Below are 57,330 nucleotides of genomic sequence, written 5' to 3'. Positions count from 1 at the left end.
TTGGGCACCACCGAGCCCACAATTCAGCGCGAAGGCCAAGATCGCGTTCTGGTTCAAGTTCCCGGTTTGGATGATCCGCAGCGTCTGAAAGACCTTCTGCAACAAACCGCCGCGCTCTCCTTTCACCTGCTGTGCGAGGATATGAGCGTTGATGAAGCGCTGCGCACACGCCCGCCGGCTGGTTGCTACCTTGCCAACTCCGTTGATGAACCCGTGCAGCCCTACCTGCTGCAAACCCGTGCGCTAATCACTGGGGACCAATTGGCTGACGCGCAGCCTGGTTTTGACCAGCAAACCCAGGAAGCGATTGTTTCGTTCCGTTTTAACACGTCCGGTGCGTCGACCTTTGGTCAGGCAACAACGGCAAACGTCGGTCAGCCTTTTGCGATTGTGCTTGATGATGAGGTGATCTCAGCGCCGGTTATACGCGAGCCTATTTTGGGTGGATCGGGCCAAATATCTGGCAATTTCACACCAGAACTTGCCAACGATTTGGCGATCCTTCTGCGCGCAGGTGCCCTGCCTGCTGACCTCACCATCGTGGAAGAACGCACGGTTGGCCCAGGCCTTGGCGCTGATTCCATCGCCGCTGGTGAAATCGCTGGTCTTATCGGTGCCGTAGGCGTTCTGGTCTTTATGGGCTTGTCGTACGGACTGTTTGGCATGTTCGCGAACATTGCGCTGTTTGTGAACATCTCGCTCATTCTCGCCGCGCTCTCAGTGCTTGGCGCGACGCTTACCTTGCCCGGTATCGCCGGGATCGTGCTGACTGTTGGTATGGCGGTCGATTCCAACGTTCTGATCTTTGAACGTATTCGTGAAGAGGTTAGGCGTGGGCGCAAAACCATCGCTGCTGTCGATGTTGGTTTCCGCGAAGCGTTACGCACAATTTTGGATGCGAACATTACCACACTGATTGCAGCTGTTATTCTCTTCCAGCTTGGATCTGGCCCAGTGCGCGGCTTCGCTGTGACGCTTGCCATCGGTATCGTGACCACAGTGTTCACCGCCTACACGCTGACCCGTCTGCTCGTCGCGCTTTGGGTGAAAACCCGTCGCCCGACCGCGCTTCCCATTTAAAGGCCGCCCGGTATGTCGTTTGCTCTGATCAAATTCCTGCCTCAGGAACCCAAGCTGCGGTTCATGGCCTATCGCAACTGGGCCTTTCCGTTTTCGGTCGTCATGATGGTTGTTTCCTTGGGCCTTTTCGCCGCCCTGGGATTAAATCTTGGTATTGATTTTCGCGGCGGCACAGTGATTGAGATCCGTACGCTGGACGGCCCGGCCGATATCGGCGGCATCCGCACGCAGCTCAATCAGCTTCAGTTCGGCGATGTCGAGGTGCAGTCCTTCGGCAACGACACCGATGTCTTGATCCGGATCCAGCAACAACCTGGTGGAGATCGCGCGCAGCAAGCCGTGGTTGAGCGTGTTCGTGCCGAACTTGGCGACCAAGCCATTGAGTATCGGCGCTTCGAGGTTGTGGGGCCGCGTGTCTCAGGGGAATTGGCTGTCGCTGGTATTATTGCCGTCGCGGCGGCGCTTGGAGCCATCTTAATCTATATCTGGGTGCGCTTTGAATGGCAGTTCGCCATCGGCGCCATTATCGCAACGGTTCACGATGTGATCTTAACGCTGGGGCTCTTCGCGGTGACCGGGCTTGAGTTCAATCTCTCCTCAATTGCGGCCATACTTACCATTGTCGGCTACTCGTTGAACGATACGGTGGTTGTGTACGACCGCGTGCGAGAGAATTTGCGGCGATACAAACGCATGCTGATCGATGATCTTTTGGATTTGTCGGTCAACTCCATGCTGTCGCGAACAATCATGACCTCGGTAACAACACTCATCGCCCTTGGGTCGCTGTTCCTCTTCGGTGGAGAGATCATTCGGTCTTTCACCGCCGCCATGATTTGGGGCGTATTGGTGGGCACTTATTCCTCGATCTTTGTCGCTGGCCCTGTTCTGGTGTTCCTGAAGCTGCGTCCCGCCAAAACCACTGGCGCCGATGATGATTCTGGATCTGGAAGTGATGATGTGGATGGCGAAAAGGCATCCTCGTAAGCGCTGATGGCGGAAGACGAAAGGTTTCTCCCAGCTCAAGCGCCCATTGATGCTGTTCTGGATGGCGGCTTTCGGTTTGGCGAGATGTCGCATCAAGGAAGCTTGATCGGCTTGCCCGGGCGAACCCAGGCCTGGACTCCAAAAGGCACGGCCTTTGAGATAAGTGCCCAGGACCTCGCGCCTGTCCTGGAGATGGCAGAGGTAGTCGATATTCTTCTCATTGGAACAGGGGCGGACATTGCAGTACTGCCTCAATCAACACTGGACACCTTGCGCGGGGCTGGTCTGGCTTGTGAAGTCAGCGCAACCCGCGCCGCCGTTCGCACCTATAATGTGTTGCTTTCAGAAGACCGACGGGTTGCAGCGGCGCTGATGGCACTCACATAAGAGGTGATCTCACCTCAAAGGCCGACTGTGACTTCCGATCCAACTATCTTTGCCACCGATCATCTGCGCACGCACGACTTCGAATGGTATGCTGCGTTGCAGTTCGCCCCCGCACATCAGCGTCCTGGCCTGATAGCGCTTTTTGCCTATCTGGCTGAAATAGCCCGCGTGCGTTCACTTGTTTCTGACCCAATGCCCGGGGAAATCCGATTGCAATGGTGGAGAGATACACTCTCAGGAGAAGCCCACGGCGCCGTTGAAGCCAATCCTTTAGCGTCGGCACTGTTGCAGGCCATTGACCATGACAAGCTTCCCACCGCGCCACTGCTGGCCGTGCTCTATGCACGCACGTTCGATCTCTACGATGATGCGATGCCGTCAATCGCAGACTTTGAAGGGTATGGCGGGGAAGTGTGGTCAAGCCCGATGTCGCTCGCTGCATCAGTGCTATCAGATAAGAGTCCTGCCGAGTTTGCTGACATTGCAGGCCATGGTGGCGTCGCCCTTACAGTTGCGAGAACGCTTGTTCACTTCTCGACTTGGGCGGGCAGGGGGCAGTGCTTCCTGCCGACTGACCTGATGCAAACGCATGGTTTGGAGCGAGAGATGTTCGCTCAACGCAGAGTAACGCCCGCCCTGACCGAGACACTTCGTGCTTTTTCAGCCTATGGTTTGAACCACATAGATAAGGCAAGCGATGCGGCGCGAGGTGGAACGAGAAGTGCCAATTCGGTCTGGCTACCGCTAGCTCTGGCGCGCAGAACCCTGCAGGACGTTACCTCTTGGGCGCTCAATCCTTTTGTGCGACCGCTCACGCGACCAAAATGGCAGCGGCTGTTTGGGCTATGGCGCGCCTCGAAGAGACATCCAGTTTTTTAGTCACTCGGCCGCTTGAGGCAAGACCGCATCGAGCGAGCGAACCCAAGTGTCACTATGGTCTAGCGCACGTTTGGCCAAGGCCTGTTTGCGTGCCAGACCTTTGGCTTTGCCTTTGATCCGCTTGCCTTCTTCATCCACCAATGGCCCCTCATGCGGAGGGAATAGGCCAAAATTAATGTTCATCGGCTGGAACGAACGCGGCTTGTTGGACTGCGCATCCGCCTCGTCGACAACATGGCCGCCGGTGATGTGCGCAACCAGAGCACCAAGCGCCGTGGTTTGTGGTAGGTCAGGCAGCGTAATGCCCAGCCGTTCAGCGGCGGCAAGACGCCCAGTGTAAAGCCCGATACTGGCGGACTCTACATAGCCTTCGCACCCTGTGATCTGGCCGGCAAAACGTAACCGCGGCTGCGCTTTCAGCCGCATTTGAGCATCCAAAAGCACCGGCGAGTTGAGGTAGGTGTTGCGATGCATGCCGCCAAGGCGGGCAAACCTTGCTTCTTCAAGACCTGGGATCATCCGCAGAATATCCGACTGTGATCCATATTTGATCTTGGTTTGAAATCCGACCAGATTGAACAGCGTGCCAAGTGCATTGTCTTGCCGAAGCTGTACCACCGCGTAAGGCTTGGTGTCCGGGTCGTGCGGGTTGGTCAGGCCCACCGGTTTCATGGGGCCAAAGCGTAGGGTCTCACGTCCCCGCGTTGCCATCACCTCGATCGGTAGGCATCCATTGAAGTAGGGGGTGTCCTTCTCCCAATCCTTGAAATCATGCGCGTCTGCTTCAATCAGGGCATCGATGAACCGGTTGTAGAGCACCTCGTCCATAGCGCAGTTGATATAGTCCTTGCCCGTTCCCCCAGGACCGACCTTGTCATAGCGCGACTGGAACCACGCCTTTTCCATGTTGATGGACTCGGTATGAACGATAGGGGCGATGGCATCGAAAAAGGCCAGCGAGTCTTCGTCGGTGAGTTGCAAAATCGCGTCAGCAAGAGATGGCGCGGTAAGCGGGCCCGTTGCGATGATCACGCTGTCCCAGTCTTCCGGCGGCAGGCCGGATATCTCGCCACGTTCGATGCTGATCAGTGGGTGGTCAGCCAGCGCTTGAGAAACACCATCGGAAAAGCCATCGCGGTCGACAGCCAAAGCACCACCGGCAGGCACTTGGTTCGCGTCTCCTTGCCCCATGATGAGCGAACCAAGTTTGCGCATTTCTGCATGGAGAACGCCCACAGCGTTGGATGTTGCATCGTCTGATCGAAACGAGTTTGAGCAAACCAACTCAGCCAAACCGTCTGTCTTATGCGCGTCGGTGCCTGAATGGCCGGCGCTTCCGCGCATCTCATGCAGAACAACGGGCACACCCATCTGCGCCGCCTGCCAGGCAGCTTCGGAGCCGGCAAGTCCGCCGCCAACAACATGGATAGGTTTCATGGCCATTGCCGTTCCGTTTGGTCTTCGAAGCGTTGCTTGTAGTGTCCCGTCTGCAACGCGGCAAGCCAATCACGCGAGGGTGAAGGGCGCGCATCTTGCCGCGCCAGACCTTCATTGCTAGCCAGATAGCGTCATTTCTCAGGAAGTATTCGTGTTCGCTTCTCGCTCCGCTCTCTTTGCAGTCTTCGCTGCCGTTGCGCTTTCAGGCTGTGTGTCATCAGGCACAAGTCCGATGGCGTGGTACGCAACACAAGATGCACGCACGCCCAACGGTTTGAGCCTTGGTATCTGCCACGCTTTCGGGTGTCAGCGCCAGACAACAGTGCGTCTGGCGGAAAGTGATGTGGCCGTGCTTGCTGGTATCATGGAGGCCGGTCGTGAAAGCCCACAGGCAGAACGCATGGCCGTCCGCCGCGCCGTCATGTGGATGGAAGAGCGCGTGGGGCCTACCGTTGGGTCGCACAACGATATTGGTGGTCTAGACATGCAGAACGCTGGTGTGCCCGGGCAAATGGATTGTCTGGACGAAACAACCAACACCACCACAACGCTGCTTCTGCTTGCTGAAAACGGTCTATTGACCCACCACACCCCAAGTTACCCGGTAGCGCGCGGGTTTTTCCTTGATGGCCGCTATCCGCATGCCACGGCCGTCATGACTGAAACCGCGTCCGGCGAGGACTGGGCCGTTGACCCTTGGCCCTATGCCAATGCTGAAGATGTGGACGTGATGCCACTTTCAGATTGGTACAACACCTGGCCCTACGCGAGCTAAGTCTCAATCAGGGTCGAAAGGTCAATCACCTCGTCAGCCAAGGTGTAGGGTGGATTGATCGCGAACACGCCGCTGCCGATCAGCCGATGACCGTCGCCAGCGGCCCTGAACTGCACCTCATGGCGTAGTGTATCGGCAAAGCCGATCTGCTCAATCTCATCCATCATCTCATCCTGCTCACCGTTTGTCAGGATCGGATACCAAAGCATGATCACCCCAACGGGCCAAAGGCTATGCAGACCTTCTAGAAAACTGGGCAGGCCCGTGAAATCATGATCGAGCTCATAACTTGGATCTATCATCATCACCCCGCGCCGCGGCGTCGGCGGACAGCGCCGAGCAGCCCAGGGAAATCCGTCTTCCTTGTAGATGTGCACACCTGATCTCGGCATCACCTCGCTCAAGGCCGCGTGCTCCTGGGGGTGAAGTTCGGCCAATTGCAGTCGATCTCCGGAGCGCTCGATGTTGGACGTCAACATCCGTTCAGCAATCATTGGTGAACCAGGGTAGGAAGTTTCACCGTGCTCGGCGCGAATGGCCTCTACGACACGCCGATAAGGATGATCTGTTGGAAAACGCGCCAGCAACTCAGCCACACCATGCGCGGCTTCGCCGGTTTTTTTGGCTTCGCTCGAGCCAAGGTCATAAAGCCCGCGACCTGCATGGGTTTCCATGTAGGTCAGTGGCTTAGGCTTACGCCCCATATAGGTAAGCACCAGTGCAAGGATGGCGTGTTTGTGCACGTCCGCGCGGTTACCCGCATGATAGGCGTGTTGGTAGGAGAGCATTACTCTGCCGCCACAGACTTCGCACCGCCGCGCGCTAGGACTTCCGCCAGATACTGTCCCGTGTAAGAGCGAGGCTCTTTGACCACCTGTTCTGGCGTGCCCGATGCCACAAGCTCACCGCCGCCATCGCCGCCTTCCGGTCCAAGATCAATGATCCAGTCGGCAGTTTTGATGACTTCCAAATTGTGCTCGATCACAATCACGCTGTTACCCTGATCGACCAGCTCGTGCAGCACTTCCAGCAGCTTGGCTACGTCATGGAAGTGCAGCCCCGTGGTTGGCTCATCAAGTATGTATAGCGTGCGCCCTGTGGAGCGTTTGGAAAGCTCTTTGGCAAGCTTTACCCGCTGCGCTTCGCCGCCCGAGAGCGTGGTCGCCTGTTGACCCACCTTGATGTAACCAAGGCCTACGCGATTGAGCGTTACCAGCTTGTCGCGCACAGCAGGGACAGCAGAGAAGAACTCCGCACCTTCTTCCACCGTCATATCCAGCACATCGGCAATCGACTTGCCTTTGAACTGGATGTCGAGCGTTTCGCGGTTGTAGCGCTTGCCATGGCACACATCGCAGGTGACGTAGACATCAGGCAAAAAATGCATCTCGATCTTGATAACACCATCGCCCTGGCAGGCCTCGCAGCGCCCGCCCTTCACGTTGAACGAGAAGCGTCCGGGGGCATAGCCACGCGCCTTCGCTTCTGGCAGTCCAGCAAACCAATCGCGGATGGGTGTGAAAGCACCCGTGTAAGTTGCCGGGTTTGATCGCGGCGTACGGCCAATAGGTGACTGGTCGATGTCGATGACTTTATCGAGAAACTCCAGCCCGTTGACGCTGTCATGCGGGGCAGGGTTCTCGCGTGCACCATTCAGACGCCGCGCCGCGACCTTGTAGAGTGTCTCCAACAGAAACGTAGACTTGCCGCCACCCGAAACACCGGTCACGCAGGTGAAGGTGCCAAGTGGAACGCTTGCATCGACGCCTTTCAAATTGTTGCCGCGCGCGCCTTTGACCTTGATCGACTGGCCTTTCTTGCCTTTCCGCCTTTTCGAAGGCACGGGAATGGCCTTTGTGCCCGACAAGTACTGCCCGGTGAGTGAATTGGGGTTGGCCATCACCTCCTGCGGTGTGCCCTCGGCCACGACCTCTCCGCCGTGGACGCCAGCTCCTGGGCCGATATCCACCACATAGTCGGCTGTGCGCACGGCATCCTCATCGTGCTCGACAACAATCACCGTATTTCCAAGGTCCCGCAGATGCTTCAGCGTTTCGAGCAGCCGATCATTGTCGCGCTGATGCAGACCGATGGAGGGTTCATCGAGCACATAGAGGACACCGGTCAGGCCCGAGCCGATTTGTGAAGCCAGACGAATACGCTGGCTCTCGCCCCCCGACAGCGTGCCCGATGAGCGTGACAGCGTCAGATACTGTAGGCCCACATCATTGAGGAACCGGAGCCGATCCCGTATTTCTTTCAAGATCGCTTTGGCGATGGCGTTCTGTTTGTCGCTTAGTTTTTCTGGCAACTCATCGAACCAGACATTGGCTTCACGAATGGAGAGCTTGGCGGCCGTCCCGATATGTTCGCCCGCCACTTTCACGGCCAGTGCCTCTGGGCGCAGACGATTACCATCGCAGACCTCGCAAGGCCGACTTGATTGGAAGCGCGAAAGCTCCTCGCGCACCCATTGGCTGTCGGTTTCGCGCCAGCGGCGCTCAATATTGCCAATCACGCCTTCAAACGGCTTGGAAGTTTTGTAACTACGCAGACCATCATCATAGGTGAAGGTGATGCTGTCCTCGCCGGACCCGTAAAGGATCACGTCCTGAACTTTCTCAGGCAGATCGCTCCAGGCTTTGGCCATCGACGCCTTATAGTGGCGACAGATCGCATCCAGTGTTTGCGTGTAATAGGGGGACGTGTTGCCGGTTTTCGCCCATGGTGCCACGGCCCCTTGGCGCAGCGAGAGCGATGGGTCGGGTACGATCAACGCCTCTTCAAACTCCAGCGTTGTGCCCAGACCATCACACGTGGGGCACGCACCTTGCGGCGAGTTGAAGGAAAAGAGCCGCGGCTCAATCTCGGGGATCGTAAAGCCCGATTCCGGGCAGGCAAAACGCTCGGAAAACACGATACGCTCTGGAAGCGGCTCGCCCTCTTTCAAATCAGCATATTCAGCCACAGCCAACCCATCGGCGAGCTTCAGCGCTGTTTCAAAACTGTCAGCAAGCCGTGTTGCGATATCCTCGCGTACAACGATGCGATCTACCACAACGTCGATGTCGTGTTTGTACTTCTTGTCCAGCGCAGGCGCGTCCGCAATCTCATAGTAATCGCCGTCGATCTTGAGCCGCTGAAAACCCTGCTTCATCAGTTCGGCGATATCTTTGCGGTACTCGCCTTTACGTTGCCGCACGATAGGCGCCAGAAGATAGAGCCGCGTGCCTTCGGGCAGCGCCATAACCCGGTCCACCATTTGACTGACCGTTTGGCTTTCAATCGGCAGGCCTGTTGCCGGTGAGTATGGAATGCCAACGCGCGCCCAAAGCAGGCGCATATAGTCGTAGATTTCCGTCACGGTGGCGACGGTTGAGCGTGGGTTTTTGCTGGTGGTTTTTTGCTCAATGGAGATAGCAGGAGACAGCCCGTCGATCTGATCGACATCTGGCTTTTGCATCATCTCTAGGAATTGACGCGCATAGGCCGACAGGCTTTCCACATAGCGCCGCTGGCCTTCGGCGTAGATGGTATCAAAGGCGAGCGAAGATTTGCCTGACCCGGAAAGGCCGGTCATCACCACCAAGCTGTCGCGTGGGAGCGTAACGGATACGTCTTTCAGATTGTGTTCGCGTGCGCCCGACACAGTGATGTGTTTGGACGAGGGGCGGGGAGTGGAGGGTGTGCCTGCCATGAACTGTCTCAATGCGGAAGGGGGTGGTGCGACGCCTTAACGTAGGGCATCTCACACGAGTCAGAAGAGTGAACAAATATAGAACATCTCTTGTCTCCTGACACAAGAGCCTATAGGGTGTGGAAAACTGTGGTGAGGCCAGGTCCGCCCTTGCGGGCGTTGGCATGCGCGGTCACACCGAAAGGTATGGGGCACACCGGTGTGTGCCTAACAGTGCAAGGAGTTCAAGGTATGGCTGGTTCGGTGAACAAGGTCATTCTGGTTGGCAATCTGGGCGCCGATCCAGAGGTTCGCAGCATGCAGTCTGGTGACAAGTTGGTGAACCTTTCTGTGGCGACATCAGAAACATGGCGTGATCGTCAATCTGGTGAGCGGCGCGAGAAAACGGAGTGGCACCGCGTCGTCATCTTCAACGAAAACCTTGTCAAAGTTGCTGAGCAATATCTGCGCAAAGGTTCTAAGGTCTATCTCGAAGGCGCCTTGCAAACCCGCAAATGGCAGGACCAGAACGGGCAAGACCGTTATTCCACAGAAGTGGTGCTGCAAAAGTACCGAGGTGAACTCACTATGCTCGATGGTCGCAATGACCGCCAAGGGGGAGATGCTGGTTACGGCCAAGGTGGTGGCTATGGCGGTGGGCAGTCCATGCCACAGGATCGTGGGCCTGCCCCGGCTATCGGGTCGGATATCGACGATGATATTCCGTTCTAAACCTCAGGGATGATCCGCCAAACGCTCCTGCACGTCGCGCTTGTTGTTCGCGACTATGACGAGGCGCTGGCCTTCTATGTTGGCAAGCTCGGCTTCGACCTGATCGAGGATACCTATCAGCCCGAGCAGGACAAGCGTTGGGTCGTTGTCGCGCCGCCCGGTGGGTCATCGGGCACATTGCTTTTGGCCAGGGCCTCGAAGCCGGAACAAGAATGCTTCATCGGCGATCAAGCTGGCGGGCGGGTGTTTCTCTTCTTAAAAACCGACGACTTTGATCGCGACTACACGCGTTACGTTGAGGTGGGCGTGGAGTTCGTCCGCCCACCAACGCAGTTTGACTACGGAAAAGTCGCCGTTTTCAAAGACCTGTACGGCAACCTCTGGGACTTGGTGGAACATGTCCCAGATCATCCACTTGCAGAGCGCTTTTAGGAAGCATCGCTCAGCCGAGCAGCGTGAGCTTTCATGGCAGTTGGCAGCCATTGCGAGAAACCGTGGGCAAGACGCTCATAGCGCGCCACGAAATCGGGATGCGAGAGGTAGAGATCTCCCAGACCGGTGATACCTTCAGCAGGGCAGGGCTTGCCCCATAGCTTGGCCATCAGGGCTCTTTGATCCTCCAAGACGACGTGTAGATCGGTGTGGTCAGGTTCCAAGCCACCCTCATAGGCTTCAACCAGCCGTGCCTCGATGATCTGCAATGCCTCCATCGCGCCCATTATGCCTTCTGGCAGACTGGCGATCGCAGCCTTGGATGTCGCGATCTCGCCAGCCATTCCTGAACCATACGTGTCGATGAGCCAGTTTTCATACTCGGCCTGCGTTTCTGCAGAAAAAGGGGTGTAGAGGTCTTGATTGGCCATGGTGGTTTCTTCCATCAGGTGAGAAATTGTGGCGTCGAGCGTGGCAATCATGTTGGCTTGTCGTTCAGCTCGCCTAACTAGCTCGGAGCGATGCTTTTTGAGCCGATCCAGCATAGGCGTTGGCCCATCGAGCAAAGCCTTAATGTCGGCAAGGCTAAGATCGGTGGCCCTGTAAAACAGGATTTCTTGCAAGCGGAGCAGTTCAGCTTGCTTGTAGTATCGATAGCCGTTGGGTCGGATCAGTGCTGGCTTAAGCAGTCCGATGGTGTCGTAGTGGTGCAGCGTACGCACTGAGACGCCCGACAGTTTGGCAACGTCACCGACGGTCAGCGGCTCTTGTGCGTCCGGTTGCTTTGGCAGAGGATAGGTACTCTTCGTCATGGCGACCTTATCGGGCCTCACGAAAGGTGAGGGTCAAGCGCCAAAACTCAAAAAGTTTGCAACATGTCCATTGATACTTGGCTTCTGTACCTCGTGACCCTGCTCGCCTTCATGGTGACGCCCGGGCCAAGTCATCTGTTGATGCTCTCCAATGCGATGAGCCACGGGTTTCAACGTTCATTGGCCACGGCTGCCGGTGACCTGACAGCCAACTGTCTTCAAATGCTAGCCGCCGGCCTGGGTCTCGCTGCTCTTCTTATCGCCTCACAAGGTGCAATGACCGTCGTGAAGTGGGCGGGTGTCGCATACTTGACATGGATGGGTGCGCGCATGTGGTTGCGCGCTTCGGCAACCCGTCGCGGCACAGTTGCTGTGGCATCCCCTAGACTTCGGGCCCTTTGGTTTCAGGGCTTTCTGACGTCTGCGGCCAATCCTAAAGCGGTGGTGTTCTTTGCGGCACTTTTCCCGCAGTTCATGGATGCTGAGCGCCCATTTGTTCTACAGTTCATCATCCTATCGGCAACATACATCGTCATCGATGGTGCCTTTCTGGCAGGTTATGGCGCCAGTGCCAGTTGGCTTGCAAAGCGGTTAAAACGCGCTGGCAAGGCTGTGCTGGATCGCATTGGTGGAAGCTTTTTGATTGGCGCTGCATTTATGCTCGGGTTGAAGACACTTCGTGACGCGCGGTGAACAGTCTGTTCGCACCAGTTGGCTTGACCCAAGTCGTGCAAATCATCACCTGCTTGGCCAACAACCACCACGGAGTGCGCCATGGGATATATGGTCGAAGGCATCTACCATACCGGCGATGATGTCACACAGACACTGCCGACCGGAGAATGGGAACGCAGTAAGAGCACGCTTCGCAACTGGATTACGCGCGACGGAGCGCCCGGTCCCACCGGCGAGGGTGGGTTTAAAGCCGAAAATGATCGCTACCATCTGTTTGTCGCGTGGAACTGCCCTTGGGCACATCGTGCGTTGTTGGTTCGGGCCATCCTAGGTCTTCAAGATCGGATATCCGTCTCTTACGCCAAACCCAACCGAACCGACCAAGGCTGGGCCTTTGACGCGGTGGGCCCTTTCGCTGATCCGCTTTTTGGCGCCAAGGCCGTACACGAGATTTATGGTCGCGATGCGAAGCCCTATACCGGAAGGCTGACGGTTCCAGTTCTCTGGGACAAGCAGGCAGAACGGATCGCGAGCAATGAGTTTGCCGATATCGTGCGTATGCTCAACGATGCTTTTGGCGGCGAGACAAACCTTTATCCACCAGCCCATGCCGACGAGATAAATCGTTGGAACGAAACGATCTACGCCACCATCAACAATGGTGTTTATCGTGCAGGCTTCGCCTCATCGCAGGACGCATATGAACAAGCTGCTTGGGCTCTGTTTGATGCACTTGACCGCCTTGATGATCATCTTGCTACCAGCCGCTACCTCTGTGGCGATGTTTTCACCGAAGCTGATGTTCGCCTGTTCCCAACGTTGGCTCGCTTCGATGTGGCCTATCACTATGCCTTTCGTTGCAATCTGAAGAAGCTGAGCAACTATCCAAATCTGTGGCCCTACGCACGCGAAATCTATCAGATGCAAGGTGTGGCCGACACCGTGCGCTTCGATATCTACAAGCGCGGCTACTTTTCAGCCAGTGAGAAGCGTAACCCACTCGGCATCATCCCAATTGGCCCATCGGTTCCTAACTGGCTGGAACCGCACGGTCGCTAAAGCACCACCTGGTTCGCGGCCACCACGAGCTGCGTCACCCCATCGGCGACAAACTGCACAGCCAATGCCGAGAGTATGACGCCCAGCAAGCGTGTTAAGATGATACGCCCTGTGTTACCCAACATGCGCTCAATGCGTCCCGCCAGGAGGAAAACCGTGAGGCACGCGAGGATGATAACGAGCAGCACGCCCACCAAAGCGCCCGTGCCAGTCCATCCAGCCAACTCGTGCGCTTCGTGCGACAGCAGAACCATCGCTGCTATGGCGCCCGGACCGGCCATAAGGGGAATGGCCAGTGGAAAAACGGCGATGTTTTTAATGTGATCCTTGTCGATGGCGCGGGTCGCGGTGTTGTCACGCCGTTCAGTGCGCTTTTCAAACACCATTTCAAAGGCAAGCCAGAAGAGCAGAATGCCGCCCGCAATACGGAAGGCTGGTAGGCTAATACCCAGTGCATCCAGGAATGCCTGCCCGCTCAGACCAAACACCAGCAAGATGCAAAAACCAATGATACAACCGCGAACAGCCACTTCGCGGCGCTCGGATTTGTCCATGCCGCGCGTCAAGGTCACAAACAGCGGCGCAAGGCCAATCGGATCGATGGTGACGAGCAAGGTGATAAAGGCATTTGAGACAAAATCGAGCATGATCAGCCACCCCTTACAGGTGTAACAGCAAGCTGCAAGAGCCAGCGAACGCAAGCAACTGGATGAGCGGTTGAAAACCGCTGGGATTCTTTGTGTGCAGGCCTTGAATCGGCTAACAAAATCAGACGAAACAACGATGAGATTCGCACGTGGCTGACGACACGAACAATGAAACGCCTGATGATGGTGATGGCGCAAGAAACAGCGGTGCCTCAGGCAGCGAAATGAGCGACATTCGCTCCGTTTCCATCTCCGGTGAAATGCGAAAGTCCTATCTCGATTACGCGATGAGCGTGATCGTTTCGCGCGCTCTGCCGGATGTTCGCGATGGTTTGAAGCCAGTGCATCGGCGCATCCTCTACGCGATGCAAGAGGCTGGCTACGACTGGAACAAAGGCTATCGCAAATCGGCCCGCATTGTAGGCGACGTCATTGGTAAGTATCACCCACACGGTGATCAGTCGGTTTATGATGCCCTTGTGCGCATGGCGCAGCCTTTTTCGATGCGGCTGCAACTGATTGATGGACAAGGTAATTTTGGCTCAATCGACGGTGATCCACCTGCCGCAATGCGTTACACGGAGGTTCGGCTCGCCCGACCTGCGCACTCTCTCGTCGAAGACCTGGATAAAGACACTGTCGATTTCCAGGAAAACTACGACAACACCGAGTCCGAACCGACTGTCTTACCCGCGCGCTATCCAAACCTGCTTACCAACGGAGCTGGCGGGATCGCTGTGGGGATGGCGACCAACATTCCTCCGCACAATCTCGGCGAGGTGATCGACGCCTGCAATGCCATGATCGATGACCCTGAGATCGATCTTGAGCAGCTTATGGAGATCATGCCTGGTCCAGATTTCCCCACTGGTGGATTGATTCTGGGACGCACTGGAATCCGCAACGCGTATGCGACGGGTCGAGGCTCGATCATTATGCGCGGTAAAGTGGATGTTGAGGAGGTGCGCAAGGATCGCCAGGCGCTTATCGTCACCGAGATACCCTATCAGGTGAACAAGTCATCGATGATCGAGAAGATCGCCGAGTTGGTGCGCGACAAACGCGTCGAGGGTATTGGCGATATTCGCGATGAGTCCGACCGCGATGGCATTCGCGTCGTGATCGAGTTGAAACGCGATGCGGTTGCCGAAGTGGTGTTGAACCAGCTTTACCGGTTCTCGCAGCTGCAATCCACATTTGGCGCCAATATGGTCGCGCTCAACGGCGGCAAGCCTGAGCAGATGAACCTGACTGATATGCTCTCAGCGTTCATCTCTTTCCGCGAAGTTGTGATCACCCGGCGGACCAAGTTCCTGCTCGCCAAGGCACGAGATCGGGCGCACGTTTTGGCAGGTCTTGCCATCGCAGTGGCCAATATTGATGAAGTCATCAAGCTCATTCGCTCTGCCCCAGACCCGGCCACAGCGCGTGCTCAGCTTATGGAGCGTGCTTGGCCGGTGGGTGATATTCGCCCACTGATCGAATTGATTGCAGACCCACGCTACATGGTGAGTGAGGACGGGACGTATACCCTGTCTGAAACACAAGCACGCGCCATTCTTGATCTGCGCCTGCAGCGTCTGACCGCTCTTGGTCGTGACGAGATCGGCGACGAGTTACACAAGATTGCCGATGAAATCCGCGACTATTTGGAGATCCTCGGCTCTCGGGCACGCATTCGCGCGATCATCAAAGAAGAGCTGGCAGAAGTGCGTGAGCTGTTCGCCACACCACGTCGCACGGAAATCACTGAAAGCGATGCAGACTTCGAGGATGAAGACCTCATTGCCCGTGAAGATATGGTGGTGACTGTTAGCCATGCCGGCTACATCAAACGGGTTCCGCTTTCAACTTATCGTGCGCAACGCCGCGGCGGCAAAGGTCGTTCTGGCATGTCGACACGCGATGAGGACTTCGTCACCCGTATCTTTGTCGCCAACACGCACACACCTGTGCTGTTCTTCTCTTCTGATGGCCAGGTCTATCGCCAAAAAGTGTGGCGCTTGCCGCTCTCTGCTCCGCAGGCGCGCGGCAAGGCGCTGGTGAATATTTTGCCCTTGTCTCAAGGGGAACGGATCACCTCCATCCTCCCGCTGCCTGAGGATGAAGAAAGCTGGGCAAACCTCGACGTTGTGTTCTGCACCAATGTTGGCTCGGTGCGGCGCAACAAGCTGTCTGATTTCCAACGCATCAATCGCAACGGCAAGATCGCGATGAAGCTCGATGAGGGCATGAGCATCCTATCGGTTGATGTGTGCACGGATCAGGATGATCTGCTGCTCACCACTGCTATGGGTCAGGCCATTCGTTTTGCTGTGTCCGATCTTCGCGTCTTCCAATCACGGGACTCCACAGGTGTGCGTGGTATCAACCTGGCTGAGGGTGATAAGGTGATCGGCATGTCCGTTCTTCATCACTTTGATGCCACTCCCGCACAACGCGCGGAGTACATCAAACGCCGCCGTCTTATGGAGGGCGAGGTGGATGACGCTCCTGTCGTCGATGAGGAAGATGCTGGCGAGGGCGCAGCCGAACTCACCGAAGCGGATTACATTGCCATGTCTGCCGCTGAGCAGTTCATCCTTGCGATCTCCGAGAACGGATATGGCAAACGCTCATCCAGCTTTGAGTATCGCGTGTCCGGTCGTGGCGGGAAGGGTATCACAGCTATGGCTGTCACCCCGCGCAACGGGCCCATTGTTGCCTCTTTCCCTGTTGAGCATGCTGACCAGATCATGATCGTTTCCAACAACGGTCAACTCATCCGTGTGCCGGTTGATGGCATTCGTGTTGCTGGCCGTGCAACGCAAGGTGTCACGGTGTTTAATGTGGGCTCCGACGACAAGGTGGTGTCGGTTGAGCGTGTGTCTGAGCCTGAAGACGATGCAGAAATCGGCGTTGATAGTGAGGGCGGGCAAGCTGAATCTGATTCAGAAGATGAACCGCCAAACCCCACTGACGAGGCATGATTCAAAGCCTTATAGAGTGTCGCTAAGACACTGACCCGAAAATAAAAAACCGCCTCTCCTTCTGACAAGAGAGGCGGTGGCGTTGGGAGGTCAACTTGAATCAGTTTGGCAAAAGAAGTCTTTTTGTTATCGGCGTCGCTTGTGGCGTTCAGTCTTAGCGGGCTGCGACTTCAACTGGCTGTGCTTTGGTCACAACGGTGAAGCCGTGATCGGCATCATGCATCGTCATGGAGATGGTCCGGTCGATGCCAGTGTTGTTGCTCGATGCTGCAATCCAGGCGGCGCACCCGTCCGTAAAGTGTGGCCATGCTTGGCCTGAGCAAAGATCCAGTTCGGCAGCCCCCAGGCGCACATCAACACTCATGGAAGGTGCAGCCTGTTCGGCGCTGGAGTTGGCCGGAGATGTCGTGGCCAGCCACATGCCCATCAGGACGGCGATGAGAACGGCGATGGAAGTCATGGTCAGTGTCTTGGTCAAGGTGATCATAGGTCTGCTCCGTGTCTTCTTGTTTGGTTTCAACGTTTCTTGCTGCTGGTCAGTTCCAACAGAACTTCGATGAACCCACTCTGAACCAGGCCGTCAGTGTTTCCTGTGATGAGAGTCACCATTTAACGTTTCGCTGTTTTTTGGTGCGTCCGATGCGCTGCTTGCGCCGTCTAGCAAGCGCTTGCTAGGACGGTGCCAGACAACAAAGGCAGTGGCGTATGAAGCGAGTTGCTCTTTTTCCCGGGTCGTTCGATCCCATCACCAACGGTCATGTGGATGTTATCCGTGCTGGGCTTGCTTTGGCTGATGAGGTGCTGGTCGCCATCGGCCAAAATCCAACCAAGTCACCGATGCTCTCTGTTGAACAACGGCGGACTTTGATCGAAGGGCTCGCCGAAGAGCTGGGCGGGGCAGGGCGTGTTCGCGCCACGGCCTTCTCAGGTTTGCTGGTAGACTTCGCGCGCGATCACGGAGCCTCCATCCTTTTGCGTGGACTGCGCGATGCGTCTGATTTTGCCTATGAGATGCAGATGGCTGGCATGAATGCGACCATGGCGCCTGAACTGGAGACGGTTTTCATCCCTGCGCGCCCAGCCAATCGCCACGTTACTGCCACGCTGGTACGTCAGATCGCTTCAATGGGTGGCGATGTCAGTCCCTTTGTGCCAGAAACCGTTCGCGACGCACTGGCGACAATCAACTAGTTGGATAGCGCACAGGCGCACCCAACTACTTTTTATGAGAAAGTTCATGATCCCAACATCCGTGTTCCGCACGCCTGCTATGTTCGCCGCGTTCGCGCTGCTTGTTTTCACCGCATTGCTCATGCCTGCCTCTGGCTTCGCCCAAAGCAGTTCAACACCCGCAGCTATCGCTGATCTTGATCCAAGCAATGTCTTGGTAATCGAGGTTGATGGTGGCCCGATCTACGTCGAACTTCTGCCCGATGTGGCTCCACAGCATGTGGCGCGCATTCAAACGCTTGCCCGGGAAGGCTTCTACGATGGTGTTGTCTTTCACCGTGTGATCGATGGTTTCATGGCGCAAACTGGCGACCCTACCGGCACCGGCACAGGCGGTTCTGGCTATCCGGACCTGCCTGCCGAGTTCTCGCAAATCCCATATGAGCGCGGTGTTGTTGGTATGGCCCGCACCAATGACCCCAACAGTGCCAACTCTCAGTTCTTCATCATGTTTGGCCCAGCCGCCAGCTTGAACGGCCAATACACCGTGTTTGGTCGCGTGGTCGCCGGCATGGATGCGGTCGATGCGATTAAAAAAGGCGATGCGCGCCGCAACGGCATGGTCACTGATCCGGATGCCATGATCCGTGCCCGCCTTCTTGCCGACCTCAACGGCTAACGATTTCATCATTCAAGACCAGAAAGGGCCGCACCTATGGCCGATTCCAACACCCTCGTTCTCGACACTTCCAAAGGTGAAGTCACCATCAAGTTGCGGCCTGATCTGGCTCCAAACCATGTTGAGCGCATCAAAACGCTTGTCGGCGAAGGCTTCTATGATGGTGTGGTGTTTCACCGTGTGATCGATGGTTTCATGGCACAAGGTGGCGACCCCACCGGCACTGGCATGGGTGGCTCAAAGCTTCCTGACCTTAAGCAGGAGTTCTCCAGCGAGCCCCACGTGCGCGGTGTTTGCTCCATGGCACGTTCAGCCAACCCGGATAGCGCCAACTCGCAGTTCTTTATCTGCTTTGGAGATGCACGTTTTCTCGACGGTCAATACACCGTCTGGGGCGAAGTGACTGAAGGCATGGAAAACGTGGACCAGTTCGCGCGCGGTGAGCCAGTACGCAACCCTGATCAAATCAACTCTGCCAAGCTGGTCTAGCCGACAAGACCCTTTGACCCATGCGGGTTGATGCCTTCGATTTCGAACTGCCTGAAGAGCGGATCGCGCTGCACCCAGCCGATCCACGCGATAGCGCGCGCCTGCTTGAGGTCCATGCCGACGGCAGTTTTGGTGATCAGATCGTTCGGGATTTGCCTGGGCTTTTGCAGCCAAATGATCTGTTGGTCCTCAATCAAACGCGCGTCATACCGGCCCAGCTGTCTGGGGTCCGCACGCGAGAGGGCGCAGAAGTGTTGCCTGTATCGGTCACCTTGGTCGAAGCTCAAGATCAAGGCCAGCTGCTTTGGAAAGCAATGGCGCGGCCTGGCAAACGCATCAAGCCAGGCGACACGCTGTCTTTCTCTGGCGATGGGCCTGCCCAGCTTGTCTGCACCGTGGTCGACAAAGGCAAGGATGGCCTAATCACCCTTGCGTTTGAAGGCTCCGCAGAAAGCTTTGCCAATGCTCTTCAAACCGTCGGGATGCCCCCTTTGCCGCCTTACATCGCGGCCAAGCGAGGTTATCTGGATGAGGATCGGGATGACTATCAGACCGTTTATGCACGGACGGAAGGCTCAGTGGCTGCACCAACGGCAGGCCTGCATTTTACCGATGATGTGTTTTCCGCACTTGATGCCAGAGGTATCGGCCGAGCCTTTGTCACGCTGCATGTCGGTATGGGAACATTCTTGCCTGTGAAGGCTGATGATACCAAAGACCACACCATGCATGCCGAGTGGGGAGAAATCACCAAACAGGTCGCCGACCAGATCAATCAAACGCGCGCCTGCGGTGGTCGTGTTGTGGCCGTTGGAACAACCAGCCTGCGTATTCTGGAGAGCGCAGCGCTAGACGATGGCACGGTTCAACCGTTTCAAGGCGAGACCGATATCTTCATCACCCCTGGTTACCGATTCAAAGCCATTGATGGCCTAATGACCAACTTCCATTTGCCCCGTTCCACGCTGTTCATGCTTGTGTCGGCTCTGTGCGGCCTTGAGCGGATGCAAAACGCCTATGCACACGCCATTGCCAACAGCTATCGCTTCTACTCCTATGGTGATGGATCCTTGCTCTGGAATGCACAGGCGGGGAAAGCGCCGGTATGAGCGGTTCGTTCGCGTTCTCGGTCTTGCACACAGATGGCAAGGCCCGCCGAGGCCAGATCACCACGCCCCACGGCTTGGTGCAAACACCTGCTTTTATGCCGGTCGGCACAACGGGCACGGTTAAGGCAATGTACACCGATCAGGTGCGCGAAACCGGTGCGGATGTCGTGCTGGGGAACGTTTATCACTTGATGCTGCGACCAACTGCAGAGCGTGTGGCGCGCCTTGGCGGCTTACACACCTTTATGCGTTGGCCGCACACGATCCTGACAGACTCTGGCGGCTTTCAGATCATGTCGCTTGGTGCTCTGCGCAAGCTGAATGAAGATGGTGTCACGTTCAAATCCCACGTGGATGGTTCCAAACACTATCTTTCGCCGGAACGATCCATGGAAATCCAAGGGCTTCTGGGTTCCGATATTCAAATGCAGCTTGATGAGTGCCTGAAACTGCCTGCTGAACGATCTGAAGTCATACGCGCCATGGAACTGTCAGCTCGTTGGGCAGCGCGGTCCAAAGCCAGGTTCGAGGAGCTCGGTGGCCCGCAAAAAGGGCAGGGGCTCTACGGTATCGTGCAAGGCGGGACGGACATCGAACTGCGCCTGAAATCAGCGGAGTTGCTCACCGACATTGGTTTCTGGGGCTACTCCGTGGGCGGTTTGGCTGTTGGCGAACCTCAGCATGAGATGCTGGCCGTGCTTGATGACACGTGTCCAGCATTGCCCGAAGACAAGCCTCGTTATCTGATGGGCGTTGGGACACCCGACGATCTGGTCAAGTCGGTCGCGCACGGCATAGACATGTTTGACTGTGTGATGCCAACACGCGCTGGTCGCCATGCCACAGCTTACACGCGCTTTGGTAAGATCAACCTGAAAAATGCCCGGCACGCCGATGACCCACGCCCATTGGACGAGGAAAGCAGTTGTCCGGCGACACGCGACTACTCGCGCGCTTATTTGCACCATTTGGTGAAGAGCAATGAGTCTCTTAGCGGCATGCTGATCACCTGGAACAACATCGCCTACTATCAAGATCTGATGCGCGGCGCGCGAGATGCCATTGCGACCGGCCAGTACAACGATTATCTGGCTGCCTGCACGGACGGCTGGGAGCGCGGTGACATCCCGGCCGTTGGCTAGGCGTCTTCTAGATTTGGCGCTCGTTCTGGCGACGTAAAAAGACGCCAGAAATCAGGAGGTTGCCATCATGTTCTTCGGCGAATGTGTAGAGCCCGCGCCAGACTTGGCCATCCTCCCCGACAAATTCCACCTGTTGTGCCGGGCCCTCCGGGGTGAGAGCCGAAGCTGCAAACGAAAAGCTTTGTGGGGCGTACACTGCCGGATAGCCTTGCTCGACCATGCGAACGAACATGTTGGCAGTGGGGAAGCGCATCTTGATCGGTTCAGCTGCAAAAGCGTAGGCGGCATCGGCATCCTCAGCCAAAAACGCATCAATCTGGGCGGTGATAATCTCTTGCATCTGATTGACTGTTGCAGGCGGCACCTGCGACGCGGGGGCCTCCTGAGCGCGCAAAACCGTGGCCAATACCAGGGTCATTGCAGCAAAGGTGGCTAAGCTAAAAAGAACAACGCGATAGGTGCGTGTTATATGCTCGTGCATAGACGCGACACGCGCGATGGATGTCCGAGAACGCTGGTTCGATACGCGATTGATGGATTGTGGCATAAGAAAACCCTCCAGTTCAGCGGTGAACAGGAGGTTAGAGCACGCTACAGCGCTGCCAAGGGCGTTCTTTGGGCAAGGGTTGCCGATATTTTAGCCGCTAAGACGACCAATGCGGATCATCCAACAGCGGTTTTCTTGGCCATCTCGATGTAGAGCTGGCGCAATCGAGACGCGATTGGACCCGGCGCTCCATTCGACATCACCCGTTCATCCACTTTGACCACTGGCATCACCAGCGTTGTGGCAGCGGTGATAAAAACTTCATCAGCCTGCTGTAGCTCATCGACAGTGTAAGTGCGCTCCTCGACCTCAAGGCCTTGCTCTGCGCAAAGCGCCATGACGGAAAGCCGGGTGACGCCTGGCAGGACAGAATTGCTGAGCTGACGCGTGATCAGTTTCCCGTCCTTGATGAGCCATGCGGTGGACGAAGACCCTTCGGTAACGACGCCGTCTTCGACCATGATGGCCTCCGCAGCGCCAACCTTGGCCGCTTCTTGTTTGGCGATGGTCTGGGCTATCATCGACACAGATTTGATATCGCGGCGCTTCCATCGCAGGTCAGGAGTTGTGACCACCGCAACGCCCGTTTCAGCTCTTGGGTCGGCAACAAGGTTGCGGGTCTGTGTGAACATCACAAGGCTGGGTTTGGCATCCTTAGGATAGGAAAAATCGCGCTCAGCAGCGCCACGCGTGACCTGGAGGTAGATGCCACCCTCGTTTAAACTGTTGCGGCGTGCCAGCTCCAACTGCAGCGCGGTAAGCGTTTCAAGCGGCACCGGGTGACCCATCTCAATCTCACCGAGTGAGCGTTCTAAGCGGGCCAAATGGGCCGCATTGTCCACCAGTTTCCCGTCAATGACAGCCGTTACTTCGTACACGCCATCGGCAAACAAAAAACCACGATCAAGAACCGAAATTTTCGCATCCACCAAAGGGATGAAGTCGCCGTTCACATAGGCAATGCGGGGGTCATCAGCGGCGATCATGAAATGTCCTTCACTCAATGGAAACAATCAGTTCAAGCCCAGCACATCGCGTGCAGCTTCAACGTAGTCACTATCGATTCCATCGCATTGTTGTAGGTACGCGCGCAAGGCATTTGAGCCAGCATCACGTGCCGTCTCAAACGTAAACCGGCTGTTGCAAAGTTGCTCACGAACACCCGTTGCTTGGGTGTCCTCTTGGCGATCAGCAGACTGCGGACCTTTGCGTGGTTCGTCCTCACTGTCGATCTGCGTGGGTCGATTGCTATCGCGCTGGGCCTCAATCTCCACCGAACTGCTGTCATCGTCGCCAAACAAACCGCCGGAGGCGACCATCCACGCAACGCCCAATGCTATGGCGAAGCTCAAAATGGTACCAATGCCAACTTTGCGCTTTGGTTTGCCTTGGCCCCCTCTGGACCCGGGGATTGGGGGAGGTGCCTGCCCAATGGTGCTTGTTCGGCTTGTCTTTGGGATGGGTGGCACGCCGCCGGATCGCGGTCGAGAAGCGGGAATGGGAGGTGGCGATCCTGTCGGAGCCGTCGTTTCACCTTTGGTCGTTTGTGACCAAGGGCTAGAGGGCAGAGGTGGCGGCGCCGATGTGCTTTGCGATACTCCGTCCACATGCGGTTCCAAAACCTCAGCAAGCGCTGTCATGGACTGCGGGCGTGTTGCAGGATGCAGGCGCAGGCCTGTTTCCAGCGCTCGGGCAAGGGCCGTATCGAGCTTTGCTATGGGTTCGGGCAAAGGGGGCAGCGGGTCTTCATCGCGTTGCGCTTTGGACGCTAGGCGGTCATCTGCCGAGGGCGGTGGCGTGCCAGTAAGCGCCCAGCGCAGAAGCGCACACATGGAGTACACATCACTCACGGGACTGGGCGCTTCTCCTGAAACCAGTTCAGGAGCTTGCGTTTGCTTGAACTGCTCTAGCGGTTCGCCGCCGTCAGCAAGCCATGGGCCAAGCAGCCGGGCTTTGTCTTCACGGTCCATCAGCACCTGGCCGGCAGCAATACGACCGTGAGCAATGCCGCGTGAATGCAGCTCCGCCAAGCCTTCAATCACTGGCAGAAAGAGGCGGGCCGTCTGGCTGAGCGACAAGGGCTGCCGTCGTTGCAGCCAAACAGCCAAAGTTTGCCCGGCTAGAGGAGCGCCTTGCTCTTTGCCAACCACAACTGCCGAGCCTGCACCAAACCGTACGACAGTGCGTGGGCCAACAAGCGCCCAACGATCAATCTGCTCAAAGGTTCGCGCCAGATCAAACAATGGCGATGGGTCTTGATCGCGGGAAAGTTGGATCAGTGTAACCGCAGCATCGCGGTCGCGAGAATCCTTGCCAGCGTAAGCAGCATTCAGTCCGGCGATGTTGCCAGTGCCCGTTAATTCATAGCCCTGGCTACGATCACCGACCACCAAGCCCGTTGGGGTTTCCTCAGCCATGCCTATCTCCAGCTGCGCAGTACTTGCTGCTTGCCTCTTCAGAACCTCTGTGTGCGCAATCGATACGTCAGTTTCAAGAGCTATGACGGCTATGCTCTGAACGCTGTTTACGTCCCACAGAAGGTGGCATGCACCACTTCATCAGGTTTGGGCGGCTGTGTGAGTGCTTCGCCTTCTCCAGAAGAAGGTGGGTCCTCATAGGGCTTGGCCAGGGCCTGCACCATGTCGTGGAACGGCGCAAAATCGCCATCAACACCAGCGGCAATCATCGCTTCGACACGATGGTTGCGCGGGATGATGGCCGGGCTTGCGGCGCGGATGATCTCTTGGCGTTCCTCAGCAGATGCGGTCTCTCTACCGAGTCTCGCCGTCCAGCTCTCAAACCAAGCTTTCCCATCCTCTCCGATAAGAGCGAGAAACATGTTTGCATCATTCTCAGCATTGCTAAGGGCTCGGAACGTGTTTGTGAAATCAGCTTCACTGTCGGCCATGAGCTGAAGAAGGTCGCGAACCAGTTGGCGATCAGCTTCGTGACTATCGGTAAGACCAAGTTTGCCCCGCATCACGCCCAGATACGCAGCTTGGAACGCAGTTGGAAATCGATCCACAGCGTCTTGGGCCAACTTGATCGCCGAAGCCTCTTCATCATCGATCAAAGGCAAGAGAGCCTGCGCCAGTACAGCCATGTTCCAATGGGCGATGGGCGCCTGGTTGGAAAAAGCATAACGGCCTTGATGGTCGATGGAGCTGTAAACCTGTGCTGGATTGTAGCTATCCATGAATGCGCAGGGGCCATAGTCGATGGTCTCGCCGGAGATGGTACAATTGTCGGTGTTCATCACACCATGGATAAACCCAACGCCCATCCACTGGGCGATCAAAGCAGCTTGGCGACCAACAACGCCATTCAGAAGTTGCAGGGCAGGAGGACCATCCTCAACGCGGTCTGGAAAATGACGGTCCAACGCGTAGGTCACCAGCGCAGCCAGATCATCTTTGTTGCCTCGAAAGGCAGCCAGCTCAAACGTGCCAACACGGAGATGGCTGGACGCGACACGTGTAACGATGGCTCCGGGCAGGACGCCTTCGCGCAACACGGGGTCACCTGTCAGCACAGCAGCCAAAGCACGGGTCGTCGGTATGCCAAGCGCGGCCATTGCCTCACTCATCACATATTCTCGCAGCACGGGGCCCAGCGCGGCGCGCCCATCACCTTGGCGTGAGTAGGGGGTTTGCCCGGACCCTTTCAGTTGGATGTCGTAACGTCGGCTATCGGTGCCAATGACCTCGCCAAGCAGCAGCGCCCGCCCATCTCCCAAACCGGGGTTGAAGCCCCCAAATTGGTGTCCTGCATACGCCATCGCCAGTGGCTTTGAGTGATCAGCCAATTGGTTGCCCGCAAAAATCTGTGCTGCATCGTCGTCCGTCAGACCTTGCAGATCAAACCCCAAAACCTCGGCAAGAGCGCTGTTCAGCTTCAGTAGTTTCGGCGAAGAAGCGCCATAGGGATGCACGTGCGAATAAAATGACGCGGGCAAACGGGCGTAACTGGTATCATAGCGCGGGAAGGGGGAGAGATCCGACATTGAGCGGTTTACCGATCATCATATCTGGGCGTTGATTGGCATGTAGGGTAGAACAGCCCCGATTGTTAGATCACCATTCCCCAGACGCATGGCAGCTGCCCGGTGATGGCGCTGAACTGCCATGTCTGCGCCACCATTGGCGCGCATCGCGCAATGCGATCATATGAAAACAATGAGAAAGAACTGAACGTCTGCCATGGTGCGCCATCTTCTCCCGCTCGCTGCCTTGCTAATGGGGTCAGGCTTCCTCTTCTTCGCTGGCGGTATGAATGCGCTCCTTTTGCCCGTGCGCGGTGGTCAAGAAGGCTTTTCCACCCTCTCTCTGGGCTTGCTCGGGACAGGTTGGGCTTTCGGCTTTGTCACCGGCTGCCTGGTTGTATCAAAACTCGTGGCACGCGTGGGGCATATTCGCTCTTACTCCGTGATGGCTGCGTTGGCCTCACTGGCCGTTCTCACATCATTGCTGCTGCTCACGCCCTACGCGTGGGTCCCGTTGCGGGCGCTCTCGGGCTTCTGTTTTGCCGGCGCTGCCATGATCGTGGAAAGCTGGCTTAACGAACAAGTCGACAGCGACTCGCGCGGCAAGGTTTTTGGCGTCTACCAGATGGTGAATTTGACCTCGACCACCGCAGGGCAGCTGTTGCTGACCTTGGGCGACACTCGCGGGTATTTGTTCTTCGTGGTCGCTGCTATGGGCTATTCCCTGGCGCTCATCCCAACAGCGGTGTCTTCCTCACGCGCTCCCAAGCCGCTTGTTGCCACCAAGCTCAACCTAAAAGAACTCTGGGTGAACTCGCCCGTGGCCGTCGTGTCTGTCGTGCTTCTGGGTGCGTCTAACAGTGCCTTCGGTACTCTTGCCGCAGTGTACGCTGCCCAAGTGGGCCTACCTATCTCGCTTGTGGCTTTGTTCGTTGCGATGCCCGTTCTTGCCAGCGCTGTCATTCAGGTGCCAGTCGGAGCGATATCTGACCGTGTGGACCGTCGCTACGTTATGATTGGCATGGCTTTGCTCGCGATTCTTGCTGACATTCTTTTCATTACCTATGTTGATCCATCGCCTGAATTGCTGATCGGGTTTGCTCTGATGTTTGGTATGGCGATCTTCACGCTTTTTCCGCTGGCAGTTGCCCATGCCAATGATCATGCTTCACCGGACAGTTTCGTGCGCACGTCTGGCGGCTTGCTGCTTCTCTTTGGGTTGGGGTCAATCGTTGGTCCACTGGCGGCAGGCGCTGCCATGGGGCAGTTCGGGCCATCGGGTCTGTTCATGGTGACGCTTGTTACGCACGCCGGTGTGCTGCTCTACACGATCTATCGCATCTCGCGGCGGGCCGGTGTCGCGCCAGATGAAAAGACGCACTTTGCGCCCACGCCAACAGCGCGCAACACAACGCCACAAACATCGGCCCTACGAACCGGCGATGATGTGTACTTCATCGAAGACGAGATCAATTGAGGAAAAAATGGTGAGCCGGCAGGGATTCGAACCCTGGACCGTTCGATTAAAAGTCGAATGCTCTACCAGCTGAGCTACCGGCTCTCACCGCGCGCTGCCTAACAGGCTCGTCAGCGTTGCTCAAGACCCAATTGCCAACCTTGTGCAAAGCGCGCATTTTTTCACGGTAACAAACACGTGTTACCCAAATGCAAAAGCCTTGTGATGCGGGCGAAAAGCCTATCTCAGCGCCAATTGCTGACCGTCAAAAATAGCTGGTAGGCATCGCTCTAAACCTGCTGCCACGAGCTGTGCACACAAAATTGCTGCATCAGCAGCATCGTTGATTGGCCCTGCGACCAACCTCAGATCAAGCGATCCGCTGCTCGTTTGCTGCAAGAGAATACGCGGTGTAAGGCCTGTCAGTGTGTCAGAGAAACTCTCTTGGTGCGCCATCCAAAGCGCATCAATTGCGTCCAGCGTTGCGCCGCCGCCTATATCAATAGCAAAGGGTGTCTGCGACACAGCAAGCATCGATTGCTCACTTGGCATCGGCTCGTCTGTTGATTCGCTAGTGGTTTCTTCTGAGGCAGCTTCATCTGTGCTGATGGTGAGCGGGCTCATGCTCACAGCAATGGACCCGCCGTCGACCGGTGTTGGCGCTGGCAACACGATGCGCGGCTCCGTCACGGCCAATGTGAGAGGCTCAATGGCCGCTGGTAGAGCTTGTTGGCTAGGCTCGCCGGGAACCGTGCCAATGCTTGCCGTCATAAAGGAGAGGTTTTCCTCAATGTCGCTCAGTCGACGATTTGTACTGACCGTTGACGCCTGTGCAGCCGCCAAAGCGTCGCGCAGTGCAGCCATTTCCATGGTAATCGAATCAAGACGCGTTTGGAGCGCTGAAGGAAGGGCGGGCATCGGCTGGCTGGCCGCATCGCCAATTGAGCCTGTCATGATCGGGTCAATGCTCGGGCTTTCGCTCTGAAACGTCGCTGTCAGAGGTATTGATGGTACCGTTCTATCGTATTGTAGCACGCCAAAGCAGGCCCCAATGGCCACAAGGGCACCAGCTCCCCAGCCGTACAGCGCGATGCGCTGATCTTTGCCTGAAATTGGTTCTTTCAATGAGAAGCCGCGTATTGCCAACGTCCTCAGTCCCCCCAGCAAAGCGCCGTTGCTTGAGCGCTCAACCATGTTAGATGCCTGAGTCGGGCGATTGCGCCAACGACTCACGACCAAATTCAGCGTGATCCTCGCCGCAATTGGTTAACAACTGTTAAGCATGTTGCGTTTCGTTGGGACTGTTTGGCCGGGCGTTTCGCCCGGCAAGACGATACTACAAAGACGCCGAGAGAAGTGATGTCATCATCCAATCGCCAACCCCAGGCTATCATCCTTGCCGCAGGTGAGGGCACGCGGATGCGCTCAAGCCTACCGAAGGTCCTTCACAAGGTTGGTCACCTTCCGTTGATTGCGCATGTCATGAAGGCAGCCAGCGCGGCTGGCCTCTCCCATCCGCGTCTCGTGCTCGGTCATGGCCGAGATGAGGTTGAGCAAGACTTGCAGAGCCGCGGTTTCGTTTTCGATGTTGCCGAGCAAAAGGAACGCTTGGGTACCGGCCATGCAGTGATGATGGTACGTGATGCGGGGCAACTACCAGATGGCCCGGTTATGGTGCTTCTTGGCGATGCACCTTTGATCAAGCCGGAACTGATCAGCGGTGCTTTGGACCGGTTGGATGAAGGTGCCGATGTCGTGGTTGTTGGGTTTGAAGCTGCGGACCCAACGGGTTACGGGCGCCTCATTGTATCCGGTGACAGTCTGGAAGCCATCGTTGAGGAAAAAGAAGCGACGGCGGAGCAACGGGAAACCACGCTGTGCAATTCTGGCCTAATGGCCTTTTCAGCTGGAGTGCTGGGACCGTTGCTGGGCGAGATCAGCAATGACAACGCCAAAGGCGAGTTTTATCTCACCGATGCAATAGCTATTGCCCGCGAGGCTGGAAAAAAGGTCGCCTACACACTTGCCGAAGAGGCTGATCTGGCTGGAGTGAACAATCGAGCCGACCTTGCTGCTGTTGAGGCCGAGTTTCAAAGCCGCAAGCGTCGCGAGCTCATGCTCGGTGGTGTGACCATGCTGGCACCAGATACAGTGACGCTTGCTCACGACACGCAGATTGCACCCGATGTGACCCTTGAACCCAACATCGTGTTTGGATCTGGTGTCACCATTGAGGGTGGCGCCACGATCCACGCTTTCTGCCATTTGGAAGGTGCGCATGTGAAAGGCGGGGCGGCCATTGGACCCTTTGCTCGACTGCGTCCAGGGGCGGACATTGGTGAAGCTGCGAAAGTTGGGAATTTCAGCGAGGTCAAAAACGCTGATGTCGCCGCAGGTGCGAAGATCAACCACCTTTCCTACATTGGCGATGCATCAATAGGTGAGAAGGCCAACATCGGAGCCGGTACCATCACATGCAACTACGATGGCGTGAGCAAGCACAAAACAACTGTAGGCAAGAACGCGTTCATCGGGTCCAACTCGTCGCTAGTGGCTCCAGTCAGTGTTGAAGATGGTGGCTATGTCGGTTCGGGCAGTGTGATCACCAAGGATGTGCCAAGCGGTGATTTGGCAATTGGGCGTGGGCGGCAGGTGAATTTGCCAGGTCGAGCACCCAAACTGACGAAGAAATAAGCCTGCCTTAACGATAGAGTAGGAAAGACCACGTGATTGGCGTGGCGTGTGACCTAGCGCTAACCAATGTGTGCGCCTGTTCTGGCGACAAATTTCAATCCATCTAGATGGTCCAACCAGGGGTGAATGCTGATGTGTGGCATTGTGGGGATATTGGGCACCGAGCCGGTTGCTGATGACATTGTCGATTCGCTGCGCCGGTTGGAATACCGTGGCTACGACTCAGCCGGTGTTGCAACGCTCGAAGATGGTCAGGTCACGCGTGTTCGCGCGGAAGGTAAGCTCAAAAACCTGGCCGCCAAACTCGCCGCCCAACCTCTGTCAGGTCACACTGGGATCGGCCACACGCGCTGGGCAACTCACGGTGCGCCCACCGAGCGCAATGCTCATCCGCATACCGCTGGCAAGGTTGCTGTTGTCCACAACGGCATCATTGAAAACTTTCGCGAGCTGCGTGATGCGCTGTCTGCCAAAGGGGTCAACTTCGAAACTGAGACCGATTCGGAGATCGTGGCCCAGGCTGTTGCTGCGCGTATGCGCGACGGGCTTGACCCGGTCGCGGCCGTCAAAGCCGTTATACCAAGCCTTGAAGGCGCCTTTGCGCTTGCCTTCATCTTCGACGATCACCCCGACTTGATGATGGCCGCCCGCAACGGCCCTCCGCTTGCCATCGGCCATGGCGAGGCCAAGGGCCAGATGTATATAGGCTCCGATGCCATCGCGCTTGCGTCGCTGACCAACGAGATCACCTATCTGGAAGATGGCGATGTGGCGGTCCTGACGCGCAGCGGTGTAGAAATCTTCGATGCAGTAGATGTGCCCATCACGCGACCGCGCAGTATCTCCGAGGCGCAGGTCTATGCCATCGACAAGGGCAATCATCGTCATTTCATGGCCAAAGAGATAGCCGAGCAGCCCGAAGTCGTGGGCTATACACTGGCTCGCTACATCGACCTCACTGTCGGACGCCTTGCCATGCCTGAGAGCCCCGTCGATCTTTCGACCATCAACCGGCTCACCATTACCGCCTGTGGGACAGCCTATCTCGCCGGGCTTACCGCTAAATATTGGTGCGAGCGCTTTGCGCGAATCCCGGTAGATATCGACGTCGCCTCCGAGTTTCGTTACCGTGAAATCCCACTGTCGCCTGGCGGCATGAGCGTCTTCATCTCCCAGTCGGGCGAGACAGCCGACACGTTGGCGAGCCTGCGTTACTGCAAAGAAGGCGGACAGGTCATCACATCGGTGGTGAATGTGCCCGAATCGAGCATTGCCCGCGAGTCCGACCTGCTCTTACCTACACTGGCGGGGCCAGAAGTCTCCGTCGCGTCTACCAAGGCGTTCACCTGCCAGCTTGCCGTTTTGGCCTGCCTGTCGATCGTCATCGGCCGTGCCAAAAATGTGCTCACCGAAGACGATGAAGACCGCTTGGTCACAGCTCTGGTTGAAGCGCCACGCCTTATGAACGATGTGATGGCGCTAGGCCCGCAGATTGAAGCGATATGCCGCGAGATCCTCTTGCATGCATCTCACGCGCTGTTCTTGGGCCGTGGAACCAACTACCCCTTGGCGATGGAGGGCGCGCTCAAGCTCAAAGAGATCAGTTACATCCACGCCGAAGGCTATGCAGCTGGCGAACTGAAACACGGACCCATCGCCCTGGTGGACAAAGACATGCCTGTGATTGTCATTGCGCCGTTCGACCGAGTGTTTGAGAAAACCGTCTCCAACATGGAAGAGGTCGCTGCGCGTGGTGGCAAGATCATCTTGATCACTGACCAGAAGGGCGCCGATGCCGTTTCCTCAGAGGCTGTGTCCAAGATTGTCATGCCGGACATGCCAGCCACCATCACGCCACTGGTCTATGCGGTGCCGTTGCAGTTGATGGCCTATCATACCGCTGTCATGCGTGGGACGGATGTTGATCAGCCACGCAATTTGGCCAAATCGGTGACGGTGGAGTAGCCCCTAGTCGACGGGAGGCTCATCGTTACTTGCCCTCATCCGGGCGGCATCCTGCGCATCTTGAGCAAGGTCATCGGCCGGAAGCGGTCGCGACATCACATACCATCCGCTTGCGAGTATTATGATCGCAGCGAGAGCAACCCATCGTAGATCCTGCACAACCAGCACGACGATCACCATACCGAGCCCCATACCCCAGAGTGCGGCGGCTTTGCCACGTTTGGAAATGGCACCTTCATCAAACCAATGCTGCAATGGTGGGCCAAACCTTGGGTGACGGATGAGGTAGGCGTGCAGGCGCGGTGAGGAACGGGCAAAGCAAGCAGCTGCGCCAATGAAAAAGATCGTTGTTGGCAAGATTGGGACCCACATCCCGATGATACCAACCGCCAACAGCACAAGACCAAGCAAGCTGTAAGCACGCATGACGATCAACGCACGCATGGATGGCGGCTGGTCGCCAGGCAGTCGCGAAGGCGAAGAGTCGTCTATGATCTTGATCCTTTTGTTGCTCGAATGGACAAAGACAACGGTCCAGTTCAAGGCAGCTCGCCGGCACTCTTTGCAGCTGTTTGCCTAGCCGATTGATGGTTTCATAGGTAGGCGTTCTAAGGCATCCTTAAAGGTGCTTTTGCTTCACTTCCTGATCCCAGGCCCTTGCAATTTGTTGGTCTGGGACCTCATGTGTGATCAGCCGTCCTGTGCGGTGTCTGCCATCACCATCATTGCCCAAAGTCTATGCAAGACCACAACGACGACCACCACGAACGCCACCACAACGCCCATCCCATGGCCCGTTTGCGTAACTACTTTTTCACCGGCGTTATCGTTGTCGCACCGATCACGATCACCGGCTATCTGATTTGGACGTTCGTCACGTGGGTTGATCGGATCGTCAAACCGCTCATTCCGCCTCAGTACAATCCCGACACCTACCTGCCGTTTGCGGTGCCTGGCTTTGGGTTGCTCGCTGGTGTTTTGATCGTGACGATGACGGGTTTTCTGGCTGCCAATCTTGTTGGGCGATCCGTCGTGAACTTTGGCGAGCGGCTGCTTGATCGCATGCCTCTGGTTCGCACGCTCTATCGTGGCTTGAAACAGATTTTCGAAACCGTTCTCAATGATCGATCAGACAATTTTCAAAGCGTTGGACTCATCCAGTATCCGCGTCCTGGTGTCTGGGCGGTGGTGTTTCAATCCACAGAGACCCGCGGTGAAGTCGCGGCCAAAATCATCGGTGAGTATGGTGTTGAAGACCTGGTGAGCGTCTTTCTTCCCACCACGCCCAACCCGACGTCTGGTTTCTTGTTGTTTGTGCCACGCAAGGACCTCATTCAACTCGACATGACCGTTGAAGATGGGGCGAAGCTAGTGATCTCAGCTGGCTTGGTTGTACCAGAGCACCAAGAGAAACTTGCCCAACTAGCGGCCGAAGCCCAGGCAAAGCACGGGCATCCTAGCCCGAGGCCATCAATCGAATAGCACTGTCTCGCCGGAAGAGCTGCAAGACCAGTCGTAAGGCGGCCCCGCGATCAGAGCGCAAGTGTGGGTCCTGTGAGACCATCAATCGGGCATCGTCATGCGCGAGAGCTATGAGGTCTTTGTCGAGTGCCGGATCAGCAACGTTAAAGTCTTTGAAACCACTTTGCCGCGTGCCAAGCACTTCACCGGCGCCACGCAGCTCCAAATCACGCTCAGCGAGCACAAACCCATCGTTGGTTTCGCGCAACGCCTCCAAGCGTGCCTTAGCAGTAGCACCCAACGGGCTTTTATAGATCATTAAACAGGTGGACTGCTCAGCGCCGCGCCCGATGCGTCCACGCAATTGGTGCAACTGCGAAAGGCCAAACCGTTCAGCCTGTTCAATCACCATAATGGTCGCATCGCGGACATCAACGCCCACCTCAACCACGGTGGTGGCAACAAGCAGGCGCGTGTCTCCAGCCTTGAACGCTGCCATTGCAGCGTCTTTTTCTTCCGCCTTCATGCGTCCGTGAATCAAGCCAACTCTGCCCGCCAGCACCGGTCCCATGGCATCTTGTAGAGCTTTGTGGCGCTCTACTGCGGCGGTGAGGTCGATCTCATCGCTTTCTTCAACAAGCGGGCAAATCCAATAGCCCTTCAAACCACTCTCAAGAGCTGATTTCAGCCGTGCCACAACATCATCAAGTCGCTCCATCGGAACGGCTCGTGTTTCAATTGGTTTGCGACCTGCTGGCTTTTCATCGAGCTTCGAGACATCCAAATCGCCATACCAAGCCATGATCAGTGTGCGTGGAATGGGCGTGGCTGTCATCGCAAGGAGATCAACAGCTTTGCCTTTGTCAGCCAGTTTGAGCCGCTGCGAGACGCCAAACCTGTGTTGCTCATCGATAACCGCAAGACCGAGATCGTTAAACGTTACAGGGTCTTGGATAAGCGCGTGTGTGCCCACCACCACATCGATGGAGCCGTTTGCCAGACCTTCTAGAATTCGGTTGCGTGTCTGCCCTTTCTCTCTGCCGGTCAGGATAGTAATGCTCAATCCAGCTGCCTCACCAAAGGTGGAAAGCGTTTCAAAGTGTTGGCGTGCCAAAACTTCGGTTGGAGCCATCAACGCGCTTTGCGCCCCGCTCTCGGCCACATCTGCCATGGCCAAAAGTGCCACCAGTGTTTTGCCGGCGCCAACATCGCCTTGGAGGAGCCGGACCATCCGGTCTTTTGATGCAAGGTCTGCACGAATTTCTCCGTAAGCACGAACTTGAGCACCCGTCAGCGCAAAGGGCAGGGCGGTGATGAGTCTGTCTGCCCTCGCCCCCGCTGTCTGCCGCGCAACGCCTTTGCCTGTGATGGAGAAATGCCGGATAAGCGCCAAAGCCAGCTGGCCAGAAAGAATTTCATCATAGGCTAACCGTCGGCGGGCGGTTCCTCCCAAACCAGTCTGATCATCCCCGACATGAACAGCTTGGAGCGCTTCAGCAAACGGCGGCAGATCATGGAGCGCAGGATAGCTCTTGTCGATCCATTCAGGTAGGTCGGGCACAGAGGGCAAGGACGCTGCGATGGCCTTGCGTAGGAGTTTCGGACTAACCCCAGCGGTCATAGGATAGATGCGTTCAAAGACCGGGATCGTATGAGCTTTGTCCTGTGTCACCGCATAGTCTGGATGGACCATCTGGCGGTTCCCGTTCCAGAGCTCCACCTTCCCTGAAATGGTGATGGTGTTGCCAACGCTGTAAGTGGGTGCCAGCCAATCAGCCCGGGCATTAAAATAGACGATTTCAATATCGCCGGTTTCATCCTCGGCTGTGATGCGAACTGGGCGGCCATAACGCGCACTGTCCAAACCCCGCACATCCGCCACCTGCACATCCATTGTGGCAATGGTACCAGGTTGCGCATCGCGCAAAGGCACGCGTTGTGAGCGGTCAACAACCGCAATCGGCAGATGTAACAAAAGATCGATCAGAGTAGCTGGTGGCGGTGCTCCGCCTGGCAGAACAAGTTTTGAAAGCGCAGCCTCAACTTTCGGGCCAACACCAGAAAGCACCGAGACGGGTCGAAAAAGGGGCTGCAACCGTTCATCACGCATGCAAAAGCCAATACGCGCAATTGTCGCGCGTTCCAACCGATCTGCGCCCGTGACAGTGTGGACAAACACCGCTAGAACCCACCGCCTCAGCTGACAAAGGCTTTCCACATGAACGACACGATTGGCCGCGCGGTAACAGGGATGGGCCGCACCTCAGATGGCCTAGATGCACGCCGGAAGCGCATGATGTTCCGTGCCTGGCATCGTGGCACGAAAGAACTGGACATCATTCTTGGTTCGTTTGCGGACAAGCATCTGGGTGCCATGAACAATGACGAGTTGGATGCTTTTGAAAAGCTCCTCGAAGTGCCCGAACCAGATCTCTACAATTGGATTTCTGGCCGCGAGCCATTGCCTGACAACTATCAAGGCCCGTTGATTGAGCGGATCATAGCCTTCCACAAGGAGGGTGGCGCCGTTTTCATCGGCTAGCCAAGCATCTATGACTTCCCCCCTGTTTTCACTTCCCAATCTGCATCTTGATGAAGCAGGAACGACCACCCTCTCGGCGGTGCCAGACGGTCTTACACCGCTGGTTCTGGCGCAAATGGCTGAGGATGCGGGCAGCGCTGTGCTTTTTGTGGCACGCGATGGCCCAAGAGCGCGGACCATCGAAGAGGCGTTGGCGTTTTTTGCGCCGGAAACAACCGTGCTCAATCTACCAGCCTGGGATTGCTTGCCCTACGATCGGGTGTCGCCGTCTGCCCAAGTGGTCGCCAAACGTCTCTCTGTGCTTGCCAAGATAGCCGCCTACCGCGAGAGTCGCTCCAAAAAGCCGATGGTGGTGATCATCACCATCAACGCCATGGTGCAGAAGGTTCCACCTGCTGAGGTTCTGGCAAGCCAAGCCCTGTCTTTGGCGCCGGGTCAATCACGGCCTATGGACACCGTTCTTGGCTATCTTGAAGCCAACGGCTATGACCGCACCTCCACCGTGCGCGAAGCCGGTGAGTACGCGGTCCGCGGCGGTATAGTAGATCTTTTCCCGCCTGGGGCACTTTCACCCATTCGCCTCGACTTTTTTGGCGACACGCTGGAATCGATTCGTACCTTCAGCGTCGAAACCCAGCGCTCGGAGGAGACCCGCCGATCGCTCGAACTGTTACCAATGAGCGAAGTGCGCTTGAACGAAGAGACCATTCGTTCATTCCGCCGCGCTTACGCCATGCAATTTGGTGCACCTTCGCGAGAAGACGTGCTCTACACGACCATCTCTTCAGGCCGACGCGTGCAAGGCATGGAACACTGGCTGGGACTGTTTGAGCCTGAGCTGGTGCCGCTGACCGATCATCTGCCCGATGCACCTATTGTACTGGATCATCTGATCGCACCGGCTCTGACCGAGCGGCTCGATACGATCGAGGACTACTATCAAGCGCGGATCGAAGTGCTAGAGCGTCAGGGCGAGAAAGCGGGCTACAAACCCGCGCCGCCAGATGCACTTTATCTTGATCAGGCAGGATTTGAATCTGCCTTTGACGGGCGCGCGCGTCTTGATGTTTCGTCTTTTGCTGAAGACGATGTTGCCGGTCGTCGTCAACTGACAGGACATGCAAGACAAGGCAGAAGCTTCGCAGCGGAGCGCGCAAGCGCTGAACGCAACGTGTTTGATGCCGTGCGAGAGCACGCTGCCTCTCTGGTAAAGGATGGCAAAAAGGTTGCCATTGCATGCTGGTCTGAAGGGTCTCGCGACCGGATGGCACAAGTTCTGGCCGACCATGATCTTTCCAATGCCCGCGCCATCAAAAGCTTGAACGAACTGGCCGATGCGCCGAAAGCGCTGGTTGGTCTTGCTGTCTTACCGATTGAAGAGGGGTTTGAGACAGACAAGCTTGGCATCATCACCGAAACCGACATTCTCGGCGAACGTATGGTGCGCGGCACCACAAGACGCACAAACAAAGACGCACTGACAGAAGCCGGAACGCTGCAACCAGGTGATCTGGTGGTGCATGTCGATCACGGCATCGGCAAGTTTGTCGCCATGATGACGCTCGACATCGCCGGTGCACCGATTGAGTGCCTTGAGTTGCATTATGCCGGAGGCGACAAGCTATTCTTGCCTGTCACCAACATCGAGCTTCTCACCCGCTATGGTGCGGACGGTTCGGAAGCGAATCTCGACAAGCTTGGTGGTGGTGCCTGGCAAGCACGGAAAGCAAAGCTCAAAAAGCGCATCCGCGATATGGCGGACAAGCTGATCCAGATCGCAGCACAACGTGCCATGCGCACTGCGCCGCTGATTGATCCACCCGAAGGGCTCTATGAAGAGTTTGCAGCGCGCTTCCCTTATGACGAAACCGAAGACCAGTTGAACTCGATCACGTCCGTCATTGAAGACCTTTCATCAGGCCAGCCGATGGATCGCTTGGTTTGTGGTGATGTTGGCTTCGGTAAGACCGAAGTTGCTCTGCGCGCGGCCTTCATGGTCGCTTTGTCCGGCAGGCAGGTTGCGGTCGTTGTGCCCACAACCCTCTTGGCAAGGCAGCACTTCGCAACCTTCAAGGACCGCTTTAAGGGCTTCCCAGTGAATGTGCGGCAAGCCTCGCGTTTCGTCGGTACAAAAGAACTGGCCGAGACCAAGGCGGGCCTGAAAGACGGAACGGTCGACATCGTTGTCGGTACCCATGCGTTGCTGGGCAAGAGCGTGTCGTTCAAAGACCTTGGACTGCTCATCATTGATGAGGAGCAGCACTTTGGCGTGGCGCACAAGGAACGCCTGAAGGAGATGCGCTCAGACGTCCACGTGCTGACGCTTTCTGCGACTCCGATCCCACGCACGTTGCAGCTGGCGCTAACTGGTGTTCGTGAGCTGTCCTTGATCGCCACACCGCCGGTGGACCGCTTGGCAGTGCGGACGTTTGTCTCTCCGTATGATCCGCTGATCATCCGCGAGACGCTGTTGCGAGAGCATTTTCGGGGAGGGCAGAGCTTCTACGTCGTGCCACGCATCAAAGACCTGGAAGAGGTGCGACGCTTCCTAGAAGAATCCGTACCAGAGGTGAAGGTTGGCATAGGCCACGGTCAGATGTCAGCGACCATGCTGGAAGAGGTGATGGAAGGGTTCTACGATGGCAAGTTCGATGTGTTGTTGTCGACCACCATCGTTGAGTCTGGTCTCGACATACCATCAGCGAACACCTTGATCGTGCACCGGGCTGACATGTTCGGCCTTGGGCAACTTTATCAGCTTCGCGGGCGGGTGGGGCGCTCAAAAACCCGCGCCTATTCGCTTTTCACGGTGCCGGCCGACTACAAGATCACCAAGGTCGCTGAGCGCCGCTTGAAGGTGCTCCAAAGCCTGGAAAATCTCGGTGCTGGTTTCCAACTCGCCAGCCATGATCTGGACATTCGAGGGGCAGGGAACCTGCTCGGTGAAGAACAATCCGGTCATATTCGCGAGGTGGGATATGAGCTTTATCAACAGATGCTCGAAGAGGCTGTAGCCAGCTTGAAGGAGGGCGATGGCGCTGAGGAAGATGATGGCCAATGGTCGCCGCAGATCACGCTTGGTACGCCAGTCATGATTCCAGAAGACTATGTGCCCGATCTTCAACTGCGCCTGCAGCTCTATCGTCGCCTGTCCGCGCTCGAGAACGTCGACGAAATCGACGGTTTTGGCGCTGAGATGATCGACCGTTTCGGGCCACTACCGTCCTCGGTCGAAGGCCTCTTGAAACTGGTCTATATCAAGGTTCTGTGCCGTCGCGCGCATATCGAAAAGCTCGACACCGGGCCAAAGGGTGCTGTGGTGATGTTCCGGCAAAACAGATTCCCCAACCCGGCTGGATTGATGAAGTTCATCTCAGAGCAGGGTAGCCAAGCGCGGGTGAAACCAGACCATAAGATCGTGCTGACCCGCAACTGGTCTAAGGTGGATGATCGTGTGAAGGGCGCTGCAGTGTTGGTGGCAAAGCTTGCTAAGATCGCGGAGGCACAACCGGTCGCGGCTTAGCGCCATCTAGGCAACGGCTTGCACATCAAAGCCATCATCCACGGCGTGCTCTTCCCAGGCGTTGTCTGGCAGTGCTGCAACATCCACCACGCCTCGTCCGCGTCTTGGCACGCGTGCCACCAAGTGTAGCTTCACCGGCAGACCGGCATCTCCAATACCGCTCTCTTGCAGCATGGCTCTTACCATCTCAAGCGTCGGCAACGTTTGCGCTTCGCCGTCGCCCGCACGCGGTTCAACAGCCACTTCAACGCGATTTTGCATCATTGGATCAGGAACAGCGAAAACAGCCGCATCCTGCCAGCGCCCGGTTAGTCCGAGCGCACGATTGATGACAGACAACATCACACGATGCGTTCCAACCTGAACGGCCACTGCGTCAGCATCGGTAAGAACATAAGTTGGACGGCGGTCATCGTCCTCAGCAAGGCGAGCCATCTGACTGGTGGGTTGGGGGTCAGCCAACTTGCCGTTGCGCGCCGCCACCAAAGGACTGTCCAGGCAAATTTCGCCATTCATCAGTGTTCCATTGGTGCTGTTTTCTTGCTGGCCGCCCTCCAGGCGAACTGTACCGAACGTCATCCCAGCGCCATTGGCGGGTCCAACAGTAATGGCACCTGGGCGCAACCGGGTGTGACCCTGGTCATCCTGATCAGCGGGAAGCAATGCTGTGCCGCCGCAATCAACCAGCAGATGATCGCCCTTTGGCACTCCATGCATCTCCGATCCGGTGGAAACCCAAACACGTTTGGCCTTGTTGATGCTGGTTTTGAAGCCGACCGCGTGGGCGAAAGCGGCTGGCAAAACTAGCCGATGTGTGTCGTCTTCTTCAAGCCAGAGCTGCATTCTTGCATCAAGGCTTGGGTCAACAGCTTCAAAAAGCTGCACACTGCACCCGACCAAAAGCGCTGGGAGGGTAGCGGCCAGAAGGCCATGCATGCCGATCGGATCAAAAGCGGTGCCGATGTGGCTGCTGACGGACAGATCACTCACCATGGCACAGGCGAGCGACTGAGCAAGCATCTGGTTTTGCGTTCTTGATAAACGCTCCATCTTGCCATCAGCGCCGTGTCGCAGAGCATGCACCACGCCATCTTGATCGGGATCGATAGGGGGAAGTGCACTCTCATCAGCGGGCGGGGCATCTATCGATGCCAAATCAACAAACCCGTCTGGAGCCGCCCCAAAGCAGCCAACAAATCGGATGGTGAACAAATTGGCCGCCATCTCCAAGATTCGAAGAGATTCAGGGCGATCCTGGTGGAGCGTGCCGGCGTCAACAGCAAGTTTAGGCGCGTAATAAACAGCGCCCTCAGTCACTTGGCGGGCACTCATTCCCTCTGGTGCGAGACATACTTGAAGACCAGCCTTGATGGCTGCCAACAGCATGATGAGGCCTTCTGGCCGCCGGCCAGCGCGCAACAGCATGCTATCGCCTGGCCCAAAGCCTTGCGCACGCAGCACATTGGCAAGTCGCACAACATCATTATGCACGTCCGCAAATGTCAGGGCAGGACGGCCAATCGGTTGCAAGAATGGTACGTCACCGCGCGACCCTGCCCATTTTTCCAGAACGCGTGCAAAGGTCAGCGACCCCCAGCTCGGACAAGTACGCGCCTTAGCGGCAGGCTCTTCGGTGGCATTGAGTTTGCTCACCGTTAGTCCTCAATCCAGATCGTGTTGGGCGTGAAGAATTGATAACCCCATACGGAGTTTGTCTCGGGAAAGTTCACCTCACGTGCGTGAGCGATCCACTGAGCTGGCGCATGGTAGTGAGGAATGATGTAGCTGCCAGAAATCAAAAGGCGGTCTAGCGCGCGTGCAGCATGGACAAGGTCATCGCGATCAACTGCCCCAACAATGGCATCGATGGCCGCTGTGACACCAGGCTCCCGAACACCAGCAGTGTTCCATGATCCTTCCTGATCGGCTGTTGCTGGGCCGAAGCGATTGTACTGCTCATTGCCTGGCGAGAGACTCTGATACCAAACATAAGGAATCATGTCGTAGTCGAAGATACGGCGACGTTCTTCGAACTGGGCACTGTCGATCACACGCACGCTCATATTGATCCCAGCCAGTTGCAGTGTTTGGGCGTAGGCAAGCGCAACCCGTTCTGCACTGGGTGAACTGGTGAGCAGCTCAAAGCCAAACTGCTGCCCGTCAGCGTTGACCAACCTACGCCCATCCAGACGCCAGCCAGCTTCCTGAAGCAGTTGGAGAGCCGCGCGTATGTTGGCGCGATCCCGTCCTGAGCCATCCGAAGTGTTGGGTTGCCATGTACCGTCGAGCACCTCTGGCAGAACCGCATCGATGTGATCGCCTAGAATGGCTATCTCTTCATCGGATGCCTGACGCCCAACGGCCGACAGCTCTGAGCCATGAAAGAAGCCTGCGGTGCGTTCGTATTGCCCTGCAAAAATGGTCTGATTGATCCACTCAAAGTCAAACATCAGGTTGAGAGCTTGGCGTACGCGGCTGTCCGAAAAAATCTCTCGACGCGTGTTGAATGCATAACCACTGGGGGCTTTGGGGCGTTCGTCGACCAGAGCGGTTTGGACAATGTCGCCTGATACAGCAGCTGGAAAATCATAATTGTTGAGCCAGGCAACAGGATCACTTTCCGCAAAGAAGTGAAGACGGCCTGTTGAGAACGCCTCAAACAGAGCAGTCTCATCGCGAAAATACTCAACCGACCACTCGTCGACATTGTATTGACCAGCATTGACCGGAAGGTCCGCACCCCAATAATCCTCGCGACGTTCAAAAACCGCCAAGCGCCCCGCATCAACGCGCGTTAGCGCATAGGGACCGCTCCCAATTGGCGGTTCGAGGCTCGTCTGATTGAACGCGTCCGCGGTCATCGCGTGCTCGGGCAAAACGGGCAGAAGGCCCATCAAAACCGGTAACTCACGGTTGGATCCGTCGCCAAGGTGAAACGTTACAGTGAGATCGTCGAGACGTTCGACATCGGTGATCTGTTCATAAGCGCGCCGTTGGCTTGGACGACCATACTCGCGCAAAAGCTCCATAGAAAAAATGACATCATCGGCCGTCACCGGCTCCCCATCGGAAAACCGTGCGTCAGGGTTGATGCCAAAGGTCACATAGGTCCGATCTTCCGGCATGATGATGGTGTCGGCGAGCAGTCCGTAGAGCGTAAACGCCTCATCGCGCCCCCGCGTTGCCAGGCTCTCCCATACCCAACCGCGCACCCACCAAACAGGCGACCCACGTACGATCAGCGGGTTGACGCTATCAAATGAGCCGCGCAAGCCAAACCTGATGGCGCCGCCCGTTGGTGCGTCTGGGTTCACATAGTCAAAGTGTTCGAAATCCGGGCCATGAAGCGGTGAACCATGCATGGCAACCGCATGCGTTTGGCCATCTGCGTCCTCGGCCAGGGACGGGCTTCCGACCAGTCCCAGGGCCGTACCCACTGTTCCGACAAGCAGAGCAACTCTGCGCCAGCTTTTCGGTTCTGTTGGTAAAAGCATGAAACCCCATGTTGCTTCGATTCGCTCCCAGTAGGAGTAGAATGCCGCGCCAACGCCCTGTCCAGCATCACAATGGCAGCCATCTTGCAAAAAGTCAGGAAAGTGAGGCTATCTGGGCTTTGCCATCTGGTCATGGCCTTTGAGTTTGGCTACAGGAAGGCCGGAAACACTGCGCGGCGTTTGCCGTGGCCAACCACCTTTTAAGGTTAGGCCATCACTCCGCCGCATTTGCCCAACATCGCCATGCCGCGCCATAGCGCTTTGCGGCTGTCAGGCACCCGAATGGGTTGGATGGTACGTTTGGGCGGGCAAGAAACAAAAGATGAAAGTCAGCCTTGGTCTTAGGCTGCACACTGGAGATGATGGAATGCTGCCAACACTAATGTCCAACAAAGGCGCGCGTTCGCTTGCCGCAGCTGTGGCCATGATTGCTTTGCCAACCGGCGTTCTCGCCCAAGAGGCCGAAGGCGAGCAGCAGTTAACGCCAGAACAGCGTCTGCAACAGATCATCGAAAGTGTTGACCCAGCTGAAGCCAACGCGCTCGCTGACTTGTTGCCTGAAATCACGTGGATCAAAGTTTGCGGTGTTGATCAGCGGGCTAACCAGTCAGTGTGCAACATTCGAGCCCGTGAACTTCAGGTTGAAGGCGTGACAGTTGCGGCCCTCCAGATCATTGAGTTCTGAGGGCGGCGAGCGCCAGATGGTCACCATCCTGCCCACACGTTTGCAGATTCCTGAGGGTGTTCGTGGTCAAGTGGATGACGGTGCTCCGGTTACCGGTGAGTTCCGCATCTGCTACCCGCAGAATTGTTTCGTGGAGTTCGAAGCCAACGATGCGCTGATTGATTCCATGAAAGCTGGCGGGGAGTTCACGGTCACAGCGCTCAATGAAGCTGGCCGGGCTGTTCCCTTTGCTTTCTCCTTGTCAGGTTTTACCGCCGCCTATGATGGCGAAGGCTACGACTCAACTGTCTTGATCGCGGCCGAACAGGTGGTTCGTGAACGCGCTGCTGCAGGTGCACCGGAAACGGCCCCGCCATCAGATGAGCTTCAAAATGCTCTTGAGGAGCGTGCCCGTGAATTGCGTGAACGCATGCAAGAACAGTGATTCAGTCCTAAATCAGGCAATAAAAAAGGCGGTCCTTGGGCCGCCTTTTTTACAAGTGAAGTGCGAAGCTAGTCGCTAGTGTGCTTGTCCTGCAAAAATCAGATCACCATTGGGCCCTTCATAGAAAAACTCAGCGATCTGTGCGTTGCGTAGCGGTTTGTCGCTATCATCCGGTAGTAGGTTTTGTTCGGATACATAGGCCACATACTCCGTCTCCTCGTTTTCAGCGAGCAGATGGTAGAAGGGCTGATCTTTGTGTGGCCGAACATCGGCGGGAATAGCCTCCCACCATTCATCGGTGTTGCTAAAAATCGGATCGACATCGAACACCACGCCGCGAAACGGGTAAACGCGGTGCTTGACGACATCGCCGATAGTAAAACGTGCTGTACGCATGGGCGTATCTCCTTCAGCCGCAATAGCTAGGCGCGTCGGGGATCAGTTTCAAGCGCTTTGGTAAACACAAGGTTGCGACCTTAAAGCCCGTATCGCTCGGCGAGAGACGGGTCGCGGGCCACCAATTGCTTGGCCAAGTCAGCCAGCACTTTGGCTTGTTTCCAAGTGGCATCGTCTTGCATTTTGCCATCAATCATCACGGCACCAGTGCCATCAGGCATGGCTTCCAGGATGCGCAATGCGAACTTCACTTCCTCAACAGGGGGGCTGAACACGTCCCGCGCAATGTCGATTTGGCTTGGATGAAGCGTCCAAGCGCCAGCACAGCCCATCAAGAACGCGTTACGGAACTGGGCGCGGCAGGCGTCAGGATCGGAAAAATCGCCAAAGGGCCCATAGAAAGCCTTAAGGCCCGCAGACGTGCAGGCATCCACCATCTTGGCGAGAGTGTAGTGCCAAAGGTCCTGCTGATAGGCTTTGCGAGGGCTGCTGGAGCCTTCGTCATCAGCCAAAACCACATAGTCTGGGTGGCCACCGCCCACGCGCGTTGTTTTCATCCCGCGCGAGGCTGCTAGATCAGCCGGGCCGAGGCTCATGCCATGCATGCGTGGGCTGGCTGTTGCAATGCTCTCGACGTTCTTTACACCTTCTGCCGTTTCCAAGATGGCATGAATTTGAATCGGGCGACTGATGCTAGCCTTGGCTTCCAACTGGGCCAGCAGTTGATCCAAATAATGAATGTCCCAAGGCCCCTCCACCTTGGGCAGCATGATGACATCGAGCTTGTCACCAATTTCGTGCACGAGCGTTGTGATATCGTCGAGAACCCAGGGAGAGTTGAGGCAGTTGATCCGGCTCCATAGCCCAGTCTCACCGAAATCGTTGTCCTTGGCGAGCTTCACAAATCCTGCCCGGGCAGCCTCCTTTTGGTCGGCAGGTATCGCATCCTCCAGATTGCCCAGCACGACATCTACCTTGGGGATTAGACCGGCAAGCTTAGCCACCACTTTTTCAATATGGGGTGGCACAAAGTGAATCATGCGTTCCACCTTAACGGGTGGTTCGCGAAACGGTTCGGGAGCACCAATGGCCAGCGGCCGGAAAAACGCGTGCGGGGTTTTGGTCATAGGACAAACCTGTGCAGAGTGACTTTAGTAGCAACAATGCCATGTTGCATTGCACAATGGCCAGCCACGCTTTGGTCTAGCTATCTGGCGTTAGGGATGGCGCACGTCGCGTGACCAGCGTCGGTGCGCCCACATCCATTCGTGGGGACGTTCGCGGATCCAGGCCTCAAACTGGGCGTGAATGGAGCGCGTAATCGTTTCAACGTCCCGCGCGTGATCATCGGATGACTCAACGGGCAACTCTTTCAGATCAATCGCAAACCGCACGGGCCCCGTTCGGCGACAGCGGACCAGGATTAAACGGGCACCGGTTCGCAACGCAAGCGAGGCGGGCAGTGGAGTCGACGGCGCATCGGCGCCGAAGAAAGGCACATTGATGCCACGCGTGGCTTGACGTTGATCTGCGAGCATGGCGACCGCATCGCCCGATCGCAAAAGCCGCACAATGCGCTTCATCGCGTGTGAGCCTTTTGAGATCATGCCCGCAAGGTAGAGCTTGTTACGTTTTCCAAGAAGATAGCGTTCCAACATAGGATTTTGGACGGCTTGATAGAGCCCAGCAACCCGCATGCCTTGCGCTGCAAGCGGAACGCCCAATGCTTCCCAGTTGCCCGAATGCAAGGAAACAAAAACTGTACCACTGCCATCAGAGCTTGGCTTTCGTAGATCGCTTGCAAGTGCATGATTATGGACCAAAACGCGATCCGGCTCAGCTATTAGTCGATCCAACAGCATGCCTTCTGCAAATGTCCGGCCCAAGCCCTCCCACATGTCTCGTACAATACGTTGCCGACCGTCAGGCGAGATGTCCGGCATAGCCGCTTCCAGTTGGCTGAGCGCGCGCGGGTGGCGCTTTGTCCAAGGCGCAAAGATGCGCCAGGACCACCCCATGAACGAGGACGCGCGCTCCAAACCAAGTAGGTTGAGACCGGCGTGCATGACTCGCAGCGCCACATAGGCAGCGAGCCCAGAAAACTGATCAAACAACGAAGAAAAAGACAAGCGGATCAAGAAGAGCAAGGCCTCGTGTAGAAAGCGCCGGTTCCATACGCGATGCGCTCCCATGCTGCAATTCATTGAAGGTCCCGTTGCGCTTTTGGACTGGTTACAACCTTTTCGTCCGCATGGTAGGGGCACGTTGTTTTCTTTGTTCAAGCACGGGCTCTATGGCCGACATCCTCGCCCTGGTGGCACCCTTTTTCGGATTGATTTTCCTAGGGTTTTTCTCTGGGCGGGTCGCTAAGCTGCCTGAGGATGGGTTGGCCTGGTTGAACTTCTTCATCATCTATATGGCGTTGCCGGCTCTGTTCTTTGACTTGCTGTCGTCGACCCCTCTGGATCAGTTGGAAGGCTGGTCGTTCATTGTCGTCACAACGCTCGCCGCGTTCCTCGTCTATGTACTGGCGACGTTGGTGGCTGCATTGCGTGGACGTGATCTCAGCGAAGCGGCAATGCAAGGGGTTGCCGGCTCCTATTCCAATATCGGTTATATGGGCCCGGGGCTTACGCTTTCGGTTTTGGGTGCGCCAGCTGCCGTGCCAACCGCGCTCATTTTCTGCTTTGATAACGCTTTGCAGTTTATTCTGACGCCGATCTTGATGGCCATGAGTGGCACCTCGCGCGATAAACCGCTTCAGATCGCTTTGCTTGTGGCGCGCAAGATCGTCTTGCACCCCTTCATTGTTGCCAGCGCTTTTGGCATCGCTGCCGCCGCTTTTCAGCTTGAAACACCGGGCCCTCTCCAGCGCATCATTGACTTTTTAAGCGGTGCAGCCGCTCCGTGCGCCCTCTTTGCGATGGGCGTGACCATCGCACTGCGTCCGCTGACTCGTGTGCCCAGCGAAGTGCCTTGGCTGTTGTTCGTGAAGCTTGCCATTCACCCCATTCTTATCTGGGTGATGCTGTCATGGGCGGGCGACTATGACCCGATCTGGGTGTACACCGCGATCCTTATGGCGTCCCTGCCACCGGCCTTGAATGTATTTGTCATGGCCCGGCAGTATGATGTCTGGGTGCAGCGAGCATCCTCTATGGTGCTGGTGGGCACAATCGTCTCGATACCAACACTGACAATCATGATCCTGCTCATCACAGGCGGACATGTGCCGGTGGATTTGTTTCCACGTTGATGCGTCAGCTAGGCAGCTGGTCGCATCACATCGCGCATAGCACCCACCATGCTGCGCAAGCCAAACGGTTCTAACCCGGCCACCATCAGCCCTTTTTTCAAACGCGGGGATAGGCGGGTGAGGGACATCGCAGCTGCCCGACCAACTTGCAGCAGTGGGTTCCCTGACAACAGTGATCGATTGAGGGCATCGACGCCAAAGGTTCTCGCCCACACATCAGCACGTCGTTTGGCACTGTATCGAGAGGCCATGAGCATTGACGTGGGATCATCACCAGACGTAAGCGCACTCGAAATCACGTCGACGGCATCACTTCCGTCACGGACGCTAAGATTCAGCCCTTGCGCGCCGATCGGCGGAAAAGCGTGCGCCGTTTCGCCAGTGAGATAGACGCCCTTGGCTGCAAACGCGCTCGCGACGAGCGCTTCCAGCGGCCATAGCTGCACCTCTTCTTCTAGCTTGAGGGCACCGAAGAGATGTTGCGCGCGCTTCTCCAAGAACAAGCTTGCATCGGACAAGGGCATTTGCGCCAACGCGCCAGCATCGTCGGGCGACAGTGCGCACACAAAGCTAGAGCGGTGCTCACCGTCCGCATCAGGCATGGGAACAAACGTAAAAGGCCCTGTTTCGGTATGGAACTCGGTCGATACAAAATCATGAGGTTTTGCATGTCGCACAACGCCAACAGCAGCCGTTTGCGGATAGCTCCAACGACGCACATTGATACCGGCAGCAGACCGTGCCGGGGAGTTCTTGCCATCAGCAGCCATGACAGACTGAGTGTGCAACACCTGTCCATCATTCAACGTCATAGCAATCGGGTTCGATCCGAGTGTGTAGTCAACAACCATCGCTTCAATGCGCTTGATCGCATTTTGGCTCGAAACGGCATCCAGCAACATCTGGTTGAGCTGAGCATTCGGACAGTTAAGGCCAAACAGGGCGCGTCCGATCTCTTCAGCGTCAAACGAAACAGTTGGCGCGCGAAGCAACCGGCGGGAACCATCCATCAATCGCATCGTCATCAGTGGCGTGCCTATGTCGGCCACCGCCTCGCTCAACCCAAGGGAATCCAAGGTGTCCAGCGACGGCGCCAAAAGCGCCGTGGTGCGTTTGTCGTCCAGGTTGATCGCGGGACCGACCAGCGCAGTTGAGAGACCTGCTTTGGCCGCACACAAGCTTGCGATCATACCCGCTGGACCTGTACCAGAAATCACCACATCAAATGGGGGTTGGTCGATGGACATATCCTTGCTCCTCGGCTGCTCCCGCTTTACCTGACGCTTCAACCTTTGTGGGTCAATGCGGCATCCTGCCGACCACCCACGATGACGATCCTTGAAGGCAATCGCTATGACGACACAAACTCAGCGCATCGTAATCACCCAGACCGGTGGTCCGGAGGTAATGCGATATGAAGATGCGGTGCTGCCCGATCCCGGTCCTGATGAGATCGTTGTTGAACACACCGCCATTGGGCTCAACTACATCGACGTCTACTTTCGCACCGGTCTCTACCCAGCGCCCAACGGTGTCCCGTTCACACCGGGCAATGAAGGTGCTGGTAGAGTGACAGCTGTGGGCGGTGAGGTGACCGGTCTACAAGCAGGGGACCGCGTCGCTTATGTTGGCCCCCTTGGAAGCTATACACGCCATCGCATCATCAAAGCTGACATCGCGGTCAAGCTGCCGGATACCATTGACGATGAGACCGCCGCGGCCATGATGCTCAAAGGCATGACAGCGCGGTACCTGTTGCGCAAAACGTTTGATGTGCGTGATGAGACAACGCTGCTTTTTCATGCTGCGGCTGGCGGTGTCGGCCTTATCGCCGGGCAATGGGCCAAACACCTAGGTGCCACGGCGATTGGTACGGCTGGATCGGACGAGAAGTGCGCAACAGCGCTGGACCACGGTTACGCGCACTGCATCAACTACGTGAGCCAGGACTTCGTGGCGGAGGTGGCCCGTCTTACTGATGGCGCAAAGTGTGATGTGGTGTTCGATGGGGTTGGCAAGGCAACCTTTGAAGGCTCGTTGGATTGCATCAAACCTTTTGGCCTCTACGCATCCTTTGGCAATGCGTCTGGCGCTGTCGAGGCATTCAACCTCGGCGTGCTCAGCGCCAAGGGATCACTCTATGTCACGCGCCCTACGATTTTTGCTCACATCGCAACGCGTGCTCTGCTCGAAGAGACCGCCAATGATCTCATCGACGTCGTGTCATCAGGCGCAGTAAAAATCCCAATCGCGCAACGCTTTGGTCTGAGCGAGGTCGCCGAGGCTCACAAAGCACTTGAAGCGCGCACAACGATCGGTTCGACGGTTCTTCTGCCGAACGGTTGAGCAACGTGCTTTGTGCACGTTAGCGATGTGCACAGCTTTGCGGCATTCTTCGCCTAAGTCGTAGTTGCAGCGATGCCCAAACAGGCACTAGATTGCGTCGGTGGCGCGTGGATAGGCATGTCTAATAGCTAGGCTGGCTCAACCGCAAACCACACCGACCAATTGGGTGACCTAGCGTTTGGGCAACACTGTTCCGCTTCTGGCCGTCGAGGGCCTTACCAAATCGTTCGGCGCGTTGGTCGCTGTCGGTGGGGTTGATTTGTCGATTGGCGAAGGGTCGATCCATGCCCTTTTGGGCGAGAATGGCGCCGGTAAATCCACGCTGGTGAAGATGCTGTACGGCACGCTTCAGCCAGACGCTGGCAACATCACTATACGCGGCAAACCGACCGTTGTGACGTCACCCAATGAAGCCCGTGCCCTAGGCATTGGTATGGTTTTCCAGCATTTCTCATTGTTTGAATCAATGAGTGTGGCAGAGAACATTGCTCTCGCTCTGGATCACAAGCCGACACCCGATGAGGTGAAGGTTGAGCTTAAGGAGTTTGTTGAGCGCTACGGTCTGCACGTAGACCCCGATGCCACCGTGGGTGACCTTGATGTCGGTGTGCGTCAGCGCGTGGAAATCCTGCGCGTGCTTTTGCAGAAGCCAGCCCTGGTCATACTCGACGAACCAACTTCGGTTCTGACGCCTCAGGAAGCCGAAAGCTTGTTCGGTGTTCTTCGCCAGCTGGCCAGCGAAGGCAAAAGCATCCTCTATATCTCGCATAAACTGGATGAGGTGAGGGCGCTTTGCGACGATGCAACTGTGATGCGCCACGGAAAAGTGGTTGAGCGTACCGATCCGCGCAAGGAGTCCTCTGCCTCGCTAGCCCGGGCGATGGTTGGGTCAGATGTGTCGGAAGTTCGCCGCAAGGCTGGGGCGGTTGCTGCGGATGCGCCGCTTGTTTTTGAATTGACTGAGGTAAAGTACGACCCCGGTACACTTTTTGGCATGAGCCTGAAGAACGTCTCCATGCGCGTTCATTCAGGAGAAATTCTCGGGATCGCCGGCGTTGCTGGAAATGGCCAGAAAGAGCTGTTTGACGTTCTTTCTGGAGAGGCATTGGTCGAGCTGGATGCCGTGCGAATGGATGGCCACCCAGTTGGATCTCTGTCGATCTCCAAGCGCCGTCAACGCGGAGCAGCCTTTGTGCCTGAAGAGAGGGCGGGGCATGCTTCGGTTCCAGCAATGGCGCTTAGCGAAAATGCGCTTATCACCCGAAAAGCACCGGAAGACGGAACGCTTGGCTCACTGGGTGTGATGAAGTTTTCCGCCATTCATAAGCTGTCGAGCATGATCCGTGACGCGTTCGATGTGCGGTCCGCCAAAGCAGACCCTGCTGCGTCCACCTTGTCTGGCGGGAACTTGCAGAAGTTCGTTGTGGGTCGCGAACTGTCACGTGATCCGAAGATCTTGGTGGTCAACCAACCGACATGGGGTGTTGATGCAGCGGCAGCGAGCTTCATTCGCGGTGCCATTCTTCAGCTGGCCGAGAAAGGGTCAGCCATAATCGTCATCAGCCAGGACTTGGATGAGCTGCTACAAATCTCTGACAAGATATCTGTGCTTTCCCATGGGCATTTGTCCGAGCCACTCGATGCCTCCAAAGTGACATTGGAGCAGCTCGGTTTGTTGATGGGCGGAGATCCAACGGCAGGCCAGTCCGAAACCACGGTGGTGGAGCGATCAGATGCAGCTTGAACTGGTCAAACGCGACGCGCCGTCGAGCACCATGTTGATCGCTGCGCCGTTCATGGCCCTTGGGCTCACGGTTTTGACGTCGGGCATCATGTTTGCATTCATGGGCTTCAATCCGGTTGCGGCGCTCTACGAGTATTTCATCGCCCCACTCACTGAACTCTGGTCAGTGTATGAACTGTTGCTCAAAGCCGGTCCACTGATCCTGATCGCGCTTGGTTTGGCCGTTTGTTACCGCGCCAACATTTGGAACATTGGTGCAGAAGGCCAGTTTACGATGGGTGCCATTTTTGGCGCTATTCCACCGATCCTGTTTCCGGAATGGACCAGCTGGGCGACACTACCAACAATGCTCATCCTTGGCATGGTTGGTGGCGCTCTCTATGGCGGCATCCCAGCCTTTTTGAAAGTGAAGTTTCGCGCCAACGAAATCCTGACCTCGCTGATGCTGGCTTACATCGCATTGCTGGTTCTGGACTATCTTGTGCGGGGTCCTTGGCGAGATCCGGGCGGCTTCAATTTCCCTGAATCACGCAATTTTTCCGATGAACAGTCGCTGGCGACGCTAGAAGGGTCTCGCCTACACATCGGCATTCTCATTGCTTTTGCCGCTGTTCCTGTGATGTGGTTTTTCATGAGCCGCACTTTGGCCGGCCATGCCTTCAAAGTGGTTGGTGAAGCTCCACGCGCAGCGCGCTTTGCAGGGTTCTCGTCGAAAACACTCACCTATGCTGCCTTGATGTTTTCAGGCGCTTTGGCAGGGCTTGCCGGTATTATGGAAGTGGCGGGTCCCATCGGCGAACTCCGCCCCACCATTTCACCGGGCTATGGGTTTACGGCGATCATCGTTGCGTTTCTCGGGCGCTTGAACCCTTGGGGCATCTTGATGGCTGGGCTTTTGCTTTCGCTATCCTACTTGGGCGGCGAAGCAGCGCAGATCACGCTCGGTTTGTCAGATAAGATGGCGCGCGTTGTCCAAGGCATGCTGCTTTTCTTTGTCCTCGGCTGTGACACCCTCGTGCGTTACCAACTTCGTTTCAAATCATCGCCTAAAGCATCATCATCGTCGCTCGGAAGCGGGGCCGCCGATGCTGCTTGAGGGAATCCTAGTCACCATCGTCGGGGCTGCCACGCCGATTATCTTGGCGGCGATTGGCGAGCTGGTTGTGGAACGTTCAGGTGTCCTCAACCTTGGTGTTGAAGGCATGATGATCATGGGGGCCGTTGTTGCTTTCGGGGTATCGCTTTCAACCGGGAACCCCTATCTGGGGGTTATCGCTGGTGGTTTGGCAGGCGTTGCGATGGCACTGCTTTTTGGCGTCTTCACCGTCTATTTGGCATCCAATCAAGTAGCGACCGGACTGGCCCTGACTTTGCTCGGCTTGGGACTGGCAGGGTTGATCGGCGAGAGCTTTGTTGGAACACCTGGCGTGCGCTTGGAAGCCATCACCATTCCGCTGTTGAGCTCCATTCCCTTCATTGGCCCAGCGCTTTTTGACCGCGATATCTTGGTCTATCTGTCGTTCGCCGTTGTCGCTGGTGTCAGCTACACCATGTTCAAGACACGCGTCGGTTTGATCCTGCGAGCGACGGGAGAAAATGCAGAAGCAGCTCATGCGTTAGGTCGTGATGTTCGCCTTATCCGGATGGGTGCGGTTGCTTTTGGTGGGCTGTGTGCAGGCCTTGGCGGAGCCTATCTGTCGCTGGTCCTAACAGCACAATGGACCGAGGGTATGAGCGCCGGTCGCGGCTGGATTGCCCTGGCAATTGTTGTGTTCGCCACATGGCTACCGTGGCGTGCCCTCGCAGGCGCCTACCTGTTTGGTGGTGTCATCATCTTGCAACTGCACGCCCAAGCTTTCGGTATTCGTGTGCCGCCACAGGCCATGACTATGCTGCCCTACATTGCGACCATCGTCGCGCTGGTTCTTCTCTCGCGCAACCAAGCCACTATGCGGCGCAACACACCTGCTGCTTTGGGGCGTGCTTTCGTCCCCGACCGTTAAACCGTTCTGCGCCCAGCGGATCGCGATGGCCCTCCGCAAAGCGCTTGTTCCCACCCGCCATCACCAGAACTGAACCAAAGGATGCCACGATGAAAAGACTGACGTCATCACTGCTGGCCCTAGGCGCCGCCGCCGCCCTATCTATGGGTGCTGCGACCGGTGCACAGGCCGATGATCACACTGTTAAAGCAGGCTTTGTTTATGTCGGCCCAGTTTCCGATCATGGGTGGAGCTATGCCCATGATCAGGCTCGTTTGGCCATGGAAGCTGAGCTTGGCGACATGGTCGAAACCACGTTTCTTGAGTCGGTGCCAGAAGGCGCTGACGCACAACGGGTCATAGAGCGCCTCGCGCGATCTGGCCACGACATCATTTTTGCAACGTCATTTGGCTACATGGAAACCGTGATCGAATTGTCCGAGCGTTTTCCTGATGTCGTGTTCGAACATGCGACCGGTTATCAGACGTCGGACAATGCTGCCAATTACAACGGCCATTTCTATCAAGGTCGCTATGTTCTGGGCAAGATCGCCGGCCTGGAAACAGAAACAAACACGATAGGCTACATTGCTTCCTATGCGATCCCTGAGGTGGTTTCCGGCATCAACGCATTCATGCTCGGTGCTCAGTCTGTGAACCCTGATGTCGAGGTGAAAATCATTTGGGTGAACACTTGGTACGACCCCCCGCGCGAGGCCGAAGCAGCTAATGCGCTCATCGATCAGGGTGCTGACATCCTCGTTCAACACACAGATTCAACCGGGCCACTTCAAGCTGCCCAAGAGCGTGGTGTTCGTGGTTTTGGCAATGATTCTGACATGGGTGCTTTTGCACCAGAAGCTCAGTTGACGGCGATCGTCAACAATTGGTCACCCTACTACGTCGAACGTGTTCAGGCTGTTGCAGATGGCACGTGGGAAACAGGGTCACATATGGGCAGCATGGCCGACGGTATGGTGCAGATGGCTCCTTTTGCCAACATGGCAGATGAAACTCGTGCTGTGGCTGAAGAGACCATGGCCGGAATTATTGCTGGCGACATCCATCCCTTTACTGGTCCCATCTTTAACCAAGATGGCGAGGAAGTTGTTGCCGAAGGTGAGCAAGCGCCGCTCGACATGATCCTGGGCATGAACTTCTACATCCAGGGCATCGACGATGCCTACCCGAACTGATCGGGCTTAACCACAACAGTCGAAAGGCCGGGGTTTCCCCGGCCTTTTTTGGTGGCTTGTGGGTTGATTGCCAGCTTACCTCTTGCGCAACTGATCATTGGACGCCATAAGCGCAAACGCTGGAGAGGTGGCCGAGTGGTTGAAGGCACTGGTCTTGAAAACCAGCGTGCGGGCAACCGTACCGTGGGTTCGAATCCCACCCTCTCCGCCATTTCCATAAAACAAGTGCATCTCCGAACCAGCCTGGCGGGATCAGAGCAATACAATCGAATTTTCAGACCTAACGTAAGCCGGTTCGACCTTATGTTTGGGCGATTCTTGGGCGAACTCATTTCAAAGTTTGGTAAAATCCACGGCGGCTCCGCCGGCAAAGAGACCAAGCCCATTTAGCGCCAAGTCAGCCGACAACTTTGTTCAACGCCGACATTTGGTCTAAGGTTTATCGGCTTTTCTCTGCGCCACATCAAATCTGCAAACCGAGAAACATCACAGCCAACGGAATCGGTGAGACAGCAACCGCAATGGTCAAGAACGTCGCCAATGGCGAGAAGATGCCGCTTAAGCCTGCAATCATCATGATACCGCCACCACCACCGATGACGGAGTTGCCCGGCGTGTTCACCGCCAACGCGACAGCGATGTAACGAAAGCGTAGTCCTAGCTTTACGGAGCGTTTCGATTGACCGTCGAGCAGCATCGCAATGCGTTCTTCGCGCGATAGGGGGGCAGCACGTGCCACAAGATGTGCTGCTCGGCGCAGGCGCAAGAAGGACAGCAGCCGTTCCAGCGCACCAATCGGCAAAAAACGTCCTATTGTATAAGCCAGCATCATCGAAGCCACCGTCATGGCGTAGATCAGGGGCGCGATATTGGCACCGAACGCGGCCAGCATCGCAATCCCGATCTCGGCCCCCGGCACAAACGGAAGCGCCATAAGCCCGACGTACGCAGCCGACCCCAGCATGACAACGCGATGCACCTGCTGCTCGTTGTCAGGCCGGATCTGAAGGTTCAGCGCATCACGGATCAAATGCGCGCCCCATGTTGCAACGACCAACACAGCGATAAGAATGACGAGCCTTAAGAGGAGCGAGCCAAGGCTTAAGCTGCTTGTGTTCACTCCAAAAACCCTAGAGCTGAGACATGACTTCGGCACTGGGGACGGACACGCCTGAACCAGAGATGGCAATCTGGTTGGTCCAGTACCAGCGTCGGGTTGTCCAGGTGACGTCGATTTCTATCGTATCATTGGTGACGGTGCCGTACCAAACCACAGTGTGCGGGGCGGTCGGACAGATGGTGCGAACCGTAAAATGGATCACGTCGTCAATCACTTTTGTTTCGTAGTTGGACCAGCCAAAATCACAGTATTCCTGGCAGTCGACGGATTGGAATGTCCCGTCGCGAAAGATAACTTCGTCTTCAAGAACGGCGCCACTGGCCAAGTCCGTCCCTAGGATCTCGAAAGTCATACCATCAAGTTCACCGCCAGCGGCCCAAGCTCCTTGGGGAATGGCCAGATCCGGGATATCCTCGTTCATCACCGTCATCGCTGCCGCGCCGGTTCCCAGTGTTCCCAAAGCAATGGCTGCCACTTGCAAAATCTTGATCATTTTTATCTCCGGCGAATGCCTTGTTTGAAGAGGGGCTCAGCGTGGTGGCCAACAGATCACAGTCCTTGGGCCGCAGCAGACACAATGAAAATCTACGCACCAACGCCCGTCATGAGAACGCGGAACATCGCTATGATGCGGTAGCTGCCGTCTGATTGCCGAAATGGCGCAAGGGCTGTTGCATGCGCCTCGTCAAGTGCGTCCTGCCCTGAAATCTCTGCTGCCTTTGCCGCAACGCCCGAAGACCCCAGGCCCTTCTGCGCTGTCGCCAAGTCTGGATAGTGCCACGGGGCCTCAACGTCGAAGGTTTCGAGCGCGGTTAGACCTGCCGATGTCGCTAGCTTTTCGAGTTTGCCCGGCTCCGATAGCGCGAATGGTCCGCCCGCCCCCGGTGGTGGTGGTGGCAACAGGGGCTTGAGTGCCGCGACCAGCGCCGCTGCCTCCATGCCAGCCGGCTCACCCCATGTCATGACGAAAACCCGGCCGCCAGGCTTCGTTACGCGGAGCGCCTCTTGCAAGGCAGCAGCGGGATCAGCGGCAAATTGGAAAGAATTGAAGCCTGTGACAACATCAAAGGCATTATCTTCAAAGGGCAATTCTTCAAGGTCACCATGGGCGAGTGAAGCGTCAGCCAGGCGGTTACGGGCCACCTCCAAAAGTGCCTGCGAGGCATCGATGCCTGACACGACCGCGCCAAGGTCGGCGGCAAGGCGCAGCGCCATACCAGCACCGCATCCGGCGTCGAGAACTCGGGTTCCTGCGCCGACCCCACCTTTTTCAAAAACTGCATGATAGGCTGGCGCGCATTGCTGCTCTTGAATATTGGCCCAATCTGCGGCGCGCAGACCCCAGATGCGCCCGTTTGCCTCGCCGCTAAGCGGGCTTTTT

51 protein-coding genes and 2 tRNA genes (2 of these 53 cut by a window edge) are annotated in these 57,330 nt (G+C 56.6%); 30 read left to right on the top strand and 23 right to left on the bottom strand.

Annotated elements, in window-relative coordinates; all coding sequences use genetic code 11:
* The 4 genes in view from secD to ABWH92_RS15425 are tightly spaced (at most 27 nt apart) and all read left to right on the top strand, a layout consistent with a single transcriptional unit that may run on beyond the window.
* Window positions 1-1,080: the 3' portion of a protein translocase subunit SecD gene (secD, locus tag ABWH92_RS15440; protein WP_375569859.1), read on the top strand. Its footprint begins 525 nt before the window's first position; 1,080 of the gene's 1,605 nt are visible here — the last part of the coding sequence; its start codon lies off the left edge, out of view; its stop codon occupies window positions 1,078-1,080.
* A 12-nt stretch (window positions 1,081-1,092) separates the two neighbouring features.
* The gene (gene secF, locus ABWH92_RS15435; protein ID WP_375569857.1) at window positions 1,093-2,067 is read left to right on the top strand and encodes a protein translocase subunit SecF; all 975 of its coding nucleotides are present in this window, start codon (window positions 1,093-1,095) and stop codon (window positions 2,065-2,067) included.
* Between the two features lie 6 nt (window positions 2,068-2,073).
* On the top strand, window positions 2,074-2,454 hold the full coding sequence (locus tag ABWH92_RS15430) for an Mth938-like domain-containing protein (protein ID WP_375569855.1): 381 nt from the start codon (window positions 2,074-2,076) through the stop codon (window positions 2,452-2,454).
* A gap of 27 nt (window positions 2,455-2,481) precedes the next feature.
* Window positions 2,482-3,333, top strand: a complete 852-nt coding sequence (locus ABWH92_RS15425; protein WP_375569853.1) for a phytoene/squalene synthase family protein — start codon at window positions 2,482-2,484, stop codon at window positions 3,331-3,333.
* Here ABWH92_RS15425 and trmFO read toward each other — a convergent pair whose 3' ends face one another.
* Complete coding sequence (gene trmFO, locus ABWH92_RS15420; RefSeq protein WP_375574266.1) at window positions 3,334-4,770, bottom strand: methylenetetrahydrofolate--tRNA-(uracil(54)-C(5))-methyltransferase (FADH(2)-oxidizing) TrmFO; 1,437 nt, start codon at window positions 4,768-4,770, stop codon at window positions 3,334-3,336.
* A gap of 151 nt (window positions 4,771-4,921) precedes the next feature.
* Here trmFO and ABWH92_RS15415 point away from each other — a divergent pair, with 151 nt between their 5' ends.
* Window positions 4,922-5,545: a hypothetical protein gene (locus tag ABWH92_RS15415; protein ID WP_375569851.1), complete on the top strand. Its 624-nt coding sequence runs from the start codon at window positions 4,922-4,924 to the stop codon at window positions 5,543-5,545.
* Here ABWH92_RS15415 and ABWH92_RS15410 read toward each other — a convergent pair.
* Together ABWH92_RS15410 and uvrA are read right to left on the bottom strand one after the other, a co-directional pair.
* The gene (locus ABWH92_RS15410; protein WP_375569849.1) at window positions 5,542-6,333 is read right to left on the bottom strand and encodes a 23S rRNA (adenine(2030)-N(6))-methyltransferase RlmJ; all 792 of its coding nucleotides are present in this window, start codon (window positions 6,331-6,333) and stop codon (window positions 5,542-5,544) included. The genes ABWH92_RS15415 and ABWH92_RS15410 overlap by 4 nt on opposite strands.
* Window positions 6,333-9,242 (bottom strand): excinuclease ABC subunit UvrA, encoded by a 2,910-nt coding sequence (uvrA, locus tag ABWH92_RS15405; protein WP_375569847.1) that lies wholly within the window; start codon window positions 9,240-9,242, stop codon window positions 6,333-6,335. Before uvrA ends, ABWH92_RS15410 begins: the two co-directional genes overlap by 1 nt.
* A 231-nt stretch (window positions 9,243-9,473) precedes the next feature.
* On the opposite strand from uvrA, the gene ssb reads away from it, so the two are divergent.
* Entirely contained in the window at window positions 9,474-9,953 is a 480-nt protein-coding gene (gene ssb, locus ABWH92_RS15400; protein ID WP_375569845.1) for a single-stranded DNA-binding protein, read from the top strand.
* Window positions 9,954-9,965: 12 nt separating this feature from the next.
* Complete coding sequence (locus tag ABWH92_RS15395) at window positions 9,966-10,385, top strand: VOC family protein (protein ID WP_375574265.1); 420 nt, start codon at window positions 9,966-9,968, stop codon at window positions 10,383-10,385.
* Here ABWH92_RS15395 and ABWH92_RS15390 read toward each other — a convergent pair.
* Window positions 10,382-11,197, bottom strand: a complete 816-nt coding sequence (locus tag ABWH92_RS15390) for a MerR family transcriptional regulator (protein ID WP_375569843.1) — start codon at window positions 11,195-11,197, stop codon at window positions 10,382-10,384. The genes ABWH92_RS15395 and ABWH92_RS15390 overlap by 4 nt on opposite strands.
* A 63-nt stretch (window positions 11,198-11,260) precedes the next feature.
* On the opposite strand from ABWH92_RS15390, the gene ABWH92_RS15385 reads away from it, so the two are divergent.
* Together ABWH92_RS15385 and ABWH92_RS15380 are read left to right on the top strand one after the other, a co-directional pair.
* Window positions 11,261-11,890, top strand: a complete 630-nt coding sequence (locus ABWH92_RS15385) for a LysE family translocator (protein ID WP_375569841.1) — start codon at window positions 11,261-11,263, stop codon at window positions 11,888-11,890.
* 81 nt (window positions 11,891-11,971) lie between these two features.
* Window positions 11,972-12,931 (top strand): glutathione S-transferase family protein, encoded by a 960-nt coding sequence (locus ABWH92_RS15380; protein WP_375569839.1) that lies wholly within the window; start codon window positions 11,972-11,974, stop codon window positions 12,929-12,931.
* Here ABWH92_RS15380 and ABWH92_RS15375 read toward each other — a convergent pair.
* Window positions 12,928-13,578 carry a MarC family protein gene (locus ABWH92_RS15375; protein ID WP_375569837.1) on the bottom strand — a complete coding sequence of 217 codons (651 nt, stop codon included), beginning with the start codon at window positions 13,576-13,578 and terminating at the stop codon, window positions 12,928-12,930. The genes ABWH92_RS15380 and ABWH92_RS15375 overlap by 4 nt on opposite strands.
* A 224-nt stretch (window positions 13,579-13,802) precedes the next feature.
* On the opposite strand from ABWH92_RS15375, the gene gyrA reads away from it, so the two are divergent.
* Window positions 13,803-16,547, top strand: a complete 2,745-nt coding sequence (gene gyrA / locus ABWH92_RS15370) for a DNA gyrase subunit A (protein ID WP_375574264.1) — start codon at window positions 13,803-13,805, stop codon at window positions 16,545-16,547.
* A 154-nt stretch (window positions 16,548-16,701) separates the two neighbouring features.
* Here gyrA and ABWH92_RS15365 read toward each other — a convergent pair whose 3' ends face one another.
* The gene (locus tag ABWH92_RS15365; protein WP_375569835.1) at window positions 16,702-17,034 is read right to left on the bottom strand and encodes a hypothetical protein; all 333 of its coding nucleotides are present in this window, start codon (window positions 17,032-17,034) and stop codon (window positions 16,702-16,704) included.
* A gap of 218 nt (window positions 17,035-17,252) precedes the next feature.
* Between ABWH92_RS15365 and coaD the strand changes: the two genes are divergently transcribed.
* From coaD to tgt, 5 genes are read left to right on the top strand one after another with little or no spacing between them, the layout of a single operon-like run.
* A complete protein-coding gene (coaD, locus tag ABWH92_RS15360; RefSeq protein ID WP_375569833.1) occupies window positions 17,253-17,738 on the top strand; it encodes a pantetheine-phosphate adenylyltransferase in 486 nt (161 codons plus the stop codon).
* A gap of 46 nt (window positions 17,739-17,784) precedes the next feature.
* Window positions 17,785-18,396 carry a peptidylprolyl isomerase gene (locus tag ABWH92_RS15355; protein WP_375569831.1) on the top strand — a complete coding sequence of 204 codons (612 nt, stop codon included), beginning with the start codon at window positions 17,785-17,787 and terminating at the stop codon, window positions 18,394-18,396.
* A gap of 36 nt (window positions 18,397-18,432) precedes the next feature.
* The gene (locus ABWH92_RS15350) at window positions 18,433-18,885 is read left to right on the top strand and encodes a peptidylprolyl isomerase (protein WP_375569829.1); all 453 of its coding nucleotides are present in this window, start codon (window positions 18,433-18,435) and stop codon (window positions 18,883-18,885) included.
* Window positions 18,886-18,905: 20 nt separating this feature from the next.
* On the top strand, window positions 18,906-19,994 hold the full coding sequence (gene queA / locus ABWH92_RS15345; RefSeq protein WP_375569827.1) for a tRNA preQ1(34) S-adenosylmethionine ribosyltransferase-isomerase QueA: 1,089 nt from the start codon (window positions 18,906-18,908) through the stop codon (window positions 19,992-19,994).
* Window positions 19,991-21,136 (top strand): tRNA guanosine(34) transglycosylase Tgt, encoded by a 1,146-nt coding sequence (tgt, locus tag ABWH92_RS15340; RefSeq protein WP_375569825.1) that lies wholly within the window; start codon window positions 19,991-19,993, stop codon window positions 21,134-21,136. The genes queA and tgt overlap by 4 nt, the downstream gene beginning before the upstream one ends.
* A 7-nt stretch (window positions 21,137-21,143) precedes the next feature.
* Here tgt and ABWH92_RS15335 read toward each other — a convergent pair whose 3' ends face one another.
* The 4 genes from ABWH92_RS15335 to ABWH92_RS15320 form a co-directional block, all read right to left on the bottom strand.
* Window positions 21,144-21,683 (bottom strand): DUF4864 domain-containing protein, encoded by a 540-nt coding sequence (locus ABWH92_RS15335; RefSeq protein WP_375569823.1) that lies wholly within the window; start codon window positions 21,681-21,683, stop codon window positions 21,144-21,146.
* Between the two features lie 116 nt (window positions 21,684-21,799).
* Entirely contained in the window at window positions 21,800-22,669 is an 870-nt protein-coding gene (locus ABWH92_RS15330; protein ID WP_375569821.1) for a D-amino-acid transaminase, read from the bottom strand.
* Between the two features lie 27 nt (window positions 22,670-22,696).
* Window positions 22,697-24,100 (bottom strand): serine/threonine protein kinase, encoded by a 1,404-nt coding sequence (locus tag ABWH92_RS15325; protein WP_375569819.1) that lies wholly within the window; start codon window positions 24,098-24,100, stop codon window positions 22,697-22,699.
* A gap of 107 nt (window positions 24,101-24,207) precedes the next feature.
* Window positions 24,208-25,686 (bottom strand): YdiU family protein, encoded by a 1,479-nt coding sequence (locus ABWH92_RS15320; protein ID WP_375569817.1) that lies wholly within the window; start codon window positions 25,684-25,686, stop codon window positions 24,208-24,210.
* Window positions 25,687-25,882: 196 nt separating this feature from the next.
* Here ABWH92_RS15320 and ABWH92_RS15315 point away from each other — a divergent pair, with 196 nt between their 5' ends.
* On the top strand, window positions 25,883-27,142 hold the full coding sequence (locus tag ABWH92_RS15315; protein ID WP_375569815.1) for an MFS transporter: 1,260 nt from the start codon (window positions 25,883-25,885) through the stop codon (window positions 27,140-27,142).
* An 8-nt stretch (window positions 27,143-27,150) separates the two neighbouring features.
* Here the strand turns inward: ABWH92_RS15315 and ABWH92_RS15310 are convergent.
* A tRNA-Lys gene (locus ABWH92_RS15310) sits at window positions 27,151-27,226 on the bottom strand.
* A 135-nt stretch (window positions 27,227-27,361) separates the two neighbouring features.
* Window positions 27,362-28,075: a hypothetical protein gene (locus ABWH92_RS15305; RefSeq protein ID WP_375569813.1), complete on the bottom strand. Its 714-nt coding sequence runs from the start codon at window positions 28,073-28,075 to the stop codon at window positions 27,362-27,364.
* Between the two features lie 405 nt (window positions 28,076-28,480).
* On the opposite strand from ABWH92_RS15305, the gene glmU reads away from it, so the two are divergent.
* The gene (gene glmU / locus ABWH92_RS15300) at window positions 28,481-29,815 is read left to right on the top strand and encodes a bifunctional UDP-N-acetylglucosamine diphosphorylase/glucosamine-1-phosphate N-acetyltransferase GlmU (protein ID WP_375569811.1); all 1,335 of its coding nucleotides are present in this window, start codon (window positions 28,481-28,483) and stop codon (window positions 29,813-29,815) included.
* Between the two features lie 132 nt (window positions 29,816-29,947).
* Complete coding sequence (gene glmS / locus ABWH92_RS15295) at window positions 29,948-31,780, top strand: glutamine--fructose-6-phosphate transaminase (isomerizing) (RefSeq protein WP_375569809.1); 1,833 nt, start codon at window positions 29,948-29,950, stop codon at window positions 31,778-31,780.
* A gap of 3 nt (window positions 31,781-31,783) precedes the next feature.
* On the opposite strand, the gene ABWH92_RS15290 is transcribed toward glmS, so the two are convergent.
* On the bottom strand, window positions 31,784-32,224 hold the full coding sequence (locus ABWH92_RS15290; protein ID WP_375569807.1) for a YbaN family protein: 441 nt from the start codon (window positions 32,222-32,224) through the stop codon (window positions 31,784-31,786).
* A 345-nt stretch (window positions 32,225-32,569) separates the two neighbouring features.
* Here ABWH92_RS15290 and ABWH92_RS15285 point away from each other — a divergent pair, with 345 nt between their 5' ends.
* Entirely contained in the window at window positions 32,570-33,262 is a 693-nt protein-coding gene (locus tag ABWH92_RS15285; protein WP_375569805.1) for a DUF502 domain-containing protein, read from the top strand.
* On the opposite strand, the gene recG is transcribed toward ABWH92_RS15285, so the two are convergent.
* The gene (recG, locus tag ABWH92_RS15280; protein ID WP_375574263.1) at window positions 33,237-35,351 is read right to left on the bottom strand and encodes an ATP-dependent DNA helicase RecG; all 2,115 of its coding nucleotides are present in this window, start codon (window positions 35,349-35,351) and stop codon (window positions 33,237-33,239) included. The two genes, ABWH92_RS15285 and recG, sit on opposite strands and share 26 nt — an antisense overlap.
* 108 nt (window positions 35,352-35,459) lie before the next feature.
* Here recG and ABWH92_RS15275 point away from each other — a divergent pair, with 108 nt between their 5' ends.
* A complete protein-coding gene (locus ABWH92_RS15275) occupies window positions 35,460-35,783 on the top strand; it encodes a succinate dehydrogenase assembly factor 2 (RefSeq protein ID WP_375569803.1) in 324 nt (107 codons plus the stop codon).
* A 10-nt stretch (window positions 35,784-35,793) separates the two neighbouring features.
* The gene (mfd, locus tag ABWH92_RS15270) at window positions 35,794-39,306 is read left to right on the top strand and encodes a transcription-repair coupling factor (protein WP_375569801.1); all 3,513 of its coding nucleotides are present in this window, start codon (window positions 35,794-35,796) and stop codon (window positions 39,304-39,306) included.
* 6 nt (window positions 39,307-39,312) lie between these two features.
* Here mfd and ABWH92_RS15265 read toward each other — a convergent pair whose 3' ends face one another.
* Both ABWH92_RS15265 and ABWH92_RS15260 read right to left on the bottom strand, forming a co-directional pair.
* The gene (locus tag ABWH92_RS15265; protein WP_375569799.1) at window positions 39,313-40,959 is read right to left on the bottom strand and encodes an AMP-binding protein; all 1,647 of its coding nucleotides are present in this window, start codon (window positions 40,957-40,959) and stop codon (window positions 39,313-39,315) included.
* A gap of 2 nt (window positions 40,960-40,961) precedes the next feature.
* Window positions 40,962-42,800, bottom strand: a complete 1,839-nt coding sequence (locus tag ABWH92_RS15260) for an extracellular solute-binding protein (protein WP_375569797.1) — start codon at window positions 42,798-42,800, stop codon at window positions 40,962-40,964.
* Between the two features lie 322 nt (window positions 42,801-43,122).
* Here ABWH92_RS15260 and ABWH92_RS15255 point away from each other — a divergent pair, with 322 nt between their 5' ends.
* Window positions 43,123-43,485 carry a hypothetical protein gene (locus tag ABWH92_RS15255; RefSeq protein WP_375569795.1) on the top strand — a complete coding sequence of 121 codons (363 nt, stop codon included), beginning with the start codon at window positions 43,123-43,125 and terminating at the stop codon, window positions 43,483-43,485.
* Window positions 43,457-43,909 carry an invasion associated locus B family protein gene (locus ABWH92_RS15250; RefSeq protein ID WP_375569793.1) on the top strand — a complete coding sequence of 151 codons (453 nt, stop codon included), beginning with the start codon at window positions 43,457-43,459 and terminating at the stop codon, window positions 43,907-43,909. The genes ABWH92_RS15255 and ABWH92_RS15250 overlap by 29 nt, the downstream gene beginning before the upstream one ends.
* A 75-nt stretch (window positions 43,910-43,984) precedes the next feature.
* Here ABWH92_RS15250 and hspQ read toward each other — a convergent pair whose 3' ends face one another.
* The 3 genes from hspQ to ABWH92_RS15235 form a co-directional block, all read right to left on the bottom strand.
* Window positions 43,985-44,305 (bottom strand): heat shock protein HspQ, encoded by a 321-nt coding sequence (hspQ, locus tag ABWH92_RS15245; RefSeq protein ID WP_375569791.1) that lies wholly within the window; start codon window positions 44,303-44,305, stop codon window positions 43,985-43,987.
* Window positions 44,306-44,385: 80 nt separating this feature from the next.
* Window positions 44,386-45,432, bottom strand: coding sequence for an HpcH/HpaI aldolase/citrate lyase family protein (locus ABWH92_RS15240; RefSeq protein WP_375569789.1), 1,047 nt, complete (start codon window positions 45,430-45,432; stop codon window positions 44,386-44,388).
* 90 nt (window positions 45,433-45,522) lie between these two features.
* Window positions 45,523-46,497: a lysophospholipid acyltransferase family protein gene (locus tag ABWH92_RS15235; RefSeq protein WP_375569787.1), complete on the bottom strand. Its 975-nt coding sequence runs from the start codon at window positions 46,495-46,497 to the stop codon at window positions 45,523-45,525.
* A gap of 101 nt (window positions 46,498-46,598) precedes the next feature.
* Here ABWH92_RS15235 and ABWH92_RS15230 point away from each other — a divergent pair, with 101 nt between their 5' ends.
* The gene (locus ABWH92_RS15230; RefSeq protein WP_375569785.1) at window positions 46,599-47,561 is read left to right on the top strand and encodes an AEC family transporter; all 963 of its coding nucleotides are present in this window, start codon (window positions 46,599-46,601) and stop codon (window positions 47,559-47,561) included.
* An 8-nt stretch (window positions 47,562-47,569) separates the two neighbouring features.
* Here the strand turns inward: ABWH92_RS15230 and ABWH92_RS15225 are convergent, their stop codons facing one another.
* On the bottom strand, window positions 47,570-48,808 hold the full coding sequence (locus ABWH92_RS15225) for an FAD-dependent monooxygenase (RefSeq protein ID WP_375569783.1): 1,239 nt from the start codon (window positions 48,806-48,808) through the stop codon (window positions 47,570-47,572).
* Window positions 48,809-48,914: 106 nt separating this feature from the next.
* Here ABWH92_RS15225 and ABWH92_RS15220 point away from each other — a divergent pair, with 106 nt between their 5' ends.
* From ABWH92_RS15220 to ABWH92_RS15195, 6 genes are all read left to right on the top strand, one after another.
* Window positions 48,915-49,907 carry a quinone oxidoreductase gene (locus tag ABWH92_RS15220; RefSeq protein WP_375569781.1) on the top strand — a complete coding sequence of 331 codons (993 nt, stop codon included), beginning with the start codon at window positions 48,915-48,917 and terminating at the stop codon, window positions 49,905-49,907.
* 178 nt (window positions 49,908-50,085) lie between these two features.
* Window positions 50,086-51,651: an ABC transporter ATP-binding protein gene (locus tag ABWH92_RS15215; protein WP_375569779.1), complete on the top strand. Its 1,566-nt coding sequence runs from the start codon at window positions 50,086-50,088 to the stop codon at window positions 51,649-51,651.
* The gene (locus ABWH92_RS15210; protein WP_375569777.1) at window positions 51,641-52,747 is read left to right on the top strand and encodes an ABC transporter permease; all 1,107 of its coding nucleotides are present in this window, start codon (window positions 51,641-51,643) and stop codon (window positions 52,745-52,747) included. Before ABWH92_RS15215 ends, ABWH92_RS15210 begins: the two co-directional genes overlap by 11 nt.
* On the top strand, window positions 52,737-53,654 hold the full coding sequence (locus tag ABWH92_RS15205; RefSeq protein WP_375569775.1) for an ABC transporter permease: 918 nt from the start codon (window positions 52,737-52,739) through the stop codon (window positions 53,652-53,654). The genes ABWH92_RS15210 and ABWH92_RS15205 overlap by 11 nt, the downstream gene beginning before the upstream one ends.
* Before the next feature lie 98 nt (window positions 53,655-53,752).
* Window positions 53,753-54,829 carry a BMP family ABC transporter substrate-binding protein gene (locus tag ABWH92_RS15200; RefSeq protein ID WP_375574262.1) on the top strand — a complete coding sequence of 359 codons (1,077 nt, stop codon included), beginning with the start codon at window positions 53,753-53,755 and terminating at the stop codon, window positions 54,827-54,829.
* A gap of 121 nt (window positions 54,830-54,950) precedes the next feature.
* Window positions 54,951-55,040: transfer RNA gene (locus ABWH92_RS15195), tRNA-Ser, on the top strand.
* A gap of 252 nt (window positions 55,041-55,292) precedes the next feature.
* Here the strand turns inward: ABWH92_RS15195 and ABWH92_RS15190 are convergent.
* The 3 genes from ABWH92_RS15190 to ABWH92_RS15180 form a co-directional block, all read right to left on the bottom strand.
* The gene (locus ABWH92_RS15190) at window positions 55,293-55,949 is read right to left on the bottom strand and encodes a hypothetical protein (protein ID WP_375569773.1); all 657 of its coding nucleotides are present in this window, start codon (window positions 55,947-55,949) and stop codon (window positions 55,293-55,295) included.
* Window positions 55,950-55,959: 10 nt separating this feature from the next.
* Window positions 55,960-56,442 carry a hypothetical protein gene (locus tag ABWH92_RS15185; RefSeq protein ID WP_375569771.1) on the bottom strand — a complete coding sequence of 161 codons (483 nt, stop codon included), beginning with the start codon at window positions 56,440-56,442 and terminating at the stop codon, window positions 55,960-55,962.
* Window positions 56,443-56,534: 92 nt separating this feature from the next.
* Window positions 56,535-57,330 carry the 3' portion of a class I SAM-dependent methyltransferase gene (locus ABWH92_RS15180; RefSeq protein ID WP_375569769.1) on the bottom strand. It continues 29 nt past the right edge of the window, so only the last 796 of its 825 coding nucleotides appear in the window; its start codon lies off the right edge, out of view — the gene reads right to left on this strand; the stop codon is at window positions 56,535-56,537.

This window comes from Ahrensia marina (assembly GCF_042140245.1).
GTDB lineage: Bacteria > Pseudomonadota > Alphaproteobacteria > Rhizobiales > MH13 > MH13.
Note: the sequence above shows the minus strand (reverse complement) of the source record. Positions and strands in the feature narration are given on the sequence as shown.

Bases quoted from the DNA above. Each gene is read 5' to 3' on its own strand.
- secF (WP_375569857.1), top strand. From the start codon at position 1,093: ATGTCGTTTGCTCTGATCAAATTCCTGCCTCAGGAACCCAAGCTGCGG.
- ABWH92_RS15430 (WP_375569855.1), top strand. From the start codon at position 2,074: ATGGCGGAAGACGAAAGGTTTCTCCCAGCTCAAGCGCCCATTGATGCT.
- trmFO (WP_375574266.1), bottom strand. From the start codon at position 4,770: ATGAAACCTATCCATGTTGTTGGCGGCGGACTTGCCGGCTCCGAAGCT.
- ABWH92_RS15410 (WP_375569849.1), bottom strand. From the start codon at position 6,333: ATGCTCTCCTACCAACACGCCTATCATGCGGGTAACCGCGCGGACGTG.
- uvrA (WP_375569847.1), bottom strand. From the start codon at position 9,242: ATGGCAGGCACACCCTCCACTCCCCGCCCCTCGTCCAAACACATCACT.
- ssb (WP_375569845.1), top strand. From the start codon at position 9,474: ATGGCTGGTTCGGTGAACAAGGTCATTCTGGTTGGCAATCTGGGCGCC.
- ABWH92_RS15390 (WP_375569843.1), bottom strand. From the start codon at position 11,197: ATGACGAAGAGTACCTATCCTCTGCCAAAGCAACCGGACGCACAAGAG.
- ABWH92_RS15385 (WP_375569841.1), top strand. From the start codon at position 11,261: ATGTCCATTGATACTTGGCTTCTGTACCTCGTGACCCTGCTCGCCTTC.
- ABWH92_RS15380 (WP_375569839.1), top strand. From the start codon at position 11,972: ATGGGATATATGGTCGAAGGCATCTACCATACCGGCGATGATGTCACA.
- ABWH92_RS15375 (WP_375569837.1), bottom strand. From the start codon at position 13,578: ATGCTCGATTTTGTCTCAAATGCCTTTATCACCTTGCTCGTCACCATC.
- gyrA (WP_375574264.1), top strand. From the start codon at position 13,803: ATGAGCGACATTCGCTCCGTTTCCATCTCCGGTGAAATGCGAAAGTCC.
- ABWH92_RS15365 (WP_375569835.1), bottom strand. From the start codon at position 17,034: ATGATCACCTTGACCAAGACACTGACCATGACTTCCATCGCCGTTCTC.
- coaD (WP_375569833.1), top strand. From the start codon at position 17,253: ATGAAGCGAGTTGCTCTTTTTCCCGGGTCGTTCGATCCCATCACCAAC.
- ABWH92_RS15355 (WP_375569831.1), top strand. From the start codon at position 17,785: ATGATCCCAACATCCGTGTTCCGCACGCCTGCTATGTTCGCCGCGTTC.
- ABWH92_RS15350 (WP_375569829.1), top strand. From the start codon at position 18,433: ATGGCCGATTCCAACACCCTCGTTCTCGACACTTCCAAAGGTGAAGTC.
- queA (WP_375569827.1), top strand. From the start codon at position 18,906: ATGCGGGTTGATGCCTTCGATTTCGAACTGCCTGAAGAGCGGATCGCG.
- tgt (WP_375569825.1), top strand. From the start codon at position 19,991: ATGAGCGGTTCGTTCGCGTTCTCGGTCTTGCACACAGATGGCAAGGCC.
- ABWH92_RS15335 (WP_375569823.1), bottom strand. From the start codon at position 21,683: ATGCCACAATCCATCAATCGCGTATCGAACCAGCGTTCTCGGACATCC.
- ABWH92_RS15330 (WP_375569821.1), bottom strand. From the start codon at position 22,669: ATGATCGCCGCTGATGACCCCCGCATTGCCTATGTGAACGGCGACTTC.
- ABWH92_RS15325 (WP_375569819.1), bottom strand. From the start codon at position 24,100: ATGGCTGAGGAAACCCCAACGGGCTTGGTGGTCGGTGATCGTAGCCAG.
- ABWH92_RS15320 (WP_375569817.1), bottom strand. From the start codon at position 25,686: ATGTCGGATCTCTCCCCCTTCCCGCGCTATGATACCAGTTACGCCCGT.
- ABWH92_RS15315 (WP_375569815.1), top strand. From the start codon at position 25,883: ATGGTGCGCCATCTTCTCCCGCTCGCTGCCTTGCTAATGGGGTCAGGC.
- ABWH92_RS15305 (WP_375569813.1), bottom strand. From the start codon at position 28,075: ATGACAGGCTCAATTGGCGATGCGGCCAGCCAGCCGATGCCCGCCCTT.
- glmU (WP_375569811.1), top strand. From the start codon at position 28,481: ATGTCATCATCCAATCGCCAACCCCAGGCTATCATCCTTGCCGCAGGT.
- glmS (WP_375569809.1), top strand. From the start codon at position 29,948: ATGTGTGGCATTGTGGGGATATTGGGCACCGAGCCGGTTGCTGATGAC.
- ABWH92_RS15290 (WP_375569807.1), bottom strand. From the start codon at position 32,224: ATGCGTGCGTTGATCGTCATGCGTGCTTACAGCTTGCTTGGTCTTGTG.
- ABWH92_RS15285 (WP_375569805.1), top strand. From the start codon at position 32,570: ATGGCCCGTTTGCGTAACTACTTTTTCACCGGCGTTATCGTTGTCGCA.
- recG (WP_375574263.1), bottom strand. From the start codon at position 35,351: ATGCGTGATGAACGGTTGCAGCCCCTTTTTCGACCCGTCTCGGTGCTT.
- ABWH92_RS15275 (WP_375569803.1), top strand. From the start codon at position 35,460: ATGAACGACACGATTGGCCGCGCGGTAACAGGGATGGGCCGCACCTCA.
- mfd (WP_375569801.1), top strand. From the start codon at position 35,794: ATGACTTCCCCCCTGTTTTCACTTCCCAATCTGCATCTTGATGAAGCA.
- ABWH92_RS15260 (WP_375569797.1), bottom strand. From the start codon at position 42,800: ATGCTTTTACCAACAGAACCGAAAAGCTGGCGCAGAGTTGCTCTGCTT.
- ABWH92_RS15255 (WP_375569795.1), top strand. From the start codon at position 43,123: ATGAAAGTCAGCCTTGGTCTTAGGCTGCACACTGGAGATGATGGAATG.
- hspQ (WP_375569791.1), bottom strand. From the start codon at position 44,305: ATGCGTACAGCACGTTTTACTATCGGCGATGTCGTCAAGCACCGCGTT.
- ABWH92_RS15240 (WP_375569789.1), bottom strand. From the start codon at position 45,432: ATGACCAAAACCCCGCACGCGTTTTTCCGGCCGCTGGCCATTGGTGCT.
- ABWH92_RS15235 (WP_375569787.1), bottom strand. From the start codon at position 46,497: ATGGGAGCGCATCGCGTATGGAACCGGCGCTTTCTACACGAGGCCTTG.
- ABWH92_RS15230 (WP_375569785.1), top strand. From the start codon at position 46,599: ATGGCCGACATCCTCGCCCTGGTGGCACCCTTTTTCGGATTGATTTTC.
- ABWH92_RS15225 (WP_375569783.1), bottom strand. From the start codon at position 48,808: ATGTCCATCGACCAACCCCCATTTGATGTGGTGATTTCTGGTACAGGT.
- ABWH92_RS15220 (WP_375569781.1), top strand. From the start codon at position 48,915: ATGACGACACAAACTCAGCGCATCGTAATCACCCAGACCGGTGGTCCG.
- ABWH92_RS15210 (WP_375569777.1), top strand. From the start codon at position 51,641: ATGCAGCTTGAACTGGTCAAACGCGACGCGCCGTCGAGCACCATGTTG.
- ABWH92_RS15205 (WP_375569775.1), top strand. From the start codon at position 52,737: ATGCTGCTTGAGGGAATCCTAGTCACCATCGTCGGGGCTGCCACGCCG.
- ABWH92_RS15185 (WP_375569771.1), bottom strand. From the start codon at position 56,442: ATGATCAAGATTTTGCAAGTGGCAGCCATTGCTTTGGGAACACTGGGA.